Origin of the sequence: Streptomyces sp. PTY087I2, assembly GCF_001687325.1 — a bacterium.
Classification (GTDB): Bacteria; Actinomycetota; Actinomycetes; order Streptomycetales; family Streptomycetaceae; genus Streptomyces.
In genome coordinates this window covers 284,228-337,231 of record NZ_LZRD01000003.1, presented here as the reverse complement: position 1 = coordinate 337,231, position 53,004 = coordinate 284,228, and the positions used below count along the sequence as shown (strand labels likewise).

Annotated in this window: 37 protein-coding genes and 2 pseudogenes; 12 read left to right on the top strand and 27 right to left on the bottom strand. The window is 71.4% G+C overall.

The annotated features are described in order from the left end of the window. From A3Q37_RS04910 to A3Q37_RS04870, 8 genes and pseudogenes are all read right to left on the bottom strand, one after another. Positions 1 to 320, bottom strand: a pseudogene (locus A3Q37_RS04910) (sugar transferase); the annotation flags it as partial. A 263-nt stretch (positions 321 to 583) separates the two neighbouring features. Further along, positions 584 to 2,890: a hypothetical protein gene (locus A3Q37_RS04905; RefSeq protein WP_065477945.1), complete on the bottom strand. Its 2,307-nt coding sequence runs from the start codon at positions 2,888 to 2,890 to the stop codon at positions 584 to 586. Between the two features lie 84 nt (positions 2,891 to 2,974). After that, the gene (locus A3Q37_RS04900; RefSeq protein WP_065477942.1) at positions 2,975 to 3,511 is read right to left on the bottom strand and encodes a hypothetical protein; all 537 of its coding nucleotides are present in this window, start codon (positions 3,509 to 3,511) and stop codon (positions 2,975 to 2,977) included. 171 nt (positions 3,512 to 3,682) lie between these two features. Further along, positions 3,683 to 6,685, bottom strand: coding sequence for a SpoIIE family protein phosphatase (locus tag A3Q37_RS37645; protein WP_079137665.1), 3,003 nt, complete (start codon positions 6,683 to 6,685; stop codon positions 3,683 to 3,685). A 94-nt stretch (positions 6,686 to 6,779) separates the two neighbouring features. Further along, the gene (locus tag A3Q37_RS04885) at positions 6,780 to 7,409 is read right to left on the bottom strand and encodes an alpha-ketoglutarate-dependent dioxygenase AlkB (protein ID WP_065477939.1); all 630 of its coding nucleotides are present in this window, start codon (positions 7,407 to 7,409) and stop codon (positions 6,780 to 6,782) included. A 39-nt stretch (positions 7,410 to 7,448) separates the two neighbouring features. Beyond that, positions 7,449 to 9,026 (bottom strand): GMC family oxidoreductase, encoded by a 1,578-nt coding sequence (locus A3Q37_RS04880; RefSeq protein WP_065477936.1) that lies wholly within the window; start codon positions 9,024 to 9,026, stop codon positions 7,449 to 7,451. Between the two features lie 14 nt (positions 9,027 to 9,040). Next, a complete protein-coding gene (locus tag A3Q37_RS04875) occupies positions 9,041 to 10,633 on the bottom strand; it encodes an APC family permease (protein ID WP_065477931.1) in 1,593 nt (530 codons plus the stop codon). Beyond that, positions 10,630 to 12,099 (bottom strand): aldehyde dehydrogenase family protein, encoded by a 1,470-nt coding sequence (locus A3Q37_RS04870; protein ID WP_065478008.1) that lies wholly within the window; start codon positions 12,097 to 12,099, stop codon positions 10,630 to 10,632. Before A3Q37_RS04870 ends, A3Q37_RS04875 begins: the two co-directional genes overlap by 4 nt. 334 nt (positions 12,100 to 12,433) lie before the next feature. Between A3Q37_RS04870 and A3Q37_RS35375 the strand changes: the two are divergent. After that, positions 12,434 to 12,589 (top strand): annotated as a pseudogene (locus A3Q37_RS35375) (methylenetetrahydrofolate reductase); the annotation flags it as partial. A 34-nt stretch (positions 12,590 to 12,623) separates the two neighbouring features. Here A3Q37_RS35375 and A3Q37_RS04865 read toward each other — a convergent pair. Continuing rightward, positions 12,624 to 13,499, bottom strand: a complete 876-nt coding sequence (locus A3Q37_RS04865; protein WP_065477928.1) for a LysR family transcriptional regulator — start codon at positions 13,497 to 13,499, stop codon at positions 12,624 to 12,626. A gap of 264 nt (positions 13,500 to 13,763) precedes the next feature. Here A3Q37_RS04865 and A3Q37_RS04860 point away from each other — a divergent pair, with 264 nt between their 5' ends. The 4 genes from A3Q37_RS04860 to A3Q37_RS04845 all read left to right on the top strand — a co-directional run bounded on the left by A3Q37_RS04860 (position 13,764) and on the right by A3Q37_RS04845 (position 18,253). Continuing rightward, positions 13,764 to 14,405, top strand: a complete 642-nt coding sequence (locus A3Q37_RS04860) for a disulfide bond formation protein DsbA (RefSeq protein ID WP_065477925.1) — start codon at positions 13,764 to 13,766, stop codon at positions 14,403 to 14,405. Positions 14,406 to 14,459: 54 nt separating this feature from the next. Further along, positions 14,460 to 15,413, top strand: coding sequence for an EamA family transporter (locus A3Q37_RS04855; protein ID WP_065477922.1), 954 nt, complete (start codon positions 14,460 to 14,462; stop codon positions 15,411 to 15,413). Positions 15,414 to 15,584: 171 nt separating this feature from the next. Beyond that, the gene (locus A3Q37_RS04850; protein ID WP_255311734.1) at positions 15,585 to 16,721 is read left to right on the top strand and encodes an MFS transporter; all 1,137 of its coding nucleotides are present in this window, start codon (positions 15,585 to 15,587) and stop codon (positions 16,719 to 16,721) included. Between the two features lie 314 nt (positions 16,722 to 17,035). Then, on the top strand, positions 17,036 to 18,253 hold the full coding sequence (locus A3Q37_RS04845; protein WP_065477918.1) for an FAD-dependent monooxygenase: 1,218 nt from the start codon (positions 17,036 to 17,038) through the stop codon (positions 18,251 to 18,253). Between the two features lie 55 nt (positions 18,254 to 18,308). Here the strand turns inward: A3Q37_RS04845 and A3Q37_RS04840 are convergent, their stop codons facing one another. Genes A3Q37_RS04840 through A3Q37_RS04815 form a run of 6 tightly spaced genes read right to left on the bottom strand, consistent with a single transcriptional unit; the run spans position 18,309 to position 26,093 of the window. Then, the gene (locus A3Q37_RS04840; RefSeq protein ID WP_065477915.1) at positions 18,309 to 19,037 is read right to left on the bottom strand and encodes an ABC transporter ATP-binding protein; all 729 of its coding nucleotides are present in this window, start codon (positions 19,035 to 19,037) and stop codon (positions 18,309 to 18,311) included. Between the two features lie 10 nt (positions 19,038 to 19,047). Further along, positions 19,048 to 19,896 carry an ABC transporter ATP-binding protein gene (locus A3Q37_RS04835; RefSeq protein WP_065477912.1) on the bottom strand — a complete coding sequence of 283 codons (849 nt, stop codon included), beginning with the start codon at positions 19,894 to 19,896 and terminating at the stop codon, positions 19,048 to 19,050. Further along, a complete protein-coding gene (locus A3Q37_RS04830; RefSeq protein ID WP_065477908.1) occupies positions 19,893 to 21,893 on the bottom strand; it encodes an ABC transporter permease subunit in 2,001 nt (666 codons plus the stop codon). Before A3Q37_RS04830 ends, A3Q37_RS04835 begins: the two co-directional genes overlap by 4 nt. A gap of 1 nt (position 21,894) precedes the next feature. Next, positions 21,895 to 23,109 carry an ABC transporter substrate-binding protein gene (locus tag A3Q37_RS04825; protein WP_065477905.1) on the bottom strand — a complete coding sequence of 405 codons (1,215 nt, stop codon included), beginning with the start codon at positions 23,107 to 23,109 and terminating at the stop codon, positions 21,895 to 21,897. A 57-nt stretch (positions 23,110 to 23,166) separates the two neighbouring features. Then, complete coding sequence (locus tag A3Q37_RS04820; protein ID WP_065477903.1) at positions 23,167 to 23,571, bottom strand: roadblock/LC7 domain-containing protein; 405 nt, start codon at positions 23,569 to 23,571, stop codon at positions 23,167 to 23,169. Next, positions 23,568 to 26,093: a sensor histidine kinase gene (locus A3Q37_RS04815; protein ID WP_065477900.1), complete on the bottom strand. Its 2,526-nt coding sequence runs from the start codon at positions 26,091 to 26,093 to the stop codon at positions 23,568 to 23,570. Before A3Q37_RS04815 ends, A3Q37_RS04820 begins: the two co-directional genes overlap by 4 nt. A gap of 393 nt (positions 26,094 to 26,486) precedes the next feature. Here A3Q37_RS04815 and A3Q37_RS04810 point away from each other — a divergent pair, with 393 nt between their 5' ends. Beyond that, positions 26,487 to 29,360, top strand: a complete 2,874-nt coding sequence (locus A3Q37_RS04810) for a TIR domain-containing protein (protein WP_065477897.1) — start codon at positions 26,487 to 26,489, stop codon at positions 29,358 to 29,360. Between the two features lie 18 nt (positions 29,361 to 29,378). Here the strand turns inward: A3Q37_RS04810 and A3Q37_RS04805 are convergent, their stop codons facing one another. From A3Q37_RS04805 to A3Q37_RS04775, 7 genes are all read right to left on the bottom strand, one after another. After that, on the bottom strand, positions 29,379 to 30,056 hold the full coding sequence (locus A3Q37_RS04805; protein WP_065477894.1) for a hypothetical protein: 678 nt from the start codon (positions 30,054 to 30,056) through the stop codon (positions 29,379 to 29,381). A gap of 19 nt (positions 30,057 to 30,075) precedes the next feature. After that, complete coding sequence (locus tag A3Q37_RS04800; protein ID WP_065477888.1) at positions 30,076 to 32,898, bottom strand: toll/interleukin-1 receptor domain-containing protein; 2,823 nt, start codon at positions 32,896 to 32,898, stop codon at positions 30,076 to 30,078. Positions 32,899 to 32,910: 12 nt separating this feature from the next. After that, entirely contained in the window at positions 32,911 to 33,693 is a 783-nt protein-coding gene (locus tag A3Q37_RS04795) for a hypothetical protein (protein WP_065477885.1), read from the bottom strand. Between the two features lie 156 nt (positions 33,694 to 33,849). Further along, on the bottom strand, positions 33,850 to 35,085 hold the full coding sequence (locus A3Q37_RS04790) for a hypothetical protein (protein WP_176711345.1): 1,236 nt from the start codon (positions 35,083 to 35,085) through the stop codon (positions 33,850 to 33,852). Between the two features lie 207 nt (positions 35,086 to 35,292). Further along, entirely contained in the window at positions 35,293 to 36,822 is a 1,530-nt protein-coding gene (locus A3Q37_RS04785; RefSeq protein WP_006128374.1) for a UDP-N-acetylglucosamine 1-carboxyvinyltransferase, read from the bottom strand. A 165-nt stretch (positions 36,823 to 36,987) separates the two neighbouring features. Beyond that, entirely contained in the window at positions 36,988 to 37,635 is a 648-nt protein-coding gene (locus tag A3Q37_RS04780; protein WP_065477879.1) for a TMEM175 family protein, read from the bottom strand. Between the two features lie 39 nt (positions 37,636 to 37,674). Continuing rightward, positions 37,675 to 38,127 carry a RidA family protein gene (locus A3Q37_RS04775; RefSeq protein WP_065477876.1) on the bottom strand — a complete coding sequence of 151 codons (453 nt, stop codon included), beginning with the start codon at positions 38,125 to 38,127 and terminating at the stop codon, positions 37,675 to 37,677. A 159-nt stretch (positions 38,128 to 38,286) separates the two neighbouring features. Between A3Q37_RS04775 and A3Q37_RS04770 the strand changes: the two genes are divergently transcribed. After that, entirely contained in the window at positions 38,287 to 38,721 is a 435-nt protein-coding gene (locus A3Q37_RS04770) for a VOC family protein (protein ID WP_065478002.1), read from the top strand. Positions 38,722 to 38,762: 41 nt separating this feature from the next. Then, the gene (locus A3Q37_RS04765; protein WP_065477873.1) at positions 38,763 to 39,683 is read left to right on the top strand and encodes an aminoglycoside phosphotransferase family protein; all 921 of its coding nucleotides are present in this window, start codon (positions 38,763 to 38,765) and stop codon (positions 39,681 to 39,683) included. A 36-nt stretch (positions 39,684 to 39,719) separates the two neighbouring features. On the opposite strand, the gene A3Q37_RS04760 is transcribed toward A3Q37_RS04765, so the two are convergent. The 3 genes from A3Q37_RS04760 to A3Q37_RS04750 are packed head-to-tail and all read right to left on the bottom strand — an operon-like array spanning position 39,720 to position 41,683. Then, positions 39,720 to 40,451 (bottom strand): alpha/beta fold hydrolase, encoded by a 732-nt coding sequence (locus tag A3Q37_RS04760; RefSeq protein ID WP_065477870.1) that lies wholly within the window; start codon positions 40,449 to 40,451, stop codon positions 39,720 to 39,722. Between the two features lie 25 nt (positions 40,452 to 40,476). Then, entirely contained in the window at positions 40,477 to 40,812 is a 336-nt protein-coding gene (locus A3Q37_RS04755; protein ID WP_065477867.1) for a YnfA family protein, read from the bottom strand. Positions 40,813 to 40,867: 55 nt separating this feature from the next. Then, positions 40,868 to 41,683: a MerR family transcriptional regulator gene (locus A3Q37_RS04750; protein ID WP_065477864.1), complete on the bottom strand. Its 816-nt coding sequence runs from the start codon at positions 41,681 to 41,683 to the stop codon at positions 40,868 to 40,870. A 315-nt stretch (positions 41,684 to 41,998) separates the two neighbouring features. On the opposite strand from A3Q37_RS04750, the gene acnA reads away from it, so the two are divergent. Both acnA and A3Q37_RS04740 read left to right on the top strand, forming a co-directional pair. Beyond that, a complete protein-coding gene (acnA, locus tag A3Q37_RS04745) occupies positions 41,999 to 44,713 on the top strand; it encodes an aconitate hydratase AcnA (protein WP_065477861.1) in 2,715 nt (904 codons plus the stop codon). A 143-nt stretch (positions 44,714 to 44,856) separates the two neighbouring features. Continuing rightward, positions 44,857 to 45,477, top strand: a complete 621-nt coding sequence (locus A3Q37_RS04740; protein ID WP_065477858.1) for a histidine phosphatase family protein — start codon at positions 44,857 to 44,859, stop codon at positions 45,475 to 45,477. 86 nt (positions 45,478 to 45,563) lie between these two features. On the opposite strand, the gene A3Q37_RS04735 is transcribed toward A3Q37_RS04740, so the two are convergent. After that, positions 45,564 to 46,190: a hypothetical protein gene (locus A3Q37_RS04735; protein WP_141693549.1), complete on the bottom strand. Its 627-nt coding sequence runs from the start codon at positions 46,188 to 46,190 to the stop codon at positions 45,564 to 45,566. A 228-nt stretch (positions 46,191 to 46,418) separates the two neighbouring features. On the opposite strand from A3Q37_RS04735, the gene A3Q37_RS37115 reads away from it, so the two are divergent. Then, on the top strand, positions 46,419 to 47,066 hold the full coding sequence (locus A3Q37_RS37115; protein WP_065477853.1) for a hypothetical protein: 648 nt from the start codon (positions 46,419 to 46,421) through the stop codon (positions 47,064 to 47,066). Between the two features lie 76 nt (positions 47,067 to 47,142). Here A3Q37_RS37115 and A3Q37_RS04725 read toward each other — a convergent pair whose 3' ends face one another. Next, the gene (locus A3Q37_RS04725) at positions 47,143 to 51,024 is read right to left on the bottom strand and encodes a GH92 family glycosyl hydrolase (RefSeq protein WP_065477850.1); all 3,882 of its coding nucleotides are present in this window, start codon (positions 51,022 to 51,024) and stop codon (positions 47,143 to 47,145) included. A 503-nt stretch (positions 51,025 to 51,527) separates the two neighbouring features. Here A3Q37_RS04725 and ngcE point away from each other — a divergent pair. Continuing rightward, positions 51,528 to 52,973 (top strand): N-acetylglucosamine/diacetylchitobiose ABC transporter substrate-binding protein, encoded by a 1,446-nt coding sequence (ngcE, locus tag A3Q37_RS04720; RefSeq protein WP_065477847.1) that lies wholly within the window; start codon positions 51,528 to 51,530, stop codon positions 52,971 to 52,973. Positions 52,974 to 53,004: the final 31 nt, after the last annotated feature.

Genomic DNA, 53,004 nt, shown 5'->3' with positions numbered 1-53,004 from the left:
CGGGCGCCGCGCAGCCCGGCCCACAGCAGCCCCGCCACCGCGGCGGCCGCCACCGGACGGGGCTGGTCCCCCGCGCGCAGCAGCAGCCAGGCCGGACCGGCCAGACCCAGCAGGTCGGTCAGCGCGGCGAGAACCGGCCCGGGCGCCGGCTTCCGCCGGGCCTGCGCCGGGCCGGCCGGGTCGCGCTGAGCCGTCGGGGCCCGCCAGAGTTGCTCCAGGGCCGCCGTGCGATTCCGGGAGGCGGCGGGGCGAGGGCGCGGTGCGCCCCGGAGCCCCACCGGTCCGGACAGATCGGTATCAGGTATTTCGACATGCCCCATGAGCCCCCCAGCCACAGTTGCACCCCCACAAACGGGACGCATCCGTCGATCCCATGGACTGACGGATGCGCCCTCGCCCGGTGCACGATATCCACACACGTGCCATTTCGCTGGAGTTCTCGTGAAGTTCAGACGGCTCGGTCCAGACACCTCCGATCGACTGGAAACATCCGATGTCGCCTGATGGGCAAGGAAAGTGATGGAGTGACAGCCGGGTAAGCGCTTGTGCGGGACCCCCGAAGGGGGCGGGGGCTGCTACGACGTCAGAGTGCGCCCTCCGTGCGCCGCCTGGTGCGCCGGTGGACCAGCACTCCTGCGCCAACGAGCGCCACCGCTGCGAGAGTTACTGACATCACAGTGGCCCCGGTGGCGGCCAGGCTGCCGCCGCCGGACGTGGCGGCGGTCCCGGTGCCGCCCCCGACCCCTCCGCCGACCGTGGAGCCGGAACCCCCGGCCGTACCCGTGGAGCCCCCCGCCGTCCCGGTGGAGCCGCCGGTGGAGTTGGCGTCACCGGTGGTGGAGCCGGCACCCGACTGCGTACCGCTGTCACCGCCTGTCGAGCCGTCACCTCCCGTACTGCCGGAGCCGTTCGAGGCATCACCGGCGCCACCGGTGTCCCCTCCGGTGTCTCCTCCGGAGTCGCCACCCGTGTTCCCGGCCGTGTCCCCGCCCGTGTCTCCTCCGCTGTCGCCGCCGGTCGCCGGGGTGACGGTGAGCGTCACGGCGGCGGTGCGGGTGGTGCCGACGGCGTTGCGGAACTCGGCGCGGTAGCGGTAGCCGTCCTGTGCCGTGCGCGCGGTGAACGTGAGGGCGGGCTCCGTCGCGCCCTCGACGTCCTGCCAGGTCTGCGAGCCGTCGGTGCTGACCTGCCAGCGGACCGTGGGCTCCGGGGCGCCCTCCGCCTCGGCGGTGAGGGTGACCTCCTCGCCCTCCTTCGCCGTGAGGTCCGCGGGTGCGCGGGTCACCAGGGGCGAGACCTGCCGGACCAGCTTGGTGATCTTCCCCTCGGCGGGGCTGGTCACGAAGACGGTGGCGCCGCCCGGTTCGACGGCGAGCGCGGCCGCACCGGCCTGGGAGTGGTTGCCGGGCAGCGACAGGTCCTTCGCGGCCGGGGCGAAGTCCTCGCTGTCGTACACGGTGAGCGTGCCGTTGTTGTCGTTGGCCGGGTCGGAGAGGTCCCCGCCGTCCTGCCAGACGACGTAGGCCCGGCCCGTCGCCGTGTCGAAGGCCGCGTCGCGGGCCAGGTCCGCGCCGACGAGCGTCCTGACCAGGGTGCCCGCGGCGTCGAAGACCAGCACGGACCGGTCGACCCCGACCCACACCGCGCCGGTGGCCGGGTCCGTCACGGCGAATCCGGCCATGCCCGGCCCGCCGGGCAGGTCGAAGGAGCCGCTGAGGGCGAACGACGTGAGGTCCACGCGGTGCAGTTTCCCGCCCGCGAAGTCGGCGTACCAGAGCGCGCCCCGCTCGACGTCGGCGGCGAACCGGTTACCGCCCGGCAGGGTGAGCGTCCGGGTCGCCGTGCCGGTGGCCCGCTCGATCTCGGAGAGCGTCGCGCCCTGGGCGACCAGGACCGTGTCCGGGGTCGTGCCGGGGGCGATGTCGGTGATCGTGGACCCGGCGAGCCAGACGCCGGAGGCCGCCTCGTCGCCCGACGCGGCGCTTCCGACGCCCCGCAGCGGGTAGTTGTAGACGACGCCGTCGCCCGGCAGCGGTCCGGCGATACGCGCGGCGGCCGAGGCCCGCAACTCACCGGTGGAGCCGGGGGCCTGGCTGATCCAGCTCTCGGACGTCCCGTCCTCGGGGTTCAGCACATGCAGCCCGCGCTCGTCGACGTCGGCCGTGTCGGGGAGGTTGTCCGCGCCGACGTACAGCTTCTTCGAGTCGGGGTGCAGCAGCAGGTCCAGCGGCTTGCCGGCCGAGGTGAACTCGGCGACGGACTTGTACGAGACGGTCCCCGGGGGTACGTCGACCCCCTCGCCGCCGTCGCCTTCCCCGGGCTCCTGTCCGGCGAAGGCCACGGGTATGCGGACGTCCTGCGTACGGTCGCCCGCGGCGCGGTGGTCGGCGCGGGTGACGACGGAACAGGACACCTCGGCGCAGTCGAGGCCGTCGCCCTTCTCCGTGATCTCGATCTCCACGTCGAAGGTGCCGCCGGGCCCGAAGGCGGAGGCGAGGTCGCCCTCGTACGGGTCGCCCGGGGGCACGATCCACTGCGAGGTCTTCGAACCGCCGCTCATGTCCGCGCCACCGAGGCAGGGGGAGGGCACGCGGTTGTCCCCGTTGTCCTTGCACAGGGCGACGTAGATGCCGGTGGTGAGGCCGTACCCCTCGCCCTGGACCCGGAGTTTCTGTCCGGCCGGGTCGAGACCGGTGGTGGCCGAGACGGTGAGCCGCTGCCCCTGGGGGCCGGTGGCGGTCTTCGGGGTGCCGGCGTCGGCGCTGACCGCCGCGCCCGCGGGGACCGCCGCGAGCAGCAGGGCGGCGACGGCGGCGGTGCCGGCGCGGCGTCTCAGCCTGCTCTGGCCGCCGGGCGGGGTGCCGGGAGCGGTGCCCGGAGTGGATGTCATGTCATTCCTCGTCAGGACGCGTGGGAGCCCGGCCCCGGCACGAACGGCCGGGACCGGGCGAAGGGATGGGGAACTCTCGTGGTGTTACACGAAGTTGATCGGAGCGTGGACGTCGTACTTGCGGTCGTTGGTGTCGGTGTGGTCGGCGCGGGTCACGATGGCGCACTCGACGGTGTCGCCGCAGACGTTGCCGCCGCCGAGGTCGGCCTTGACGTGTATCTGGACGCTGAAGGTGCCGCCGGCGCCGAAGGGCGAGGTGTTGGGGAGGCCGCCGCCCAGGCTGGAGACCCAGTGCGAGGCGCCGGTGGTGCCGGACTCGTCCTGGCCGCCGAGGCACGGCGAGGGCTTGTTGGCGCCCTGGGCGCCGTCCACCACGCACAGGCTCACGTACACGCCCTGGGCGGTGTTGTAACCGCTGCCGGTGACAGTGATGTTGGCGCCCGAGGCGGCCGCGCTGTCGGGGGCCGTCAGCGACAGGTTGTAGGTGGTGCCTCCGTCGGTGACCGTACGGGTGCCGGTCGCGGCGGCGGCGGGGGAGGCGAAGGTCACGGCCAGCGCGGCGGCGGCGAAGGCGGCCAGGCTCGTACGGGCGACGGTACGGGTGGAGGGAACAGCACTCACGGGATGAGCACCTTTCTCGGCATCGGAACCAGAACCACGGACACCCAGTCGACTTAGGTAAGGCACACCTAAGTCGAGATCTGTTGGGTTGTCAACAAAGTGGAACGGCCCGTACGGAGAGGGGCTACGGAGAAGGGCTATGGAGAGGGGCTACGGAGAAGGGCCGGGCGGTCAGGCCTCGTCGGCCGGCGGCAGGGCCTGCTCGGTCCAGATGGTCTTCCCGGTCGGGGTGTACCGGGTGCCCCACCGCTGGACGAGCTGCGCCACGATGAACAGGCCGCGCCCGCCCTCGTCGTCCTCCGCGCTGTGCCGCAGGTGGGGGGAGGTGTGGCCGGTGTCCGCGACCTCGCACACCAGGGTGCGGTCCCGGATGAGGCGGAGCCCCAGCGGGCCGCCCGCGTACCGGACGGCGTTGGTGACCAGTTCGCTGACGACGAGCTGGGTGGCGAACACGAGCTCCTCCAGGCCCCAGGCCTCCAGCTGCCCGGTGGCGAGTTCGCGGGCGCGGCCCACCGACACCGGCTCGGCGCTCAGCTCCCAGTCGGCGACCCGCTCCGCGTCGAGCTCGCGGGTGCGGACCAGGAGCAGGGCGGTGTCGTCGGGGCTCGTCCCGTCGGGCACCAGCTCGGTCACCGCCCGGTCGCACAGCTCCTCCAGCGACGCGGAACGGTCGCCGAGCACCCGGCCCAGCATGTCGAGGCCATGGCTGATGTCGTGGTCCCGGGCCTCCACCAGGCCGTCGGTGAACAGGGCCAGCAGGCTGCCCACCGGAAGCTCGAACTCCATCGACTCGAACGGCAGCCCGCCGAGGCCCAGCGGCGGTCCGGCGGGCAGGTCCGGGAACGACACCTGACCCCCGGGGTCGACGATCGCCGGCGGCAGATGCCCGGCCCGGGCCATGACGCAACGCCGGGAGACCGGGTCGTAGACCGCGTACAGGCAGGTCGCCCCGGTGGTCACGTCGTACGTCTCGACCGCCCCGCCGTACGCGTCGGGCGGCTCCTCCGCGGGCTGCCCCACCAGGTCGTCCAGCCGGGTCAGCAGCTCGTCGGGGGCCATGTCGAGCTGGGCGAAGGCCCGTACGGAGGTGCGGAGCCGCCCCATGGTGGCGGCGGCCTGGAGGCCGTGCCCGACCACGTCCCCCACGACGAGGCCGACCCGGGTCCCGGACAGCGGGATCACGTCGAACCAGTCGCCGCCGACGCCGGTCACGTCGTCGGCGGGCAGATAGCGGTAGGCGGTCCTGACCGCGGACTGCGGCGGCAGGTGGTGCGGCAGCAGCTGCCGCTGGAGGGCGAGGGAGGCGGTGCGCTCGCGGGTGTAGCGGCGCGCGTTGTCGATGCAGACCGCGGCCCGGGCCGCGAGCTCGTCGGCGAGGGCGACCTCGCCGTTGTCGAAGGTGGTCGCCCGGTCGGGGGCGGGGGGCCGACCGGAGGCGTCGGGAGCGATGCCCCGGTCGAAGGTGACGAGCCCGAGGACGGCACCCCCGGCCCGGAGGGGCACGACCAGGGTGCCCTCGTCGAGCACGAGCCCACCCGAGGAGAGGCTGCGGTGCTGGGGGGATCCGGGCGGATAGACGACGGGCGGATAGGGATCCCGCTCGTCACCGCCGGAAGCCGCGGTGCCGGGTGCGGTCCCGCCCACGCCGTGCGGTCCGGCCTGCTGGGTTTGGGGGGCCGACGGACCAGGGGCCGGGGCGTCCGGGTCGGGGGCCGGCGGGCCTGTGCCCGGGATTCCGGGGTCCGATCGGCCCGGTTCGGTGGAGCCGGGGTCCGGGCGCGCCGGGTCCGGCGAGGTGAGAGGGCTCGTCTTCGGGGGGCTGGACCCCGGGAGGGCGGATTCCGGGACTCCGGGATCCGGCCGGTCCGGTTCGGTGGAGCCGGGGTCCGGGCGTGCCGACTCGGGCGGGGCGGGGTCGGACGAGGCCGAGTCCGGGGGGCCGGGGGCCGATCGGCCCGGGCGTGCCGACTCCGGCCGACTCGGGTCCGGCCGGGCGGGATCCGGCCGGTCCAAGCCGGTGGAGCCCGGGTCCGGGCGCCCCGGCTCGGGCAGGGCGGGGTCCGGGGCGCCCCGGACCGGGAGGGCCGGATCCGGCTGGTTCGGGTCCGGGAGGGCCGGGTCCGGGGTGGCGGTGCCCGGTTCCGAGCGGTCCGCGACCCGGAGCAGGGACATGTCCGCCGTGCTGCCCACCGCCGCCGTCTCCCCGGTCAGCGCGGCCCGCGTGACATCGACCCGTACGGTCGCGGCGAAGTCCGGCACGGCCACCTCGGCGATCTCCTCGGCGGTGGTGGCCACGTCCAGCACCGTGCCGATCCGGCGGCCGGCCTCGACGAGGAGCGTCAGCCGCTCCTGGACCCGGTAGCGGTCGGTGATGTCGAAGGCGTCCTCGCACACGCCGAACACATGCCCGTGCGCGTCCTCCAGCCGGTAGTAGGCGCAGGACCACAGATGGTCCCGCCCCGGATCGCTCGGCGGCTGCCCCCGGAAGTTCAGGTCGAGGATCGGCTCGCCGGTGTCGATCACCTGGTGCATGACGCCGTCGAGCGTCTGCGGATAGCCCGGGGACACGAAGAAGCCGCTGGAGTACAGCTCATCGGCCCGCATACCCCGGAACGCGGCCAGCGGCTGCCCGATCTCCCGTTCGTAAGCGGTGTTGCACCAGGTCAGCCGCAGATCGGTGTCGTAGATCGCCAGCCCGACGGGCGACTGCGTGGCCAGCCCCTGGAGCAGCGCGATCCGGGACTCCCAGTGCCGCAGTTCGCCCACCTCGGCCGCCACCAGGATCCGGTCCGGCGCGCCGGCGCCACGGCCGGCCGGCCCGCCCGGCAGCGGGCAGGTCGCCGTCGCCACCAGCAGCTCCCGGCCGTCCTGGGCGTGGGCCACATGGATCTCGTTGCCGACGAGGGACGGCGGCCCGATGCCGGCGGCGGCCGTTCCGGGTACGTCGGACGGTCCGGCCGCTTCGGCCGGGGGCGTGCCGCCGACCGGGTGCACCGAGAGGAACGCGCTCAGCGGCCGCCCCAGGGCGTCGGCGGGCCCGTAGCCCAGGAGCTCGGCCGCCGCCGGACTCCAGCCGATGACGGTGCTCTCGGCGTCCAGAACCACCGTGGCCGCCCTGGTGATGTCCAGGGGCCCACGGAAATCGGCGCTCTCCGCCGTGTTCGCCGCGCTCACGGCGCGCCCGGCCCGGTTCATTACTCTCAGAATCGGCCCTGGCCGGGACCCGCACAACCGCGGTGCCCCCGGGCGCGGCCCCGGAGACCCGGGGTCAGCGCACCCCGTCGGGCCGGAACTGCACGCTGACGCGCGGCCCGACGGCCCGCGCGGTCTTGGGGATCGCGTGCTCCCAGGTGCGCTGGCAGCTGCCGCCCATGACGATCAGATCGCCGTGGCCGAGCGGCCGGCGGACCGGGGCGGGGCCCGGGCGGCGCGGCCGCAGCGCCAGGTGCCGGGGCGCGCCCAGTGAGAGGATCGCGACCATCGTGTCCTCGCTGCCTCCCCGCCCGATCGTGTCCCCGTGCCAGGCGACCCCGTCCCGCCCGTCACGGTAGAAGCACAGCCCCGCCGTGGTGAACGGTTCGCCCAGCTCGGCGGCGTAATGCTCGCCGAGCTCGGTGCGGGCGGCTTCCAGGGCCGGATGGGGCAGGGGGTCGTGGCGGCCGTAGAAGGCCAGCAGCCGGGGGACCGCCACGACACGCTCGTACATCACGCGCTGCTCGGCCCGCCAGGCGACGTCGCGCACCAGCGTCTCGAACAGGGTGTCCGCTCCCCGGAGCCACTGCGGCAGGACGTCGATCCAGGCGCCGTGGCCGAGATCGGTACGCCGCAGTCCGCTCAGGGGGCGGGTGCCGACCTCGGCCTCCTGATCGAAAAGTGAGCTTTGCAGGTGTACGGCCATAGGGGGAGCGTAACGTTATTCGAGCGTGTGTGCGAATAACTAGGCGGTGACCGGGGTGGGGCCGTCCTTGATCAGATCGGCGCACTTCTCGCCGATCATCATCGTGGTGATGCACGGATTGACCGTCGGCAGGAACGGCATGACCGACGCGTCGGCCACCCGCAGCCCGGTGACGCCCTTGACCCGCAGCTGGGGGTCGAGCGGCGAGTCGGGGTCCTCCGCCGGGCCCATGCGGACGGTTCCGGCCGGGTGGTAGACGGTGTTGTGCGTCTCGCGGATGTAGTCGAACAGCTCTGCGTCCGTGGTCGCGCCGGGCCCCGGAGCCAGCTCGGCCCCCGCCCACGCGGCCATCTCCGGCTGCGCCACGATCTCCCGCGCCAGCCGCAGCCCGTACGTCATCACCCGTACGTCGTGCTCGTCGGTGAAGTAGCGCGGATCGACCCGCGGCTTGTCCCGGAAGTCCCGGGTCCGCAGCCGCACCGTGCCCCGGGACCGGGCGCGGGTGACGTTCGGGGTCAGGCAGAACGCGTTGTCGGAGGTCGGGTAGCCGCGCCGGTAGGTGTTCATGTCGAACGGCACCGAGCCGTAGTGGAACATCAGGTCCGGCCGGTCGAGCCCCCGCTCGGTGTCCGCGAAGATCCCGATCTCCCACCACTGGGTGGACGTGGTGACCATGGGCTGCTTCGCCTCCCACATGATCACGCCCTCCGGGTGGTCCTGGAGGTGCGAGCCGACGCCGGGGGAGTCCACCCGTACGTCGACCCCGGTGTCCCGCAGATGCCCGGCCGGCCCGATGCCCGACAGCATCAGCAGCTTCGGGGAGTCGATCGCCCCGCAGGAGACGATGACCTCGCGCCGCGCGCGCACCGTCCCGCTGTGCACGGTGTCGGGCTCCAGATACTCCACCCCCGTGCACCGCTCGCCGTCGAACAGCAGCCGTTTCGCCTGGAGCCCGGTCCGTACCTCCAGGTTGGGCCGCTTCCCCAGCACCGGGTGCAGATACGACACCGAGGCCGAGGAACGGGTGCCGTCCTCGCGGGCGTTGATCTGGAACCAGTGCGCGCCCCGGATCACGGTGGACCCCGTGTTGAACGGGACGGTGGGGATGCCCGCCGTCGCGCACGCCTCCAGGAGGGCCGTACCGCAGGGGTCGCGCGGCGGTACGGTCCGGATGGTCACCGGACCGGAGCGGCCGTGGTGGTCGCCGGGTGCGTCGTTCGTCTCCAGGCGCTGGTACAGCGGGAAGCAGTCCGCCGCGCTCCACCCCGTACAGCCGAGCGCCGCCCACTCGTCGAGGTCCTCGGCCGGGGCCCAGAAGGCGATGCAGGAGTTGTGCGAGGAGCAGCCGCCGAGCACCTTGGCGCGGGCGTGCCGCATGAAGCTGTTGCCCCGCTCCTGCGGCTCCACCGGATAGTCCCAGTCGTAACCGGACTCCAGCAGCGCCATCCACCGCTCCAGCCGCAGGATGCTGTCGTCCCCGACGTCCGAGGGGCCCGCCTCCAGGACGCAGACGGTGACGGCGGGGTCCTCGGTGAGCCGGGCGGCGATGACGGCACCGGCCGTACCGCCGCCGACGACGACGTAATCGAACGCGGGTACAGGGCCTGCTTCGGGCATCGGGTCTCCAGAATTCAGCCGGCCGGCGGGGACGGGGGAGGAGCGGTGGGGGTGGTGGGGCCGTCGTCCTGGGCCTCGAACCGGTGCTCGGCGAGCACGCCGGTCCGGTGCCGCTGGACGAACCAGTAGTAGGCGAAGCCGCCGAGCGCGACGACGCCGATGAACAGGAACGCGCCCCAGCGCAGATACCAGTGCTGCGGGCCGGTCGCGTTGTAGACCTCGGCGCGCGGCCAGGCCAGGTTGAGCGACATCGCCGTGCCCCAGAGCACGGCGAGCACATTCACGGGCAGTCCCCAGCGGCCCAGCGAGAACGCGCCCTCGCGCGGCTGCCAGTCGCCGCGCAGCCGGCGCACCAGCATCGGCACGGTGACCAGCAGATACGCCACGTAGATCATGATGATCGCGATGCTGGTGATCACCGAGAAGATCTGCGGCTGGTTGATGTTCACGACCAGGATGACGACGCCCACCACCCCGATCAGCACGGCGGGCACCACGGGCGTCTTGAACCGGGGGCTGACCCGGGCCAGCTTCGATCCGGCGGGCAGGTTGTTGTCCCGCGCCATGGCGAACATCAGCCGGATCCCGGCGGCCTGCACGGCCAGCACACAGACCGTGATCGCGACGACCACCGCCCAGAGGAAGATCTCCCCGACGGTCTCGCCGAGCGTCGCCAGCACCACGTACTGCAACCCGCCCGTCGACAGTTCCTCGGCGTGCAGGTCCGGCACCGAGAGCAGCGCGAAGAGCAGGATGAACGCGCCGATCAGGAAAGACGCGATGAGCGCCCGCAGAATGGCGCGGGGCGCGTTGCGGCCCGGGTTGTGCGACTCCTCGCCGAGCGAGGACGCGGTGTCGAAGCCGTACATCACATAGGCGGAGGCCAGCGACGCGGTGAGGAACGCCCCGAAGTAGCCGAGCGACTGGCCGCTGCCCAGCCCGTACGTCTCCGTCAGCGCGGTGCTGGGGCCCCGGGTGATGTGCGCGCCCAGGACGATGATCAGGGCGACGGCGGCGATCAGCTCGATGAAGACGCCCGCGGAGTTGATCCGGGCCATGAGCCGGACGCCGAACGCGTTGACCAGCGTGGAGAACAGGACCAGCACACTGCCCAGCAGGACGGCGTTGGCCGCCTGGTCGTTCTGGCCGCTCCCGTCGCCCACGAACTGGAACCAGTCGTCGATCTGCGGCAGCGTGATCTGGTAGGCGAGCGCCACGGCCGACAGCGTGACCATGGTGGCGGTCATCATCATCCAGCCGCCGAGCCAGCCGACGTGCGGACCGCCCATCTTCTTGGCCCAGTTGTAGACCGAACCGGCCACCGGATAGCGGGCGGCCAGCTCGCAGAAACACAGGGCCACCATCAGCTGCCCGCAGAAGACCATCGGCCAGGACCACCAGTAGGCGGGGCCGCCGAAGGTGACGCCGAAGTAGAACAGCTGGAAGGTGCCAGTCAGGATGGAGATGTAGCTGATCCCGGCGGCGAAGGTGTGGAAGTTGCCGAGCGTGCGCCGCAGTTCGGGCCGGTAGCCCAGCTCGCCGAGCGCGTCGTCGTCATGGCTGCTGTCCGGCACCGCCCGGTCCTCGGGCCCCTTGGTCCGGCTCACTCGAACCACCGCTGCGGGGTGGCGGCGGCATTGCGCCAGATGTGCTTGGCCTCCTGGTACTCGGCGAGCCCGGCGGGCCCCAGCTCACGGCCGAAACCGGACTGTTTCATCCCGCCCCACTCCGCCTGCGGTACGTAGGGGTGGAAGTCGTTGATCCACACGGTGCCGGCCCGCAGCCGCGAGGCCACCCGGTGGGCGCGCCCGCCGTCCTGCGTCCAGACCGCGCCGGCCAGCCCGTACACGGTGTCGTTGGCCAGCCGGACCGCGTCGTCCTCGTCCCGGAACCGCTCGACGGTGAGCACCGGGCCGAACGACTCGTCCTGCACCACGGACATCGAGGTGGCGCACTCGTCCAGCACGGTGGGCGGGTAGTAGAAGCCGTCCGCCAGCGCCGGATCCTCGGGCCGCGCCCCGCCGCAGCGCAGCACCGCGCCCTCGGCGATGCCCTCCGCGACGTACGCCTCGACCTTGTCGCGGTGCGCGGCGGAGATCAGCGGCCCGCTGCGGGCGTCCTCGTCGAACGGCCCGCCGAGCTTGATCCGGCCCGCCCGCGCCACCAGCTCGTCCACGAACCGGTCGTGCAGCTCGTCCTGCACGAGGAGCCGCGCCCCGGCGGAGCAGACCTGCCCCGAGTGCAGGAACACCGCCATCAGGGCGTAGTCGACGGCGGTCTCGAAGTCGGCGTCGGCGAACACGATGTTGGGATTCTTGCCGCCCAGCTCCAGGGCGACCTTCTTCACGGTGGGCGCGGCGGCGGCCATGATGCGCCGCCCGGTGACGAGCCCCCCGGTGAACGACACCAGATCCACCCGCGGGTCCTCGGTCAACGGCGCCCCCACGTCCGCGCCCGCCCCGAGCACCAGATTGGCGACTCCCTCCGGTAGCTCGGCCTCGACGAGGAGCCCCATGAGCAGCACGGCGGTGTGCGGGGTCAGCTCGCTCGGCTTGAGGACGAACGTGTTGCCGGCCCCGAGCGCCGGGGCGACCTTCCAGGCCGTCTGGAGCAGCGGATAGTTCCACGGCGTGATGAGCGCGCACACCCCGACGGGCTCGTACACGATCCGGCTGTCGATGTCCGCGAGCCCGGTGTCGACGACCCGCCCCGCGTCCCCGGCCGCGACGAGGTTGCCGAAGTACCGGAAGCAGTTGGCGATGTCGTCCATGTCGTAGGCGCTCTCGACGAGCCGCTTGCCCGTGTCCAGCGACTCGGCCCGCGCGAAGGCGTCCTTGTTCCGCTCCAGCAGCTCCGCCACCCGCAGCAGCAGCCGCCCCCGCTCGGCGGCGGGCGTCCCCGGCCAGGGGCCCCGGTCGAAGGCGGCCCGGGCGGCGGCGACGGCGGCCTCGGCGTCCCGGGCCCCGCCCTCGTCGACGGTGGCCACCAGTGTGCCGTCGGCCGGACAGCGGATCTCCCGCTTCCGCCCCTCGGCGGCAGCGGTCCACTGCCCATCGATGAACAGCTCCGGCATGGGCTCCTCCTGTACGGGGCCGGGCCGGGCGCCCCGCCGGGCGCGGGTCACGGCGCCCACCGGCTCCCTGCGCGACGACGTCAGCACAGACGGTAAGGAGGGTGGGGCGGGGGCGCACGGCGGGCGCGGCCGACCGGGGGAAGCGGTGACGGGCACGGCTGGGAGCTGCCCACCCGCTTTCGGCACGCTGCCCAACCGTCACGACCCGGTAGGGTTTCCTGCTGGGCAGCGCCGGTTCGCAGGAACCCTGGGGACGAGTGTCTTTCGATGAAGAGTGGGCCGGCCTGAAGGCGGAGGCGCTCGCGCGCCAGCCCGCCGGTATGCAGCTCAATCAGGCAGGCGGATCGGTGTCGACTTCGCCGTGGCCATGGCCGAGAAGCTGCTCGCCGAGGGCGCTCCCGGCCTGCACTGCATCACGCTCAACCGGTCCTCGCCGACCTCCGAGATCCACCGCGCGCTGCTCGGCTCCGCTCTGACGGCCCACGCCTGAGCCCCCACCGCGGCCGGGCCGCCCCCGGCCGCGGTCACTCCTGCTCGATGCCCAGCAGCGCCAGGAACGCGGTGGCCGCCGGGGTGAGGCTCTCGCGGCCCCAGACCACGTACTCGGCCCGGGACGGCGCGTCCGTGACCTCGATCGTGACCAGACCGGCCAGCCCGGCGACGTACGTGGGCGGGAGCAGCGCCACGCCCAGGCCCGCGCCGACCAGCCGGGCCAGGTAGTCCGCGTTGGTCACCTCGAAGGGCACCTCTCGGGTGAGGCCGGCGGCGGTGAACGCCAGATCGGACTGGGCCCGTCCCGCGGTCTTCGCCGGCAGGTCCACGAACACCTCCGACGACAGCCGGCGCAGGTCGACCGAGGTCTCGCCGGCGAGGGGATGGTCCGGGGAGACCACTGCGACCAGCCGCTCCCGGGCCAGCTCCCGCGCCGTGACGCCCTGGGGGCGGGCCGTGACCGGGATGCCGAGGAAGGCCACCTCGATCTCGCCCGACTTCACCTGTTCGACGAGCTCGTTGCTGGCTCCCACACCGAGGCTGATCCGGGCCTTCGGGTGGAGCTGGTGGAACTTCTTGAGGACGGTGGGGATGTCCACTGCGGCGACGGTGGGGATCAGCCCCACCGCCAGGCGCCCGCGCACCTCCCCGACGGCCGCCGCGACTTCGGCGGCGGCTCGCTCCGCCGCGTCCAGGCACTGGCGGGCGACGGGCAGGAAGGCCGCACCCGCCGGAGTGAGCCGCACCCGGCGGCTGGTGCGTTCGAAGAGCCGCGCACCCAGTTCGTTCTCCAGGCGCGCGATCTGGTGGCTGAGCGCGGACTGGACCACCAGACAGCGCTGGGCGGCCCTCGTGAAGTTGTTCGTCTCGGCCACCGCGATCACGTAACGCATCTGCTGGAGCTCCATCGATCCATCGTGATACGAGATCCATCGGGTGACAAGCATGTGTTGGACTGATTGATAGCTCCGGTCCGACACTGGTCAGGAACGCACACGGCAGGAACGCCCTCGGGCCCGTTCCGTCGGACGATCCCCTGATCAGGGCCCCCTCCGGCGTGCCCGGAAGCCGCTCCCGCCGCAGCTCCCTCATCTACCGCACCTGGGCGTAAGCCGCCGAGGCATGCCTTCGCGCGCCCCCGTGCCGCGACACCGAAAGGACGAGCGACCGCCATGAGCACCACGCCACCGAGTTTCGAGACGACCGTCGCCGACATCTGGGTGGACCCCCGCTGCCCCTGGGCGTGGATCACCTCACGCTGGATGCTGGAGGTGGAGCAGGTCCGGCCGCTGGAGACCCGTTTCCACATCATGAGCCTGTCGGTCCTCAACGAGGGCCGCGAGGTCCCGGAGAAGTACCGCCAGGGGATGATCGACGGCTGGGCCTGCGTGCGCGTGTGCGTGGCGGCACAGCAGCGCCACGGCAACGAGGTGCTGCGCCCCCTCTACAACGCCATGGGCCGGCTGATCCACCACGACAAGGCCGGGCTCGGCCCCGACATGATCAGCGCCGCCCTGGCGGAGGCGGGTCTGCCCGCCGACCTGATCGAGGCCGCGGAGGAGACCTCCTGGGACGAGCCGCTGCGCGCCGAACACCATCAGGGGATGGACCCGGTCGGCTCCGAGGTCGGCACCCCCGTCATCCACGTACCCGGCCCGGACGGGAAGCCGCTGGCGTTCTTCGGCCCCGTGCTCACCCCCGCCCCTCGTGGTGAGGCCGCCGGAACACTCTGGGACGGAGTGCTGGCCGTGGCGAGCACCGACGGCTTCTTCGAGCTGAAGCGCGGCCGTGACCGCGACCCGATCTTCGACTGAGCCGGCTGTACGGACGTCGGGGGCCCTGATGACCCCCGCGGGATTCGAGGCAAGATGAAGAGCAGGCAGAACGTACTCACGGCGGTCGTGACCGGCCTGGCTCCGGCGGTCTGGGGCAGCACGTACCTGGTGACCACCGAGCTGCTGCCACCGGACCGGCCGCTCCTGGCGACCACCATGCGGGCCCTGCCCGGCGGCCTTCTCCTGCTGGCCCTGGGCCGGAAGCTTCCGGCCGGCGTCTGGTGGTGGCGTGCCCTGATCCTGGGCGTGCTGAACATCGGCGCCTTCAACTTCCTGCTCTTCTTCGCGGCCTACCGGCTGCCGGGCGGCATCGCCGCCATGATCATGTCGGCCCAGCCCATGTTCGTCGTGGTCCTGGCCGCCCTCTTCCTCGGGGAGAGGATCAGAGCCGTCCATGCTCTGGCCTGGGCCATGGGCGTGGCGGGGGTGGTGCTCCTGGTCTTCAGGGGCACGGCGTCGCTCGACACCCTCGGAGTGCTCGCCGCGATCGGCGGAGCACTGTGCATGGCCCTGGGCATCACGCTGACCAAACGGTGGGGCCGGCCGGAGGACGTCGGAGTGCTGACGTTCACCGGGTGGCAGCTCACCGCGGGAGGACTGGTCCTGCTGCCGTTCTGGCTGGCGCTGGAAGACCTCCCCGACACGCTGACCGGCTCCAACGCCATCGGATTCGCCTACCTCATCATCTTCGGCGCGGTCCTGAGCTACATGGTCTGGTTCCGGGGCATCGGGCGGCTGCCTGCCGTCGCGGTCTCCTTCCTCGCCCTGGGCAGCCCCGTCGTGGCGACGCTGCTGGGCTATCTCGTCAAGGACGAGACCCTTTCCGTCCTCCAGATCGTCGGCATGGTCGTCATCTTGGCGGCGATCGTGCTCGGCCAGCCGCGCGCACCCAAACCGAAGGCGGCGGGGACCTCCCCCGCCCCACCCGATACCACCGTCTCGCACGTCCCCGACCAACCCGCTCTGGAACAGGAACGCAGCGGATAACGGCGGGCGCACCGTCCCTCGCCATGTCCTCCCCGCCGGATCCCGGCGGCCCGAGGCATGCGCGTACCCACGCCTGACCACATCCGGAGAGATGACATGACCCTTCAAGAAGAGACCAACCCACCCGCCACGTCGCAGAATCAGGTGTCCCCGGCCAGGGGGTGGCCGGGCGTGGCCGCCATCACCGCCAGCCTGTTCGTCTTCCTCACCACCGAACTGATGCCGATCGGCCTTCTCACCCCGCTCAGCGAGAGCCTCGACGTCTCGGTCGGCGCGGCCGGCCTCATGGTCACGGCTCAGGGCATCGCGGCCGGCCTCGGAGTGCCGTTCATCGTGGCGTGGAGCCGGCGCGTCAACCGGCGCAAGCTGCTCGTCACGCTGCTGGCTGTGCTCGCCGTCGGCAACCTGATCACCTCGGTCGCACCGAACTACCCGCTGATCCTGGGCACCCGCCTGATCATGGGCTTCGCCAGCGGTGTCTTCTGGGCCATCGGTGTCACCATGGCCATGCGGATCGTCCCGGAGAAGCACGCCAACCGGGCCGCCGCCGTCGTGATGTCCGGCATCTCGATCGCCACCGTCGTCGGCATTCCGCTCGGCACGCTGCTGGAGAGCGCCGGCGACTGGCGCACCACGTTCCTCATCTGGTCCGCCCTGAGCGCCGTCGTCCTCATCGCCGTCGCCGTCGCCGTCCCGTCGCTGCCCTCGGCCAACGCGGTCTCGGTCCGCGAGGTCTTCACCCTGCCGCTCAAGAATGTGCAGCTGCGGGTGGTCCTGATCATGGTCGTCTTCTTCGTCCTCGGCCACTTCGGCGCCTACACGTTCGTCCGGCCCTTCCTGGAGGAGAGCACCTTCGCCACCGTCGGCTTCATCACCGTCGTCCTCATCGTCTTCGGTGTCGGCGGCGCGGTCGGCAACTTCATCGGCGGACACACCGTCAACAAGAGCCTGCACGGCAGCTTCATCGTGGGCGGCCTGATCATGATCGCCTCCCTCGTCCTGCTGCTGACCATCGGCGCCGACAAGGTCGGCGTGATCGCCGCCATGATCCTCTGGGGCCTCGCCTTCGGTGTCGTCCAGCTCAGCCAGATCAACATGACGCTCGCGTCCGCACCTCAGCAGTTCGAGGCCGCGATGTCGCTCAACACGATGGCCTACAACACCTGCATCGCCCTCGGCGCCCTGATCGGCGGCCTGTTCGCCGACCACGTGGGTGTGTCGAGCGTCGTCTGGTTCGGCATCGTCCTGGTCGCTCTCGCCGTGATCCTCCGCGCCGTCACCGGACGCGGAACCGTGCCGACGAGCTGACCCCTCCCGACCACCGGAGCGCGGTCCGGTCCCGCCCTCGCCCGAGGACGGGACCAGGAGACGGACGTCGCGCAGCTCCGGGCCGTGTCCTCCGGGATCCTCCACCCGCTCGCGGCAGGTCTCTGCTACTCGGCTGCCGGTCCTGTCGAGCACCAGGGCCGGCGGCCGTGCCGCGATAGGATCAAGCCCGGGTCCTGACGGCAGATTCGGGTCAACAGTCGCTGATGCAGGGCGATTTACCGCCGGTCGCGCCGCCGCCACGACAACGGTGTCGCGGCCGGCGCCCGGAACACCGAGTGAGTGGAGTGCCAGTCATGCGTGGAGGCAGTGTCGCCGTGGTCGGCGGCAGCATAGCGGGGTGTGCGGCGGCTCTCGCCGCGTCGCGCGGAGGGGCGGAGCGGGTCACCGTGCTGGAGCGCGCCGATGACCGGCTCCGTGACAGAGGCGTGGGGATCGCCCTCCACAGCGACCGGTACGACGAGCTGCGGGAAGCCGGATACGTCGCCCCGGAGATGCCCTGGGCGCCGCTGACCCGGCGGGTGTGGACCGTGCGCGACGGCGAGGCCGACCACGGCCGGGTCATCGGCCAGCAGCCGTTCCCCTTCCGGGCCTACAGCTGGGGCTCGCTGTGGAGCGAGCTGCGGCGCCGGGTGCCCGAGGAGGTCACCTACCGGTCCGGTGCGGTGGTCACCGGGGTCGAGCCGGACGCCGACGGGGTGACGCTGCGGCTCGCGGACGGGTACGAGGAGCACTTCGACGTGGTGATCGGGGCGGACGGATACCGCTCCGTCGTCCGCGAGGCCATGTTCCCCGGCGCGGACGCCACGTACGCCGGATACATCGGCTGGCGCGGCACGTCGCCGGACGTCGCGGACCTTCCGTCGGACGGCAACGACGCGCACAACATCGTCTTCCCCGGCGGCCATTGCATGATCTACCGCATCCCGGACGGCGTCGGGGGGCACCGGCTCAACTGGGTGCTCTACACCGCGCCCCCGCAGACCGACGGCCTCCACCCGGACCTGCGGACCCCCACCTCCCTGCCGCCCGGCCGCCTCAACTCCGAGCTCACCGCGCATCTGCGCGCCCTCGTCGCCGACAACTTCCCGCCGTACTGGGCGGCCCGGGTCCTCCGCACCCCCGCCGAGACCACCTTCATCCAGCCCATCTACGACCTGGAGGTGCCGCACTACACCTCGGGCCGCCTGGCGCTCGTCGGCGACGCCGCCAGCGTCGCCCGGCCGCACATCGGCGGCGGCAGCGTGAAGGCGCTCCAGGACGCCACGGCGCTGGAGGCCGCCTGGGTGGCCGGGGACAGCTGGAAGGAGGTCCTGGACAGCTACGACGAACGGCGTGGAGCCGTCGGGGCCGCGATGGTCGCCCTCGCCCGCCGGATGGGCGACGCGCAGGTCGAGAACACCCCCGACTGGACCGCCATGGACCAGGCCGCGTTCGACGGGTGGTGGCAGGCACAAAACAGTGGCTCAGACCGGCGCAGCGGCTTCGGCGGGCACAGCATGAAGGCGCGTTAGGGCGGGAGGAGTCGGGGGCGGCGGGTCGGTCGGCGCGGGGGTGCCGCCGCCGCTCTCAGGCTCCCGTCGCCGTCAGCTCCAGCGCCGCGTGCAGCGCCGTCGCGTCGGCGCGGGCCTCCTCCCCGGACAGGCGCAGCGTCATCCGCCCCGAGGTGAGGACCGTGAGCGTACGGGCGCACGCGGCGGCCTGCGCGGGGCTGGGGGAGACCAGCAGGACCGCGATGCCCTCGGCCGCCAGCGTGGTCACCAACGCGTCGATCTGCCGCACCAGTACGGGCGCCAGACCCTCCGTCGGCTCGTCGAGCAGCAGCACCCGCGGCGAGCCGAGCAGCGCCCGGGCCAGCGCCAGCATCTGCTGTTCGCCGCCGGACAGATCCGTACCCCGGTTGCCCCGGCGCTCGCCCAGCCGGGGCAGCAGCTCCAGCACCCGCGCGGGGGTCCACACGCTGGGGCGGCCGGTGTCGCCCCGGCGCGGCGGACGGTAGGACAGCCGCAGATGCTCGTCGACCGTGAGCCCGGCGAACACCCGGCGCCCCTGCGGTACGAGACCGATCCCCGCCCGGGCGATCCGGTGCGCCGGCTGCCCGGTGACCTCGCGGCCGTCCAGGCGTACGGTTCCGGCGCTCGGCCGCATCAGCCCGGCGACGGTGTGGACGAGCGTCGTCTTGCCCGCGCCGTTGTGGCCGACGACGGCATGGACCGTACCGGCGGGCACCGACAGGTCGAGGCCGTGGAGGACGGTGCCGCCGTGGTAGCCCGCGGTCAGGCCGGTGAGTTCGAGCATCGGGCGTCGGTCATCCTCTCGCGTCGGTGGGGGACGGGCAGACGGTCGGGATCGTGGCGGGCCGGGCCCCGTCCGGGCCCGCCGACGGGCCGGTGCCGTGGTACGCCTCCCGGACCTCCGGGTGCGCCAGCACCTCCTGGGTCGCCCCGTCGACCAGCACTTTCCCCGCCGCCAACACGGTGACGGACGTGGCGAGTTCGGCGACCACCTCGACATGGTGCTCGACCAGGACGACCGCGACGTCCGACGGCAGCCCGCCGATGATGCCGAGCAGCCGGCCGATGTCGCCGTCGGTCAGCCCGGCCGCCGGCTCGTCCAGGAGCAGCAGACGGGGGTCGCCCGCCAGCGCGGCGGCGAGGTCCAGCATGCGGCGCTGCCCGTGCGAGAGCGTGGCGGCCGGCCGGTGGGCGAGGTCCGCGAGGCCGACCGTCTCCAGATGGCGGCCCGCCGACTCCTTGTGCAGCCGGTAGCGGGACGGTCTGCGCCATGCGCCGCGACGCCGGGGGTGATGCGGCCAGCCGGCCAGGACGACATTGTCCAGCACCGACAACTCCGCGATCACCGATGGCTGTTGGAAGCTGCGGGCGATACCGAGACGGCTCCGCCCGGCCGTGGCCTTGCGGGTGATGTCGGCGCCGTCGAGAGCGATCGTGCCGTGGTCGGGCCGGTCGGTCCCCGCGATGAGGTTGAGCAGGGTCGTCTTGCCCGCCCCGTTGGGGCCGATGACGGCGTGCCGGGCCCCCACGGGCAGTCGCAGGCTCACGTCGTCGACGGCGGTGAGCGTGCCATACCTGCGCGTGAGCCGGTCGAGGACGAGGACGGGAGGGGGCGTGGTGGTCGGTTCGGGCGTCGGTGTCATGGGGAGACCTTCCCGGCGGGGGACGGGGCGGGCGTCGACGGGGGCTGCTCGCCGCCTCCGGAGCCGCCGCCCCGCAGACCCGCGAGCCCGCGCGGCAGCACGTACACCGTCGCGACGAACAGCACGCCCAGCAGCAGCGGCCCGTGGCCCGGCCAGGAACCGGCGACCCAGTCCCGGGTGGCGACGATGAGCCCGGCGCCCAGCAGCGCGCCGATCACCGACGTCGTACCGCCGATGACCACCGCCAGCAGCGCGAACGCGGCGATCTCGAACCCGACGTCGGCCGGGGAGAGATACTGCTGCACGGTCACCATCAGCGAACCGCCCACACCGGCCAGCGCGCCCGCGCAGACGTGGGCCACCAGCAGGTATCGCCCCACCGGGTGCCCGGAGGCGCGCATCCGGGCCTCGGCGCCCCGGGTGCCGGTCAGCAGCTTCCCCGCCGGGGAGCGCAGGACGAGCAGGGTGAGAGCGACGGCGACGACGGCCACGACGAGCGCGTAGTTGTACAGCTCGCTCTCCTCCATCATTCCCTCCCCGCCCCACAGCGCCTGCGTGGCGGGGAACCCGACGAGGCCGTCCGCGCCGCCGGTGACGGACTTGAGCTGGTTGACGACCGCGCCGGTCAGCTCGCCGATCGCGAGCGTGATCATCAGTACGGTCGTGCCGCGGGCCCGGATGACCGCGGGCCCCACGACCGCCGCGAAGACGGCGGCGGCGAGCGCCGAGAGGACGATCTGGACGGGGCCCACGGTCCACCCGGCGTCCGCGAGGTTCGCGGTGGCGTACGCGCCCACGGCGAACGGCGCGGTCTGCCCGAGGGTGGGCAGTCCGGCGTACCCGGTGAGGACGGTGACGCTGACCGCGAGCAGCCCCAGGGCGAGGGCGGAACCGGCCAGCGAGATGCTGTACGCGTCGAGCAGGGCGGGCAGGGCGATCAGCACCGCAAGCAGGACGAGCAGCGGGGCGGCCTGCCACCACGCGGCCTTGCCGGGCAGCTGGGAAGGCCATGCCGGGGAGGGGTTCCTCCCCACCGTCCCGTCCCGCCCTCGCCGCAGCCGCGCCGCCAGCTGCCCCCGGATCCGGGCGATCGGGTCCGGAGCAGGCGCCTCGGAGCCGTGCCCAGCCCCGGCCCCCGCCGGCTCCGCGAAGCGGGAGCGCAGCACCAGCACCGCCGCCATCGCGGCGAAGAGCAGATACGGCGCCAGCTCCGGCGCCACCGAGACGCCCAGCGTCTGCACCTCGCCCACGGCGACCGCCGCGAAGAAGGTCGCCCACAGCGAGCGCAGACCGCCCAGCACGACCACCACGAGCGAGAGCATCAGCACGGTCTCCGACGTACCGGGGCCGGGGCCGATGATCGGCGCCCCGAGCACGCCCGCCGCGCCGGCCAGCGCACCCGCCGCCGCGAGGACACCGGTGTGCACGGCGCGGGGGCTGTGCCCGGTGGCCGCGAGCATCTGCGGATCGTCGGCGGCGGCCCGTACCGCCGCACCCATCCGGGTCCGGGTCAGCACCCACGTCCCGAACGCCGCCAGCAGCACGGCCATCACGATGAAGCAGAGCCGGTACGCCGGGTAGCGGTGCCCCAGCAGCGTCACCGAGGAGTCGAGCGCCTCCGGTACGCGGACGGGGAGTTCGTCCGCACCGAAGAACTGGATGAGCAGATCACCGCCGATCAGGGCAAGACCGAACGTCAGCAGCGCCTGCGCGAGATGCCCACGCCGGGCGAGCGGCGCCGTCGCCGCGGACAGCCCCGCCCCGGCGACGCACGCCGCCGCCGTTCCGGCCGCCAGACCGAGGGCGAGCCCGCCCCAGGTCCCGTCGCTCAGCTCGGCCCCCGTGTACGCGCCGATCGCGTACAGCGTGCCGTGCGACAGATTCAGCACACCCGCCGTGCCGAAGGCGAGACTCAGACCGGCGGCGACCACGAACAGCAGCAGCCCGAAGGCCACTCCGTCCACCGCCGGTACGAGGTGGGCGTCCAGGAGCTCCATGTCAGCTGCCGAGCGTCGCCAGGTCCTGGACCATGACGTTGGCCAGCTGGGAGCCGTCCGGCCGCACCTGGCGCAGGTACCAGGTCTGCACCGGCGAGTGCGCCTTGTCGCCGAACTCCCAGGCGCCGCGCGGGCTGTCGATCTGACCGAGACCCGCGATGGCCTTGTTGATGGTCTGCGACGTCACGTCGCCGTCCTTCGCCGCGTCGGCGATCGCCTTGTCCAGCACGGCCGCCGCGTCGTAGGACGCCATCGCGTAGGTGGTGGGCTGCGTGTCGTGCTCGGCCGTCCAGTCGGCGGCGAACTTCCGGTTGGCCTCGTTGTCCAGGTCGGCCGCGTAGTTCAGGACGGAGTAGATGTCCTTCGCGGCGGGGCCCTGCGCCTGGAGGACGCTGCCCTCGGTGACGAAGGCCGTGTACAGCGGCAGATCGGCGATGTCCGACTGGGCGTACTGCTTGGCGAAGTCGATCGCGGCCTTGCCCGCGTAGAAGCAGTACACCGCCTTGGCGTCCGTCTTGGCTATCTCCGCGAAGTACGGCATGAAGTTCGTCGTCTTCGGGAACGGCGTCCAGGTGGTCTTGCCGTTCGGATTGGCGAGCTTCCCCTTCACCCGCTTGAACTCATCGGTGAAGCCGCGGAGTTCGTCGTAACCGCCCTGATAGTCGGGGCCGATCGCGTAGACCGGTCCGTCGACCTTCTCCTTGATGTACGGGGCGATGGCCTTGCCCGGCTCGTCGGACAGGAAGCTCGTGGTCCACACGTACTCGATGTCCTTGACCGGCGGCCGGGCGTTCGACCCCAGGAAGGGGATCTTCGCCTGCTGGGTCAGCGGCAGCACCGCGTTGACCGAGCCGCCGCCGACGAGGCCCGTCAACACGTCGACCTTGTCCTTCTTGACCAGCTTGGTGGCCGCGGGCACGGCGGTCGGCGGACCGTCGCCCTCGTCCGCCACGATCAGCTCGACCTTGCGGCCGCCCAACTTGTTGCCGTGGGTGTCCAGATACAGCTTGAAGCCGTCCCGCAGCTCCGTGCCGACCGGTTCGTAGGTGCCCGACAGGGAGGCCACCAGGCCGATCTTCACGGTGTCGTCGTCGGAGCCGCTGCCACCGCCGCTGCAACCGGTGACGGCGGCCAGCCCGAGGGCGAGGGCGGCGGCACCGGCCGGGCGGAACCGGACTCTGCGGCGGCGGGGAGCGGAGGGGGCGAAGGGGAACATGAGAACTCTCATCGGGGAAGGGAGGGGAGGGGGAGGGAGATTTATCAGGGGGGGCGTTCAGCGTGCGGGCGGGAGGCTCGCGTCCCGGACCTCGGGCGACAGCGAATCGCCGACCTGGTTGATCAGTTCGGACATCATGTAGCTGACCTCACCGATGTCCGCGTCCCGGGTCGTGGTGACGAGCAGCGACGCGCCGCTGGAGACCGCCATCGAGAACATGTAGCCGCCCTCCATCGCGGTGAGGCTGTGCTCCACCGGGTCGGTGTTGGTCAACTGTGCTGCCGCGGACAGCAGGTTGACGACGCCGGACGCGATGGCGGCCAGCCGCTCCGCGTCGTCGCGTTCCACGCCGGTGTACGCCAGCGCGAGTCCGTCCACGGACACGGCTATCGCCTGGGTGACTTCCGGGAGGCGCCCGGCGAAATCGCTCAGGATCCAGCTCAGGTCGGAGGAGGTGGTCATTTCTCGGTCCGTTCGGTGTGGTCGTCCGGGGCGGAACGCCCCCGGTGGTTCGTACTTCTGTTGATCCCCTGGGCGTAGGCCGCCAGTACGTCGGAGACCTGCCGGGAGTCCCGGCGGCGCGGCGACGGCCGCGGGGCGCCGGCGCCCGGGCGCTGTTCGGCCCCGTCGCGTCGGCCCGCGGCGGGCCACTGCTGGGGCGCTCGGCGCTGGCGCAGGGGCAGCCCCGAGGAACTGACCCCCGCGACACGTGACACCGGCTCGTCGCGCGACGCGGGCGTCGTGCCGTGCCCCCGGTCCCGCGCGCCGCCGTCCGGCCGCTCGTCCTCGCGGGGCCTCTCGTGGCCGGGCGGGGCCTCCCGGTCGCCGCCGTCCGCGGGCGCGGAGGCCCCGGCGCCGACGCCCGAACCGATGCCGATGCCCGTACCGGCACCCGGGCCCACGCCCGTACCGACACCCGCGCTCACGCCCGTACCGGCTCCGACGCCCGCCCCCACCGGTGTGCCGTGGTGGTCGGGCCGTGCCCCCGGTCGGGCCGGCTGCCGGCGGCCCTGCGGTCCCGGGGGTGTGATCGGCCGGGGCGTCTCGTAGCCGGCGTGGTTGCCGATGCCGCCCTGCGACGGCCCCTGGGTCTCCTTGAAGTCCAGGGCCAGCACCTTCGAGGGCAGCGTGACCTCGGCGATGGTGCCGGGGCCCGAGGAGTCGCGGAGTTCGACAACGATGCCGTGGCGCGCGGCGAGCCGGGCCACCACATGCAGGCCCATGGACCGTACGTCGCCGATGCCCGTCTGCGGTTCGAGCAGCGCGGCGTTGTGGACCGCGCGGCGCTCCGCCGTCATGCCCACGCCCTCGTCGACGATCTGCACGACCGCCCGGTCCCACAGCCGCCAGACGGCGACCCCGACCTGCTTGTCCGGGGGTGAGTACCGGGTCGCGTTGTCGAGCAGCTCCGCCAGGATGTGCGCCACGTCGTGGACGGCGCGCGCGGTGATGCCGATCCCCGACTCGATCACGCCGAGCGAGACGCGGTCGAACCGCTCGATCTGCTGGGCCGCGGCCACGATGACGGTGGAGCACCCCACATCGGCCGAGCGGACCCGGGCGTTGCCGTAACCACCCAGCACCAGAAGGTTGTTGGTGTTGCGCTCCATGCGCACCGCGAGGTGGTCGAGGGCGAAGAGGGCCTTCATCCGTACGGGGTCGGCCTCGTCGCGCTGCACGGTGTCCAGCTCGGACACCATGACCGCGGTCAGCCGGGCGCCCCGGCGTGCGACACCGACCAGCGTCTCGGCCAACTGCTCGTGTGCGTGCGCCTGTTGTGCGGCGAGCCGGACGGCTTCGTGGTGGACGGCGTTGAACGCCTCACCGACCTCGCCGATCTCGTCCTCGCCCGTGGTCTTCACGGGGTCGCCGGTGCGCCGGGCCACTTCCTCGGGCGTGGCGCCGCGCAGCGCGCCGGGCTGGGACAGCTCGCTCATCACGGTGGGCAGCCCGGAGTGGGCGACCTCGTGCGCGGCGTTGCGCAGATCGCGCAGCCGCCGGATCATGACGCGCCCCAGGCGGATCGCGACCACGACGACGCCGACCAGGGTCAGCACCACCAGGGCGACCTCCGCCCCGGCCGTCCAGATGAGGGTGGTGCGGACGTCGGAGACCTGGGCGAGCACGGCCGCGTCGACCCGCTTCTCCACCGAACGCAGCAGCTCCTGGCGGTCGTTGGCCGCCTTCTGCCACGCCTTCGGGGTGACCGTGATGTCCTTGCCGGCGCCGGTGCGCCCGATCTCGTCCTCAAGGCGCCGGGCCTCCAGGGCCTTCGCCCCGGAGAGGGTGCGCTCCAGCCAGGTCCGCCAGGCGCCCGGACCGAGGTCGAACATGACGCCGATCGATTCGGTGTAGCCCATCCGGCCGGCGTCGAAGGTCCGCTGGGACGCGATCGTGAACCCGCCCGCGGCCTGCGCCCGCGCCACCGTGACCTGCTGCTGGGCGGTGTGCTCGGCGGCCTCGGACAGGGCGGCCGCGGCGCGGATCCGGTCCGCGATGTCGGCGTCGACGCCGTCCGCCTGCGCGATGCCGTCGCGGTAGCTCTTGAGGTCGGCGATCACGATGCGGTAGCCGAAGGCGAGGGCGGAGACGGTGCTGCTTCCCGAGCGGACCTGGGCGCGCAGCCCGGGCATCTCTTCCGCGAACCGCTCGATACGGTCCAGGGCGCTCTTGGCGCTGCCGGGTACGGCGGAGAGTTCCTTGGCCCGGCCGCGGAACTCGGTGATGCTCCGGTCGGTCTCCTCCGTCCGTAACCGGAAAGCCTCCGCGCTTCCCTGTTCGGAGACCAGGGCGGTGGCCGCCGCCCGCTCGCGCTGGAGCCGGTAGGTCAACTCACTCGCTTCGTCGGCGACTTCGATCATCGAGGTGAGCCGTCCCGCCTGGAGCGCCTGGTTGGTCGCGGGGGCGAGGGCCAGTACGGAGAAGGCGACGGCCACGGTGAGCGGCGCGGTGACGAGGAGGACGAGGCGACGATTGATTTTCACTGCGCGGCTCCATCGCCGGAACCGGGCTTGAGTATCGGTGACACGCGGATACCTGTTAACGGGTCGTGGGGGGTGTGCCGGTGGGTGGTGTGTGGCGTCGGTGAGGGCATGCCGCCGGGGGAGTGATGCGGGTGGGACGGATGAGGCCCCAGGGGCACGCGCGGCATGATCCTATGCCGTACGACGCGCCTCAGGATGGGTAAATCATCGAAATAAATGCACACCGACCGCACGACGGTGGGTCTGCTTCGTTCACAAGTGAGCAGAAACCAAAGCGTTTTGACTCCTGGGCACGCCGGGTCAAACCTGCCGTCAGCGCGAACATCGCATGTCATCCTACGAGTTGCGGAACGGGAAGCGCCGGGGCGCCGGGCACGTGGGGGGACAGCGTCGATGGAACGGGACGGGTTCATCTCGTACAGCCATGCCCGCGACAGGGAGTTGGCGCAGGCCCTGCAACGGGGGATGCACAAGCTCGCCCGGCCATGGACACGGCGTCAGGTCATCAGCGTCTTCCGGGACACCACGAGTCTCTCCGCCAACCACGACCTGTGGTCGTCCATCCTCGGTGAGCTCCAGCGGTCCCGGTACTTCATCTACCTCGCATCGCCCGAGGCGGCGGCCTCGCGCTGGGTCCAGAAGGAGATCCAGTTCTGGCTGGACAACCGGTCGCCGGACCGCATCCTCATCGCGGTCGGCTCCGGTACGGTCCACTGGGACCCGGTGGCGGGCGACTTCGACTGGTCCCGGACGACGGCACTGCCGCGCATGCTCGAAGGGGTGTTCCGGGCCGAGCCCCTCTGGGTGGATCTGGCCGAGGTCCGCCGGAGCCGGAAGTTCTCGCTGCGCCAGCCGGAGTTCAGAAGCGCGGTCGCCGCCCTGGCCGCTCCCCTGCACGGCCGCGGCAAGGACGAACTGGACAGCGAGGACCTCCAGCAGCGTCGTATCGCCCTCCGTCTCCTCCGGGGCGCCGTCGCCGTCCTCTCGCTGCTCCTCGTCACCTCCCTCGCCGCGGGCGGCTATGCCTGGCAGAAACGCGGCGAGGCCCTGGACCGGGCCCGCGTCTCCGCGTCGCAGGCACTGGCGGCCCACGCCATGGAACTGGCGGACACGGATCCGCGGAAGGCCGCCCAGTTCGCCCTGTACGCGGCGGAGGCCGAGCCGACGAGCGAGTCGGCGCGGGCGCTGGCCCGGGCGCTGGAGGCCAACAGCAACGTCGCCCGCCATCTGCTGGGCGGGCTGGGCGCCGCGGCCGCCTACACCGGCTCGGGGGGTGCCGCCGCCACCCAAGTCGCCATCAGCGGCGACGGCAGCACACTGGCGTACTACTCGGACCTCGGCGGTGGGGTGGAACGGGGGCGGGGTGTGCGCATCTACGACATCCGCGAGGGCAGAGCGATGAAGGCGCTGAAGGCCCAATGGGGGCTGGGCGGAGGAGCACTGGAGCTCAGCGCGGACGGCCGGACGCTGATGCTGGAGACCGCGAACAACAGGATCCAGATCTGGGACGTCCGGAGAGCGAAGTTGCTCCGCACGATCACCGCGAGTGCGGGCGAAGAGCTCGCACAGGCGCACCGGCGCCTGCACGCATACGCGTTCTCCGGCGACGGCCGGTGGGTTGCGGCCACCTACCGGATACCCGGCGAAGACGACACACCGCAGCTCAGCGTCTGGAACGTCCGCACCGGCGAGCGTGTCGGTCACCGACCGGTCCCCGGGGATCACCGGCAGGCGGGGGGAGATCTCCGGCTCTCCTTTGCCGCGGATTCCGGTCTTCTGATGGCGGCAAACGCCTCTCGAGGAACTCTCAGCACGTGGGATCCGAAGACTCGGCAGTGGGAGACGAGAGGCAGGCCGCTGGACATCCCGGTCAAGGACCGCTGGATTGCTTTCGCGGCAGGCGGCGGCGGTACGGCCCTGTTCGGCTCGACGGACAAGGGCGCGGCCGAGCTCTGGGGTTTCTCAAGAGGTGAGCGGCTCGCCTCGGCCACGGGTTCGCTGCAAGAGGCCGTCCTCCCGGCGGACGGCTCCGGTCCGGTCGTGGCCGCCCAGGGAAGGCAGGTCTCCCTGCTCGACTCCAAGCTGCGCCGGCTGCGCACCCTGGGCTCGTTCGGCTGGCCCGTCAGGAGCGTCGCGGCCTCGAACGACGGCCGCTGGGTGGCCGCCGGGTCCGGTGACGGGGCCGTCTCGCTCTTCGCCACGGACGGAGCGGGCTTTCACCGGTCCCTGCCGAACGAGGAGCGTCTGAAGGCGGGTGAATTCGATACCGACGGAGGGGTCGCCCACCGGTCCGGACCGAGGGGTACGGAGCTCTGGGCCGTCTCCGAAGGAGCAGGCGGATTCCGGAAATTGGGCCGGATTCCCCGCCCGGTCCGTGAACAGGACACGGCGATCGCCGCCACGAGCGACGGCAGCCGGGTCACCGTGGTCGACCGGGGCGTGTTCTCCTCCTGGGACCCCCGCACCGGGGCACAGGTGGGAGAGGAGAAGGTGTTCGAAGACTATGAACCCGAGTCGGGCCAAGGGCTGCGTCTGTTCTATCTGCCGGACGACGTCCATGTGGTGACCGCCTGGAGCAGCGATGTTCTCCTGATCGACACCCGGACATGGAGCGTGAGACAAGTCCTCGCCGAGGACGACGTGCTCCAGCCGCTGCTGGCCATGAGCGGCGACCGGAAGACCCTGGCGGCCGTCGATTGGGTCCAGGGCGAAGCGCACGTGTGGCGGTGGACGGGCAAGGGCCGCTTCGAGGAGGTCATGAGGGGCGGAGGGCTTGCCTCAGCCATCGGGATCTCGAGAGCCGCCGTCAGCCATGGAGGCGAGAGGCTGGCCTCGGTGGACGCCGACGGCCGTATCTCGCTCCTCGACATCCGTACGGGCCGGGTCGTCCTCAGCCCCGTGGTCCAGGAGCAGGGACTCCAGGACCTCGTCTTCAGCCGTGACGCCCGCACCCTGGCCCACGCCTTCACCACCGACAGCCGGAGCGGGCTGGAGTTCTGGGACGCGAGAAACGGTGAGCACCTGGGGCAGTGGGCGCTGGAAACCCCCGCACCGCCCGCCGACGTGACGGAACCCTCCCTCCGGATCGCGTCCGGCCCCGGCGGTGATGTCCTCACCCTGGACTCCGGAGGGACCCTTCTCCGCCGCTCCCTCGACATTGCGGACTGGCGCGCGAAGCTGTGCGAGATCGTGGACGACCCGCTGAGCAAGGAGGACTACGACCGGTACCTGAGCGATCTGACCGTCGACGCTCCCTGCCGGTCGTAAGGGCCCTGGGGAGGCGCGCTACCCGGTGACGCGTGGCTCCCCAGGGGTGAGCAGGCCGTCCTCGCCCACCCGCCACACGGTGACGGCCTTGCCCGACGGGCAGCAGGTGCCGTCCATCGGCCGGTGCCAGGACTCCTCGGCGGTCACCCGGCCGGAGGCCAGCGCGATGTCGTCGAAGCCGCTGGCCTGGCCACCCTCGTACTTCTGGGGCGTGACCGTGCCCACGAGCCGCAGCCGCCCCTGCTCGCCGGCGAACACCACATAGGCCCAGGCGAGCCGGCCGCTCGCCGTCTCACCGCCCGTGTCGCAGCCCACGCGCATCGCCGCCTCGACCCGCTCGTCCCCGAGGACATCCCCGTACACGACTTCGTCGGGGTACTGCTCGGCGTGGACGGAGCCGTGGGTGTCCGACCGTACGGTGGCCTCGCCGGAGGTGAACGAGATGAGGCCCGGCACATCGCAGAAGTCGCCCGGCACGGCCGTGTGGGCCCAGTCCATGTCGCGGAGGTCCGCGGTCGCGGCGCCCAGGGAGCCGGTGTCCGACGCGGTGGGCGACGGCTCGGGCGTCTCGGACGTCCCGTCGTAGGAGGACGGGGAAGTCCGGGGCACCTTGGGGTCGGGGGCGGGGGACGAACAGCCCGCGGCGAGGGCGGCGACGAGTGCCGCCGCGCAGGTCAGCACGGAAGGACGGTGCACAGGATCCTCCAGGGGCGTGTCAGGCGCACGGGGGGTCGTAGGGGCGGTCGGGGAGGTACTCCTTCCACTGGGCCTCGGTGATCGGAGCGGACTGGGCGCACAACTGCTGGAGGATGGGGCCGACATCGGTACGCCACAGCTGGGTGCCGTCGTCCGACGACACGGCCAGCAGGCCACCGTCCGGGCTGAACGCCAGCCCCGAGGGGCGCGTGCCGGTCCCGGCGAGCAGCGCGATCTCCCTGGGTACGGAGGGGTCGGCGACGTCCCACAGTCGGACGGAGCCGCTGTTCTCGTCCACTCCCGCGAGCATGTTCCGCACCGGATCCGCCGCGAGATGGGTGAGCGCGCCCGAGTGCCGCTGCGACGCGCCGAGCCGCTTCGGCCGCCGGGCGTCGGTGATGTCCCAGGCCGTCATACCTCCCCGTGCGTCGCCGACGAAGAGCGTGCCGCCGTCCGCCGTCGTGGCGAGGGAACCGGTGCGCGACGGCCCGACCGGGACGGACCCCCTCCGCACCGGCCGGTCCGGGCGGCCGACGTCCCACAACTGGACGGCCTTGCGGTCGCGCACGGAGGCGATCAGGGCCCGGTCCCCGGCGAAGACGAACGAGGAGGAGCCTTTGTAGTCGATCAGGGCATCGGGTTTCGCGGGCGGCAGCTCGGCCTTCGAGCGCGGGCGGTCGGGATCGGTGACGTCCCACAGCCGTACGGCGCCGAGCGGTTCGCGGGCGGCGAGGAGCCGGCCGTCGAGCCCGAACACCACGGTCTGGGGGTCCTCCACCTCGCGGAACCGGGCGTGTTCGCGTCTCCGCCCGGGCGTGCTCACATCCCAGAGCGAGAGCGGATGCCCGGCGGCGAGGGTCCGGCCGTCCGGGCTGAACGAGTAGTCCTGGCCGCCGCTCCGGAAGGAGGGGAGCGTGGCGAGACGCCGGGGTTCGGGGACCCCGTCCACCTTCCAGATGGCCCCGGGCCGACCCGTGACGACGACCCCGCCCGTGGGCGCGAACGGCTGCGGGGACAGCCCGTCCCCGGGCAGGAAGACGTGTGCCGACGAACGCCGCGCACCGTGGACGTTCCACAACCGCACGGTGTTGTCGCTGAGTTCTTCGCTGACCGTGTCCCAGGCGGCGGAGGCGAGGGTCCGCCCGTCCGGGGAGAACGCGAGGGAGTTGACGACGAACGTGTGCCCGTCGAGCGCCTCGCCCTGCCGGGGCCGGAACGGGTCGGAGACGTCCCACAGATGGACGGTCCCCTGGCTGTCCCCGGTCGCCAGCGTCCGGCCGTCGGCGGAGAAGGCCGCCGCGCGGACGCTCTCGCTCGGACTGTGCAGCGCGGTACGCAGTTCCGGCCGTCGCGGACGGGCCATGTCCCACAGACGTACGGTGCGGTCCTCGCCGGCCGTGGCGAGCAGATGGCCCGAAGGGCTGAAGGCCACCGCGGCGGACGGCGCGTCGATGGTGGTGAGGGTAGACAGCTCACCGGACCCGGACACCCGCAGGATGCGCACCTTGTCGTCCGCCGCACCGGTGGCGATCAGGGTGCCGTCCTGGCTGAGCGCGGTATCCGAGCCGAGGGAGACCGTGACACCCGAGGACACCCCGGTCACCCGGGGGCGGGCCGGGTCGCGGACGTCGACCGCGGCCACCCGCGTTCCGGACCCCACGACCAGCACGGACGCCGCCTCGTCGAAAGCGAGGTCCCGGACGGTGCTCAGCGTCCACGCGGAGCTGAGCTGCCTCGGCCTCCGCCGGTCCGACAGGTCCCAGATCCGCACCTCTCCGGTGTTGCCGCCCTCGGCCAGCAGACGGCCGTCCGAGGAGACGGCGACGGCCAGGGGGCGGCTGCCGCCCGGTGGGAGCTGGGACACCTGTGCGCCCGTCCGGGCGTCGAACAGGGCGAGCCCGTCGCCGGAGGAGGCGACGAGCAACGACCGCGAGACGAAGGCGAGGGCGCCGGAGGAGTGCCGCGCAGGGACCACCCGGGGAATGTCCGCGCTGGTCAGCAGAGCCCCGACAGCCTGCTCGGTGTGCGACAGACGGTAGGCCTCGACGAGGAGTTGGCGGGCCAGACCGGGCTGGGCGTGCTGGATGGTGGCGGCCTCGGCCACCAACTGCCGTGATGTCGCCGACAGTTGCCGGGTCGCCGCGATGTCCGCCTGCCGGTCGGCCGCGAGCCCCAGCCAGGTGGCGGTGGTCAGCAGCAGCGCGAGGACCAGGATCGTCGCTCCCGCCGTCCGGTTGCGCCGCTTCCTCAACTGGAGGTGATGGCCGATGAGATCGGACTTCGACCGGCCCTGGACGGGGGCGACGAACTCGGCCACGTCGGCCACCAGCCGGGGGTCGTTGACCGGGACGGAACCCTGTTCGTCGATCTGCGCGCGCAACCATCTCAGGTCCACCCAGCGGGGGCATCCGGGTGCGGCGGCCAGCACCCTGTCCGTCTGCTCCCGGGGCAGGGCGTCGGTCCGGGACCAGTCGAAGTCCCGCGCCGCCGGATCCCACTCCAGGTCGCCGTCGGTCCAGGCGAGGAGGATGCGCCCGCTGTCCTTGTGCGCCACCCACCAGTCGATCTCGGCGCGCACCCACGGGGAGGCGGCGGCCTGGGGGGACGCCATGACGATGAGCCAGGCGGAGCGCGAGAGGGCCTTCTCGATGCCGCCCTGAAGATCGGGGCCGGCGCTGAGATGCGTCGTGTCCCGGAACACCCTCAGCCGCACGGGGCGGTACCAGGGACGTCCGAAGTTCTCCATCCCCCGCTGGAAGACGGCCGCGACATCACGGTCCAGGTTCTGGCTGTACGAGATGAAGACGTCGTAGCCGTCGTCCTGCGCCCCCTGAGCCCCCACCCCGCCGCCCCTTCAGCCCCGGGTGCGGGGGAGGCCGGCGGCGGATGACCTGTCGTCGCTGTCGCCATCGTCGGCCCCGGGCGAACGGGGAGCGGGGACGACGCCGATCAGCGCCTCGGCCTCCCGTACACCGGCGAGCCGGGCGAAACCGATGGCGTACTCGTGGATGTCCCGCTGCACTTCGCGTAACGCGGCCCGGCACGCCGCGTTCTCCGGCCACGCCGATTCCTGCCCGTCGGGGTGCGCCCGCTCGAACTCCTGGAGCCGGGGGTGCCAGTGGGAAAGGAACGGCCTCAGCGCCTGGTTGAGCATCGTGATCGCCAGATACTCCACCGTCTGCCCGCTCGGCACGGTGGCGGAAGGACGGCTGGCCTTGAGCGTCTCGCGCGTCGTCGCGAAGAGCCCGTACATCGAGCTGAGCGCCTCCCGGACCACGCCCTGGTCGCTGGCGAGCGGCTGGGTGGACACCCGCGTCACCGTCTCCACGAACATCTGCCAGGCCACCTGCCGGGCATCGTTGTTCACGGCGAAGGTGAGCTCGCTCAGCTGAGGCACCGTCACCTTCACCTCGGTGAGACGGGCGGTGCGCTGGTACCACTGGACCGCCAGCACCGCCGCCGCGCCCGCCATGCCACCGGTGATCGCGAACAGGCTGCGGTTCGTCACCTGGGTCAGACTGAACACCCCGAGCCCGGTGAGCGCCCCGATGGCCGTGGCGCCCAACAGCCGGAACGCGGTGCCCCGCAGGATCCGCCACCTCGGGCCCGGTCCCGCTCCGGGCTGCGTTGCGCTCATCCGTTCCCACCGGTCCCTCGTGCCAGGCGTCATCGTGCGACGTACTGCCCGGCGACGTGGCCGGGCAGTACGAAGATGCAGTACGAAGATATCGCCAACAGCGGTGCTGCGGGCCCGAACGGATCACCTGCGGGGCCGCTCACCGGGTCCGGGCCGTCAGACTCCGGACAGGGCGTACGTACCCGTACCGTCCTGCCTGCCGCTGGAGTACTGGCGGATGAACTCCCCGTCCGCGTAACGGTCGTGGCCCATCATGGAGCCGGTGTACTTGTTCTGCACACCGATCTTCGAACTGCCGGGCACGTCACGGTAGATGTAGAACCGCTGGAGGTCGTCCTCCGCGCAGGGAGCCGTCATCAGGGCCGCCCGGTCGGTGGCCGCGTTCTGCGGGGTGATGGTCGCGCACCAGCCGCTGCCCCAGTTCCACAGGGACGCCTCGATGACCCCGTTGCTCTCCGTCACGTTGCACAGACGCCAGTGGTCCAGGTGGGCGCTGAAGATCGTCGAGGGGCGCAGGCGGACACCGTCGCTCGCCAGGATCGGAGCGCCCCAGGACAGCGGCTTGCCGGGTACGGCGATCTTGTAGACCTGGGTCTGGCAGTCGAGAGCGGCCCGTGCGCCGAGCCCGGTGGCCCGGGGCTGCTCGGCGGGCGCGCCGCCGGCGAGAGCCGGGGGCTGTGCGAGGCGGTTCTGCTTCTGCCGCGCCGTCGGCGCCACCGCACCCGCCGGGTGCTCGGCCTTCGCGGTGGGCGAGCCGCAGTCGAGGAGGCTCTGCGCCTTGGCCATGATGCTGCCCGCGGGCACCGTGTCCTGGCAGCGCACCGCGCCTTCTTCCAGGGTGGTGTAGGTGGTGAAGCTGCCGGCGCCGGGCCCCTCGGCCCACTTCAGGGCCCAGCTCCCGTCACCCTGCTGGGTGCGGTTGCAGTTCAGGCTTCCGTAGGTGCCGGTGACCTTCTTCGTGCCCTTGTAGACGCCGTAGTAGCCGGGTTGGCTGAAGTTCCAGGTGATCGAGCTCGACTCGCTGCTGGTCGAGGAGTAGTCGACCTTGACGTTCAGGCCGAGGCTCGCTCCGACCTGGCCGAGGGTCTCGGCGGCGAAACTGCCCTCGACGCCGCCGTTGAGGCCGACGGAGACCGAGATGGTCGTCTCGACGTTGGTGACGACGGAATGGGTGCCGGTCGTGCCTTCGGTGACGAACCAGCCCTTGAAGTGGGTGATCGTCGGGGACACTTCGGTGCTCTTGATGTACGGGTGCCGTGTGCCGAGGTCGGCCGCGGTACAGGAGTCTCCGAGCTGGGGCGCCGCCGTGGCCGCGGGCGCCGCGGCGGCCGGTGAGGCGGCGAGACCCATGACGGCGACCGCTACGGCGGCCGTATGCGCGGTCACCGTCATGAGTGATCTTCCGATGCGGCTGATGGACCCTGTGGACCCTGTGGAGCGCATAGTTGTCTGTTCCCCCCGGTCGTGTGTCTGGACAGAGGTGAATGTAGTGGCCACAGGGGGTGACGGAGTGAGTGCGGAACTAGCCATAAAAAATCATGGAAGGTCCTATTCCGCCCCTGATGAGGGTCCTTGTCGGGGCGGAACCGCGATCAAACCTCAGATGTCCCTGAAGATTTCGATCTGGGCGCCCACCGAGTTGAGCCGCTCGGCCAGTTCCTCGTAACCGCGGTTGATCACATACACGTTGCGGAGTACGGAGGTGCCCTCGGCCGCCATCATCGCCAGCAGCACCACCACGGCGGGCCGCAGGGCGGGCGGGCACATCATTTCGGCGGCGCGCCAGCGGGTCGGGCCCTCGACCAGGACCCGGTGGGGGTCGAGGAGTTGGAGGCGGCCACCGAGGCGGTTGAGGTCGGTGAGGTAGATCGCGCGGTTGTCGTAGACCCAGTCGTGGATCAGGGTCTGGCCGTGCGCGGCGGCGGCGATCGCCGCGAAGAACGGGACGTTGTCGATGTTGAGGCCGGGGAACGGCATCGGGTGGATCTTGTCGATCGGGGCCTCCAGCTTGGAGGGCCGCACGGTCAGGTCCACCAGGCGGGTGCGTGCGTTGTCGGCCGCGTACTCCGGGGTGCGGTCGCAGTCGACGCCCATCTCCTCCAGGACGGCGAGCTCGATCTCCAGGAACTCGATCGGCACCCGGCGGATGGTGAGTTCGGACTCGGTCACCACGGCGGCGGCCAGCAGGCTCATCGCCTCGACCGGGTCCTCGGAGGGGGAGTAGTCCACGTCCACGTCGATCTGCGGGACCCCGTGGACGGTGAGCGTCGTCGTACCGACCCCGTCGACCCGTACGCCCAGGGCCTCCAGGAAGAAGCACAGGTCCTGGACCATGTAGTTGGACGAGGCGTTGCGGATGACCGTCGTGCCGTCGTGGCGGGCGGCGGCCAGCAGGGCGTTCTCGGTCACCGTGTCGCCGCGCTCGGTCAGCACGATGGGCCGGTCCGGGGCGACGGTGCGGTCGACCTGCGCGTGGTACAGGCCCTCGGTCGCGGCGATCTCCAGGCCGAAGCGGCGCAGCGCGATCATGTGCGGTTCGATCGTGCGGGTGCCCAGGTCGCAGCCGCCCGCGTACGGCAGGGTGAACTGCTCCGTCCGGTGCAGCAGCGGTCCCAGGAACATGATGATCGACCGGGTCCGGCGCGCGGCGTCGGCGTCGATCGCCGCCAGGTCCAGCTGCGCGGGCGGCACGATCTCCAGGTCCACACCGTCGTTGACCCAGCGGGTGCGCACCCCGATGGAGTTCAGCACCTCCAGGAGCCGGAACACCTCCTCGATCCGGGCCACCCGGCGCAGCACCGTACGCCCCTTGTTGAGGAGCGAGGCGCACAGCAGCGCGACGCAGGCGTTCTTGCTGGTCTTGACGTCGATGGCCCCGGAGAGCCGCCGGCCGCCGACGACCCGCAGATGCATGGGTCCGGCGTAACCGAGCGACACGATCTCGCTGTCGAGAGCCTCGCCGATACGGGCGATCATCTCAAGGCTGATGTTCTGGTTGCCGCGCTCGATGCGGTTGACGGCGCTCTGGCTGGTACCGAGAGCCTCGGCCAACTGCGTCTGTGTCCAGCCCCGATGCTGACGGGCGTCACGGATGAGCTTGCCGATACGTACGAGGTAGTCGTCTGACATGACGGCAGGCTATCTCAGATATGAGATGAGAATGCTGTGGGGGTGTGCCGTTCGAGTGACAGGTGTGTACCGGCGCGCGCGGCCGGTTCTTCCCATCGTCGCCCGCGCGGGAGGAGACGGCGCGGCCGGTACGTCCGTACGGGGACGGGCCCGTCCCTTCGGCGCTCAGCTCGCGCGGCCGTGCCGACGGGCGGTGGCGCGCTTCCGATGGGTGAGCTTGATGGGGACCAGGGCCAGCCAGCACCACATGGCCGCGACGGGGGAGACGAGGTAGGCGACCGGCACGGTCGCGGCGAAGAGAGCGGCGGTCGAGGCCAGATCCGCGGTGACCGCCCGGCCCACATCGCCGTGGGCGGCCTCTGCCGTGTGCTCCGTCGCCCTCCGGCCGGTCAGGAACATCGCCAGCTCCAGCAGGTTCGTGACGGCGACCATGCCCGCGTACACGGCCACGGTCAGCGGGCGCGCGGCGTACTCGGAGAGCAGCGCCGTCGGGAACGGGACGAGGGCGATGGCGCCGAGCCACATCAGCGCGAACCGGAGCGCCACCCCCTCGAAGCGCGGGACAAGACGCACGATCAGCCGGTGGTCGCGCCAGAACCCGGCCAGAATCGTGAAGCTCAGGGCGTACGCGCCGAGGTCCGGCAGCGCCCGGCGCACGGCCTCGGTGAACTCGTCCTTGTCGAGCCCCGGTTCGACCTGGAGGTCCAGGACCAGCAGGGTCATCGCGATGGCGAAGATCCCGTCGGACAGGGTCGTCAGACGGTCCGCGCTCTTCTCGTCGGCCGTCTCGGCGGCGGCTCGGGCATCGCTCACCCGCCTCAGGGTGAGGGGGCGCGGAGGCTCACCCCGTCATTACGCCGACGGCGGGCAAGCCGGTCCTCCGGCCTCCGGCTCGTCGAGGACGGCGGCCACGGCTTCGATCTCCACGAGCTGGTCGGCGTAGCCGAGCACGGTGACGCCCATCAGGGTGCTGGGCACATCGTGATCGCCGAACGCGTCCCGGACCACCTGCCAGGCGGCCACGAGGTCCTCCTGCCGGGCCGATGCCACGAGGACCCGGGTGCTGATGACGTCCTCGACCGAGGCCCCGGCGTCGGCGAGCGCGGTCCGCAGATTCGCCACGGCCTGCGCGGCCTGGCCCGCGTGGTCCCCGACGGCCACGGTGCCGCCGTGCTCGTCGAGCGGACACGCGCCGGCGAGGAAGATCAGCCGTGCCCCGGCGGGCGCCGTGGCCGCGTAGGCGTACTCGGCGACGTCGGAGAGGGTACGGGAACGGATCAGCGAAACGGCGCTGGTGCGGGTCACGGTGGGTGCGTCTCCTGCGTGGTCGGGACATCGTGTGCTGCGTGCGGACGGGGGCGATCCTTTCAGCACCCTCGGGCTTCCGCCCCTCCTTTTGTCAGGCGGCTCGCGTGTGCGGAAATTCGGATGCCCGTCGAACGGCGGCCCCCCTACGGTGGCCCGATGACGTCGATCAAGCAGGTCCAGGTCACCTTCGACTGCGCGTCGCCCACGCGCGTCGCCCACTTCTGGTGCGAGGTGCTGGGGTACGTCGTACCGCCGCCGCCGAAGGGGTTCGCCAGTTGGGACGATTACGCCCTCTCCCTGCCGCCGGAGAAGCGGGACGCGGGCTTCGCCTGCCAGGACCCGACGGGGGCGGGCCCGCGGCTGTACTTCCAGCGCGTCCCCGAGGAGAAGGTCGTCAAGAACCGGGTGCATCTTGATGTGCGGGTCGGCACCGGGCTCGTGGGGGAGGAGCGCCTCGCCGCGCTGGAGGCCGAGTGCGCACGACTGCTGCCGCTCGGCGCGAAGCGGGTACGCCTGCTCCTGGCCGACGAGGAGAACGAGTCCTGCCTCGTGATGCAGGACGTCGAGGGCAACGAGTTCTGCCTGGACTGACCGCGTGACCGGCCGGGCGCTCCCCGGTACCGTGGCTCGGCATGACCGACTCCGCCTCCGACACCGCCGCCGGGATCGAGATCACGGCGGACCTGGTCCGTGCCCTGCTCCGGGAGCAGCATCCCGACCTCGCGGGACTGGCCGTCCGCGAGGTCGCGGGCGGCTGGGACAACCAGCAGTGGCGCCTCGGGGACGAGTTGGCCGTACGTATGCCGCGTACCGAACGCGCCCCGGACCTTCAGCGCAAGGAGCGCCGGTGGCTGCCCCACCTCGCTCCGCTACTGCCGCTCCCCGTCCCGCGCCCGGTGCGGGCCGGGGAACCGTCCGCACGCTTCCCGAAGCACTGGACGGTCATGACGTGGGTGCCCGGCGAGCCGCTCGACCGCACCTCGATCAGCCGCGGCGGCCACGCGGCCGACACCCTGGCGGACTTCCTGCGGGCGCTCCATGTGGCGGCGCCCGCCGAGGCGCCGGGCGTTGTGGACCGGGGCGCTCACCCGGGCACGTACACCGAGGGCTTCGACCACTTCTTCCGGTCCGTCGCCCTCGACGGCAGGGCCGACGAGGTCCGGGCCGTCTGGGACGACGCGGTCGCCGCCCCCGCGTGGGAGGGCCCGCCGGTCTGGGTGCACGGTGACCTCCACCCCGCGAACGTCGTCGTGTCGGACGGGACGCTCTCGGGCGTGATCGACTTCGGGGACCTGTTCGCCGGCGATCCGGCGTGGGACCTCGCGGCCGCCTGGGTCGTCCTTCCCCGGGGCGGCGCCGCACGGTTCTTCGACGCGTACGCGTACGCGGACGGGGCGACGGTCCGGCGCGCCCGTGGACTGGCCGCGCTGAAGAGCCTGTTCCTCATGCTCATGGGCCAGAACGGAGACCGGGGGCTTCCCGGCGGCAAGCCGGCCTGGGGACCCGCGGGCCGGGCGGCGCTCGATCGCGTCCTCGGCACCGACGTGGGGTGACCGCGCGCCGAGTGGGCGGCGTCCGTGACCGGACGCTCAGCCGGCCACAGGAAGCTCCCGGGCGAAGCGGCGGACCGCGTCGGCGAAGGCGTCCGGGGCGTCGAAGTTCGCGAGATGTCTGGCCCGTGGGATCAATTCGATACGGGCATCCGGATGCGCGCGGGCGAAGTCGGCCTCGCCGGACCGGAAGACGGTGTCCTTCTCGCCGTTCAGGATCAGCACCGGCGCCGCCACATGGCGCAGCGCGTCCGTGCCGAAGCGGCCCAGTACCTCGCCCCAGGCGGAGGGCAGGGTGTGGAAGGCGTAGCCGGAGCGGATGGTCGCCTCCACCACGTTCTGTGGGTAGTGCCGCAGCAGCAGCCGGTCGTTCCACCGGGACAGCCGGTCCGCCGAGATGCGGGGGATCAGGCCGGCGACCCACCGGTAGGGCGTGGCCCAGGGGCCGCGGGTGGACGCGCTGGCGCCCGCGAGAACCAGCCCGCGCAAACGCTCCGGGCAGCACCGGGCGAACTCCAGCGACACGTAACCGCCGAGGGAATGCCCGACGACCACGGCCGGTCCGCCGTCGAGTGAGTCCACCGCGGCGGCGACGACCTCCGTCGCGGCGCTCAGACTCCAGGGCTGCGCCGAGCGCGCTCCGTGGCCCGGAAGGTCGACGGCGGTAACCGGGAACTCCTCCTGGAGTGCGGCGAGTTGCGTACTCCATTGCCCCGCGCTGAAACGAGTCCCGTGCACGAAGACGATGGGCGGTGCGTCGGCTGTTGTCATCGGCCCCCCAGGTGGTGCCCCCAGACTAGTGCCCGCGCGGCGCGTACATGATCACGGCCATGCCGGCCAGGCAGACCAGGGCCCCGATGATGTCGAAGCGGTCCGGGCGGTAGCCGTCGGCGATCATGCCCCAGGCGATCGATCCGGCGACGAAGATGCCGCCGTACGCCGCGAGGATGCGGCCGAAGTTGTCGTCGCTCTGGAAGGTGGCGACCACGCCGTACAGACCGAGCGCGATGACGCCGGCCCCGATCCACGCCCAGCCCCTGTGCTCCCGCAGGCCCTGCCAGACCAGCCAGGCGCCCCCGATCTCGAACAGCGCGGCGACGACGAACAGGGCGATGGAACGGGCGACGAGCACGGGGGAGGGCTTCCTGGTGAAGGGCGGGCAGGGCAGAAGGGGACGGGGGAGGGTGTCAGTCGGTGGGGCCGAAGAGGTCCGTGAGCAGCGTGCCGCCGTCGGCGGGCGCGCGGACCTCCAGGTGCAGATACGGGCCGTCCAGGTGGAGGCGGAAGTCGAAGAACGGGCAGCACTCCTGCTCTGCGGCCGCCAGCTCGGCGACGCGCGTGACCCGGTCGACGGGCAGGGTCAGCCGCAGGCCTTCGGGCACGGCTGTCCGGGTCGCCCCGGCGACGGCCTCGCGCCACTGGGCGGTGCGCTCGTGAAGCCCCTCGCCGGTCAGCGAGCACGCCACCGGCGCGGCGCGCCACCGTTCCGCCTCCTGCTCGGCGGCCCGCCGCCCGGGCGACAGGACGACATCGACCGGCTGTCCGCCGACGGCCCCGCCGGAGACGGCTGCCGACCCCGGGGCTGCCGACCCCGCTCCCGGCGCCAGGAAGCCGCACTCCGGGTCGCACCGCCCCGCCCGGTCCGGCAGTGCGTCCAGGTGGGCCAGGGCCCCGCGCAGAGAAGCGGTGAAAGCCGCCAGCTCGGCGGCGCGGGCCTCCGCCTCGGCCAGGCGCGCCGAGATCCGGGGCCGCAGATCCGCCTTCACATCGCGGCACGCGCCGGCCTCCCACACCCCCACCAGCTCCCCGATCTCCTCCAGCGCAAGCCCCAGATGCTTGGCCGCGCCGATGAACGCCAGCCGGTCGACCGCGTCCTCGCCGTACATCCGGTACCCGGCGGGGGTCCGGTCGGCGGACAGCAGGCCCGCGCTCTCGTAGAACCGCAGGGTCGTCGCCGGCACCCCGCTGCGCTCGGCGAGCTGGGAGATCCGCATGGAGGTCATGCCACCGACCGTAAACCTTCCATCCGACTGGAAGGTCAAGGCGTCGTCGCTCCACGCCGTCGGGTCGCGCCGCGTCACGCGGTCCGTGTGTCAGCGCGGTCACAGGGCACCTGGGCATGACCGAGCGGCGGCTATGTACTAGAGTTATCTCGACATCGAGATATCTGCCGAGGCGCACCACAGCCGCCGCCCGGTAAGGGTTACCTAACTAAGCCTTACCTTAGCGGATGGCCGGAGCCGTAGGTGGCAAAACGCGGCGCCGGCTGCCAATGAGGCGCGGCGCGGTAGACGCGCACATTGAAGAAGGAGACTGTCGTGTCGGCGAACAGCTTCGACGCCCGCAGCACGCTGCGCGTGGGCGACGAGTCGTACGAGATCTTCAAGCTGGACAAGGTAGAGGGCTCCGCGCGCCTCCCGTACAGCCTGAAGGTCCTGCTGGAGAACCTGCTCCGTACCGAGGACGGCGCGAACATCACCGCCGACCACATCCGGGCCATCGGCGGCTGGGACTCCCAGGCGCAGCCCAGCCAGGAGATCCAGTTCACGCCGGCCCGCGTGATCATGCAGGACTTCACCGGCGTGCCTTGTGTCGTGGACCTCGCCACCATGCGTGAGGCCGTGAAGGAGCTGGGCGGCGACCCGGCGAAGATCAACCCGCTGGCCCCGGCCGAGCTGGTCATCGACCACTCCGTCATCGCCGACAAGTTCGGCACGAAGGACGCCTTCGGCCAGAACGTCGAGCTGGAGTACGGCCGTAACAAGGAGCGCTACCAGTTCCTGCGCTGGGGCCAGACCGCCTTCGACGAGTTCAAGGTCGTCCCCCCGGGCACCGGCATCGTCCACCAGGTGAACATCGAGCACCTGGCCCGTACCGTCATGGTCCGCAACGGCCAGGCGTACCCCGACACCCTCGTCGGCACCGACTCGCACACCACCATGGTCAACGGCCTCGGCGTGCTCGGCTGGGGCGTCGGCGGCATCGAGGCCGAGGCCGCCATGCTCGGCCAGCCGGTCTCCATGCTCATCCCGCGCGTCGTCGGCTTCAAGCTGACCGGTGAGCTCAAGCCCGGCACCACCGCCACCGACCTCGTGCTGACCATCACCGAGATGCTCCGCAAGCACGGCGTCGTCGGCAAGTTCGTCGAGTTCTACGGTGAGGGCGTCGCCGCCACCTCGCTCGCCAACCGCGCCACCATCGGCAACATGTCGCCGGAGTTCGGCTCCACCGCCGCGATCTTCCCGATCGACGACGAGACCCTGAACTACCTGCGCCTGACCGGCCGCGACGCCCAGCAGGTCGCCCTCGTCGAGGCGTACGCCAAGGAGCAGGGCCTCTGGCTGGACCCGAAGGCCGAGCCGGACTTCTCCGAGAAGCTGGAGCTCGACCTCGCCACGGTCGTCCCCTCCATCGCCGGCCCGAAGCGCCCGCAGGACCGCATCGTCCTCGCCAACGCCGCGCAGCAGTTCGCGCAGGACGTCCGCAACTACGTCTCCGACGACGAGGAGGCGGGCAAGGAGTCCTTCCCTGCCTCCGACGCCCCGGCCGTCTCCAACGGCGTCCCGTCGAAGCCGACCACCGTCACGGCCCCCGACGGCTCGACGTACGAGATCGACCACGGCGCCGTCACCGTCGCCGCGATCACCTCCTGCACCAACACCTCGAACCCGTACGTCATGGTCGCCGCCGCGCTCGTGGCGAAGAAGGCGGTCGAGAAGGGCCTGACCCGCAAGCCGTGGGTCAAGACCACCCTCGCCCCGGGCTCCAAGGTCGTCACCGACTACTTCGACAAGGCGGGGCTCACCCCCTACCTCGACAAGGTCGGCTTCAACCTCGTCGGCTACGGCTGCACCACCTGCATCGGCAACTCCGGCCCGCTGCCGGAGGAGGTCTCCAAGGCCGTCAACGACAACGACCTCGCGGTCACGTCGGTCCTCTCCGGCAACCGTAACTTCGAGGGCCGCATCAACCCCGACGTCAAGATGAACTACCTGGCGTCCCCGCCGCTGGTCGTCGCGTACGCCATCGCCGGTTCGATGAAGGTCGACATCACCAAGGACGCGCTCGGCACCGACCAGGACGGCAAGCCGGTCTTCCTGGCCGACATCTGGCCGACCGAGGCCGAGGTCAACGACGTCGTGGCGAACGCCATCGGCGAGGACATGTTCAACAAGTCCTACCAGGACGTCTTCGCGGGCGACGCCCAGTGGCAGGCGCTCCCCATCCCGACCGGCAACACCTTCGAGTGGGACGCCGAGTCCACCTACGTGCGCAAGCCCCCGTACTTCGAGGGCATGGCGATGGACCCGGCCCCGGTCGAGGACATCACCGGCGCCCGCGTCCTGGCCAAGCTCGGCGACTCGGTCACCACCGACCACATCTCCCCGGCCGGCGCCATCAAGGCCGACACCCCGGCCGGCAAGTACCTCACGGAGCACGGCATCGAGCGCCGTGACTTCAACTCCTACGGCTCGCGCCGTGGTAACCACGAGGTCATGATCCGCGGCACGTTCGCCAACATCCGCCTGCGCAACCAGATCGCGCCGGGCACCGAGGGCGGCTACACCCGCGACTTCACCCAGGACGGCGGTCCGGTGTCGTTCATCTACGACGCCTCGCAGAACTACCAGGCCGCCGGCACCCCGCTCGCGATCCTCGCGGGCAAGGAGTACGGCTCCGGCTCGTCCCGCGACTGGGCCGCCAAGGGCACCGCGCTCCTGGGCGTCAAGGCCGTCATCGCCGAGTCCTACGAGCGCATCCACCGCTCGAACCTCATCGGGATGGGCGTCCTCCCGCTCCAGTTCCCCGAGGGCCAGAACGCCGAGACCCTCGGCCTCACCGGCGAGGAGGCCTTCTCCTTCACCGGCGTCACCGAGCTGAACAACGGCACCACCCCCCGTACGGTCAAGGTCACCACCGACACCGGTGTGGAGTTCGACGCGGTCGTCCGCATCGACACCCCCGGCGAGGCCGACTACTACCGCAACGGCGGCATCCTTCAGTACGTGCTCCGCAGCCTGATTCGCAGCTGATCACCGAGCGGCACAGCGCAAGGGCCGCACTCCGGGTTCTCCCCGGGGTGCGGCCCTTCCGCGTTCCCCGGTCCGGACGTGCGATGGTGGGCCTGCGGCGCCCCCACCCCGCGCCACCCGTACAGAAAGTGAACGGACCACCCATGGGCGAGCTGATCCTCATCCGGCACGGCGAGACCGAGTGGTCCCGTTCCGGGCAGCACACGAGCTGGACCGACCTCCCCCTCACCGACGTCGGGGAGCGCCAGGCCCGCGCGCTCGTCCCGCTGCTGGCCGACCGGCGCATCGGGCTCACCCTCGTCAGCCCGTCGATCCGGGCCCGCCGCACCGCCGAACTGGCCGGGCTCCCCGACCCCCGGGTCACCCCCGAGCTGCGGGAGTGGGACTACGGCGGGTACGAGGGCGTCACCACCCGGGAGATCCGCCGCACCCGCCCCTTCTGGAACCTCTGGACCGACGGCGTCGACCCCGGCTCCGACGAGCACCCCGGCGAGAGCCCCGCCCAGATCGGGGAGCGGGCCGACCAGGTGCTCGCGGGCGTCCGGTCGGCCGCCGAAGAAGTCGCGGACGAGGAGGACATCGCGCTCGTCGCGCACTCGCACTTCCTGCGCGTCCTCACCGCCCGCTACCTCGGCCTGACCCCCGCCGAGGGCCGCCTCTTCCAGCTCGCCACCGGCGCCGTCTCCCGCCTCGGCACCGAACACGGCCGCCCGGTCGTCGCCGCGCTCAACGTCGCCCTGCCGGAGAGCCTCCAGGGGGCCTGAACACGGAGGGCTTAAACAGAAAGGCCGCCGCCATCCCCTTCGCGTACGGGGATGGCGGCGGCCCTCGTGCGCCGCCGGGCGCGGGTTCAGTACTGCTGCTGTGGCGGCTGCTGCTTCTTGCCGATCACATTGGCCACGGCGAAGGCGCCCCCCGCGGCCACGACCAGGCCCACGAGGGCGACGCCGCCGTTGAGGCGATGCCACCAGAACTTGTGCGGGGCCAAGGGCTCGTTCTCCAGCACCAGTTCGAGCAGATCGACACCGCCGGCGTCGAGCAGCGTGAACACATAGCCGTTGGCGACGCCGAAGTACGCGGCCAGCGTGGCCAGGATCGCGGCCCAGACCTGCGGTCCGGCCGCACGGCCTCCGGTGCGGCCCACCACCGCTCCCACACCCACCGCGAGCGCGGCCGCGAGGACCAGGTAGCTGGCCTGGAGGCCCACCCGGGACAGGTCCTTGTGGGTGGCCAGCAGGATCCCCGAGTACACCAGCCCGAGGGCTCCCGAGACGAGCAGCCCGAGGAAGAAGGCCTTGCCCGACCGCGGGCCGCCGGCCGGCCGGAAACCCGGCTGGTAGGGGGAGCCCCAGCCCTGCTGCATCGGCTGCTGGGGAGGGTAAGGGGCGGCCGGGTAGCCGTACCCCGGCTGCTGCTGCGGTCCGGGCTGACCGTACGGGTTGTGCTGCGGTGGCTGTGGCTGCCAGGGCTGGCTCATAGTCGTCCCCCGTTGTGAATGCGTTGCCCACGCATGAGCGTGCGAGCGGCCCAAACTACCAAGACCTCGGCTCCCGCCCCACACGGCGCTCGGGACCTGAACGGCTGCGGTTCCGGTGGCGCGATCCGATAACCTGCCCCGGGCTCTTTTGCCGTTCGGCGAACGGCCCGCACCAACCGAGTCCGCTTCAACTGAGCCAGCTACGCATTCTTTTCGGGGGATCATCACATGCGTGTTCGTCGCGCCGTCGGCGCAGCAACTCTCGCTCTCACCGCCGCCATCACCCTCTCCGGCTGCACCGACAACCCGAGCGACAAGGCCTTCGGCGGCCTCGGCGACGCTCCGGTGCAGCCGAGCATGCCGAATCCGTCGTTCTCGTTGCGGCCGAGCGGAATGCCCGACTTCCCGGGCGCCTCGTCGGGCGGATCGAGCAGCTCCGGAGGGCTCTCCTCCGGCGGCAGCGGCGGCAGCACCTCGGGCGGCACCACCGGTGGCCTCTCCTCCGGCGGTCTCTCCTCCGGTGGCAGCGGCGGCAGCGGTCCGACCTCGCGGCCGCAGTACAACGCGCCCGCCAACAGCGAGGTCATCGGCGAGAATTGCAGTTACCAGCGCTCCACCGGACGGATCACCTACGAGGTCGACATCCAGAACGCGTCCACCGAGTTCGCCTACCAGTACAACTTCACGGTGCAGTTCAAGGTCGGCAAGTACCCCAACTCCACCGTCGCGAGCAAGAGCATCAGCTCCCAGTTCAAGACGGTGACCGTCGCCCCGGGCGGCGACCGGTCCATCTCGCTGCACGCTTCGTACCCCACCAACGAGCGGCTCGTCTACTCGTGCCAGGTGATCTCGGCCCGCAAGTCCCCGGCGTCGTAACGCAACAAAGGGAAGGGGCGGGAGTGGACCAGCCACTCCCGCCCCTGTGTCGCCCCCGGCCTGCCGGGGAGACGGATCAGCTCAGCAGCTCGACCTCCGCCAGCGTCGCCGAGCCGTCCAGGACGAGCCGGTAGTGCCGGTACTCACCGGGCTTCGCCACCGAGAACACCCGGGTCTGCTTGTCCCAGGCGAACGACTGGCCGGCGCGGCGGTCGACGTCCTTCCACTTCTTGCCGTCCGCCGAGCCCTGGAGCGTCCACCCCTTCGGGGCCTTGTCCGCCGCCGCCGAGGTCAGCGTGTACTGGACGCCCTTCGTGGCCGAGGACACCGGCAGCTCCACCGACTCCACCGTCGCCGACGTGGCGGAGGTGTCGTCGAACAGCGCGCCGTCCCCCTTCAGCGCGTCGCCCTTGGGCGTCGGGACCTTGTCGTCCTTCTGCACCGAGACCGGGGCCGCGTCCTTGCCCGTGCCCCAGGCCGACGGCTTCGGGCCCATGGCGAACTCCAGCGTGCCGCCCTTGGCCAGCACGTCGTGGGGGAGCGCCGTGGAGGTCCACTTCTTGCCGTTGACCTTCACGCCCTGCACATAGATGTTCTTGTCGCTGTTCTTCGGGGCCTTCACGACCAGCTTGCGGCCGTTGTCCATGCGGACGGTGACCTTCTTGAAGAGCGGCGAGCCGATCGCGTACTCCCCGCTGCCCATCACCAGCGGGTAGAAGCCGAGCGAGGAGAAGAGGAACCACGCCGACTGCTCGCCGTTGTCCTCGTCGCCGTGGATGCCCTGCCCGATCTCGCTGCCGACGTACAGCCGGCCCAGCACCTCGCGGACCTTCTCCTGCGTCTTGTACGGCTGCGAGGCCGCGTTGTACATGTACGTGGCGTGGTGGGCGACCTGGTTGCTGTGCCCGTACTGGCCCATCCGCACGTCCCGCGCCTCGGTCATCTCGTGGATGACCCCACCGTAGCTGCCGACGAACTCCGGGCCCGCCGTCTCCGGTGTCGAGAAGTACGTGTCCAGCTTCTTGCCCAGACCCGCGCGGCCGCCGTACAGGTTGGCCAGGCCCCGGCTGTCCTGCGGGGCGGTGAAGGCGTAGCCCCAGCCGTTGGTCTCGGTGTAGTCGTAGCCCCAGACCCGCGGGTCGTACTCGTCCGAGGGCAGGCGCCAGTCGCCGTTGGGCTTCTTCCCCTGGAAGAACCCGGCCTTGCCGTCGAAGAGCTTGACGTACTTCTGCGCCCGGTTCATGAAGTACTCGGACTCTTCCTTGTACCGTGCCTTCTTCGTCTTCTTGTACAGCTCCTGGCCCATGCGGGCGATGCCGTAGTCGTTGACGTAACCCTCCAGGGACCAGGACAGGCCCTCGTGGGTGGCGGTGTCGGCGTAACCGGTGAAGACCGAGGTCTCCAGGCCCTTGCGGCCGACGCCCGAGGACGGCGGGGCCACGGTGGCGTTCTTGAGCGCCGCGTCGTAGGCCGCCTCGGCGTCGAACTTCACGCCCTTGACGTACGCGTCGGCGAACGCCACGTCCGAGCTGGTGCCGGTCATCAGGTCCGCGTAGCCGGGGGAGGACCAGCGCGAGGTCCAGCCGCCGTCCTTGTAGTGCTGGACGAAACCGTCCACCAGCTTCCCGGCCTTCTTCGGGGAGAAGAAGGAGTAGGCGGGCCACGTCGTGCGGTAGGTGTCCCAGAAGCCGTTGTTGACGTACACCTCACCGTCGACGATCTTCGCGCCGGTCTGCGTCGGGGTGTTCTCCCCGGTCGCCTTGGAGAAGGGGCTGGCGTACTTGTTCTTGCCCTTCACCTTCTCGTGGCCCGAGTTCGGGTAGAGGTAGAGCCGGTAGAGGCTGGAGTAGAGCGTCGTCAGCTGGTCGGCGTCGGCGCCCTCGACCTCGACCGTGCCCAGGACGTCGTCCCAGGCCGACTGCGCCTTGCGCTGCACCTTCTCGAAGGACGTCGACTCCGGGATCTCCATCGCCAGGTTCTGCTTCGCCTGGTCGACGCTGATCAGCGAGGTCGCCAGCCGCAGGTTGACCGTGCGGTCCTTGCCCGCGTCGAAGCGGAAGAACCCGGTGACGTCGTCGCCCCCGCCGCCCTTCAGCTTGCCGCTGTCGGTGACCGGCGCGTCGAAGACGCCGTACACGAACATCCGGGTCGCGCCGGTGGACAGGCCGCTCTTGACGTCCGTGTATCCGGAGAAGGAGCTGGTCTTCGGGTCCAGCGTGATGCCGCCGTCGTTCGAGACGTTGTCGAAGATCAGGCTGGCGTCCTTGCCCGGATAGGTGAACCGCATCCGGGCCGCGTGGTCGGTCGGCGCCATCTCGGCCTTGAGGCCGTTCTCGAACGTGACGCCGTAGTAGTGCGGCCTCGCCGTCTCGTTCTCGTGCCGGAACGGCAGCGCACGGGCGGTCCGGGACGCGTCCGGGGTGCCGCTCGCGGCCGACGGCATCACCTGGAAGGTCTGCCGGTCGCCCATCCACGGGCTCGGCTCATGGCTCGCGCCGAACGCCTGGAGCGTGGGGAGGTTGTCCTCGTTGTTGCCCCGGTGGTAGTCGTACAGCCAGCTCAGCGAACCGGCGTTCGTCACCGGCGTCCAGAAGTTGAAGCCGTGCGGGACCGCCGTGGCCGGAATGTTGTTGCCGCGCGAGAAGCCGCCGCTGGAGTTGGTGCCGCGGGTCGTCAGCGCGTAGTCCGACAGATGCGCCTTGCGCTTCTCCGGAGCCTTCGGGGCGATCGCGATGTCGTCGATCCAGCCCTGGAACTTCGCCTTCCCCTTGGGGGAGTCGTACGCCACCAGAATCCGGTCCACCGTCTTGCCCGCGGCGACCGTGCCGATCCGGGCGGCGACCTTGTTCCACTGGTTGACGTAGAGGCGCTTGGCGTCCGCCTGGCCCTGCGGGGTCAGCAGCCCGCCGTGGCTGTCGGTGGCCTTCAGATCGCTCAGGTACGTGCCGTCGGTGAAGGCGAGATCCACCGCGACATGGGTGGCCGGGTAGTTCAGGTCCGTCTCGCCCATCTGCGGATAGACGAGATAGGACAGCTCGGTGTCCTTGGTGACGGCCGTGTTCACGTCGAAGATCTTGTTGTACGAGTACGCGCGCCCGTCGGGCTTGTGCGTACCCGCGTAACGCAGTGCCTTCTTTCCGGTGAATCCCGCGCCGGACTTCGCGGTGGGGGAGCCGGAGGGGCCGCGGTCGGGCTGGCTGCGCATCTCGTCGGGCACCGGGGTGGAGGTGTCACCGTTCGAGAACTGAACGTCGGCGAGCTGGAGCGCGTCCGCGCCGTTGTTCGCGGTGATCTCCAGGCGGAGGTGCGGGTAGGCGGTGTCGCCTTCGAAGTCGTACGTCTTCGTCTCGTGCCGCTTGGCGAAGGACTCGCCGCTGCGGGTGTCGAGGTCGGTCCACTCCTTGCCGTCCGCCGAGCCCTTGAGCGTCCAGTCCTTCGGGTCGCGTTCGGCGTGGTCGTTGGCCGAAGTGAGTGCGTACGTCACGACCTTGACCGGTTCGTCCAGATCGAACTCGACCCAGCCGGTCTTCGCGAACGTCAGCCACTTGGAGGCCGGCTCGACATCGACGAGGTTCTCCTTGACCTCGCCACCCGCGGTGTTCTCGGCGCTCGCCCGCACCTCCGTCACCCGGTCGGTGACATTGCCCGGGATGCCGGAGGAGAAGCCCCCGTCGACACCGGAGGACCGCTTCTTGCCGTCGGGGCCCTCCTCGACGGTGTTGCGCCAGTCCGGCTGCTTCTCGTCCGCCTCGAAGGAGGTGGTGAACGTCCGGTCGCCGGCGGGCTTCCGGTCCGGCGAGGAGGGCTGCGCGGTGGCGACCGCGGGGGCGATCACCACCAGGGCGAGGGAAGCCGCCAGAGCGGCTGCTGTGGGGGTCCGTCTCCGGCGGGGGGCCGGGCCGGGGACCGCGTGAGGGGCTGTGTCGAAGCCGTGGTTGAGGCCGCTTGGTGGCTGCATGCCGAGCCGTTCCTCCCCGGGAAAATGCATGGACAACGTTGTCATAGCGGGATGCAAGGTCCAGTAGGGAGCCAAGTGACAGGACGTGTCAAGGGTGTTGTCGCGCGGCCCGTCGGCGAATCGGCCGGAATGGGGAAATAGCAGCCGTGGGAGGAGGGGGCGGGGCGCCGAGGTATCCGGGAGGTCTCAACTCGGGAAAGACTGCCGTCCAAACCTGCTTTCGATCTTGCTCAGTTGGCGACAAGTGGACTATACCTGTCGGCATCTGCACAGCCGTTTCACACGGATGTGCGCGGGGGAAACAGGAACGTCGCGAGGACGCCGAGGGTGTCCTCGCTGTACGGTCTCCCGGCATCCCCACCGCACCGGCCTGTCCGGTGCGTCTGCATATCCGCATGACCCAAGCGCAACTGACCGCGGTGGCGGGGCCCTTCACCCGAGGCGAATTCTCGACGGGTGACCCGGCACACCGCCTGAGTCCTGGAGAAGGCGAGGACTTGAGCATGGGATCCACCTCCGCCCACAACAATGAGGGCCTTGGCCGTCGCGATCTGATCAAGCGTTCTGCCGCACTCGGCCTGATCGCTGTTCCGACGATGAGCTTCCTGTCCGCCTGCGCGAGCGGCGACAGCAAGAGCGACGACAAGGTCGAAAAGGGCGAAAAGAGCGACAAGAACCCGCTGGCCGTCAACGGCAGCGCACCGCTGGAGATCGTCATCTTCGACGGTGGCTTCGGCACCAAGTACGCCGAGGACGCCAAGGCCGTCTACGAGAAGACCTACCCCGAGGCGAAGGTCAAGTTCTCGGCGACGCAGAAGATCCAGTCGGTTCTTCAGCCGCGGTTCAACGGTGGCACCCCGCCGGACCTGATCGACAACTCCGGCGCGCAGCAGATGGACATGGGCGTCCTGGTCGGCAAGAAGCAGCTCACCGACCTGACCCCGCTCCTCGACGCCCCCTCCATCGACGACCCCGCCAAGAAGGTCCGCGACACCCTGCGGCCCGGCATCGTCGAGATGGGCCAGTTCGACGGCGACCCGGTCTGGATCATGTACTACGCGTACACGGTCTACGGCGTCTGGTACTCGCAGACCGCGCTGGAGAAGCTCGACTCGACGTACCCGGAGAACTGGGACGACATGCTCGCGCTCTGCGCGAAGGCGAAGAAGGAGGGCATCGCCGGCTGGACCTACCCCGGCAAGCACCCGTACTACCTCCCCTTCTCGCTGTACCCCTTCATCGCCAAGATCGGCGGTGTCGAGGTCCTCGACGCGATCGACAACCTGGAGCCGAAGGCCTGGGAGCACCCCGCGGTCAAGGCGGCCTTCGAGGCGTACTACGAGCTCGTCGCCAAGGGCTACATCCTCAAGGGCACCCCCGGCCTCGACCACCGCGGTTCGCAGGGCGCCTGGGCCCGCGGCAAGGCGCTGTTCATCCCGAACGGCTCCTGGGTGGAGAACGAGGAAGCGGCGATCATCCCCAAGGACTTCAAGCTGTCCGTGGGCGCCCCCTCCAGCCTCGACTCCTCCGACAAGATGCCGTTCGGCACCATCTGGGCGTCCGGCGGCGAGCCGTTCATCGTCCCGAGCAAGGCGAAGAACGTCGAGGGCGGTATGGAGCAGCTGCGCATCATGCTCAGCGAGGCCTCCTCCAAGTCCTTCACCAGCAACACCAAGTCGCTGTCCGCCTTCAACGGCGGCACGGACGGCATCGAGCTGTCCGACGGCCTCAAGTCCGGTGTCGCCGCGCTGGAGAAGGCCGGCACCAACGTGGTCAACCCGCGCCTCCAGGACTGGTACGTGAAGCTCCAGAAGGAGCAGATCGGTGTCGCCGCGCTCGGCGAGATGATGGCGGGCCGCGCCAAGCCGGCCGAGACCATCAAGAAGATCCAGGCCTTCGCCGACGCGACCGCCAAGGACCAGTCCATCAAGCACTTCAGGCACCAGTGACCACGCGTCACCAGCGGCGGGCAGCACGGGA

Coding starts and splice junctions, on each gene's coding strand:
- A3Q37_RS04905 (WP_065477945.1), bottom strand. CDS start 2,890: ATGACATCCACTCCGGGCACCGCTCCCGGCACCCCGCCCGGCGGCCAG.
- A3Q37_RS04885 (WP_065477939.1), bottom strand. CDS start 7,409: ATGGCCGTACACCTGCAAAGCTCACTTTTCGATCAGGAGGCCGAGGTC.
- A3Q37_RS04880 (WP_065477936.1), bottom strand. CDS start 9,026: ATGCCCGAAGCAGGCCCTGTACCCGCGTTCGATTACGTCGTCGTCGGC.
- A3Q37_RS04870 (WP_065478008.1), bottom strand. CDS start 12,099: ATGCCGGAGCTGTTCATCGATGGGCAGTGGACCGCTGCCGCCGAGGGG.
- A3Q37_RS04865 (WP_065477928.1), bottom strand. CDS start 13,499: ATGGAGCTCCAGCAGATGCGTTACGTGATCGCGGTGGCCGAGACGAAC.
- A3Q37_RS04860 (WP_065477925.1), top strand. CDS start 13,764: ATGAGCACCACGCCACCGAGTTTCGAGACGACCGTCGCCGACATCTGG.
- A3Q37_RS04855 (WP_065477922.1), top strand. CDS start 14,460: ATGAAGAGCAGGCAGAACGTACTCACGGCGGTCGTGACCGGCCTGGCT.
- A3Q37_RS04845 (WP_065477918.1), top strand. CDS start 17,036: ATGCGTGGAGGCAGTGTCGCCGTGGTCGGCGGCAGCATAGCGGGGTGT.
- A3Q37_RS04840 (WP_065477915.1), bottom strand. CDS start 19,037: ATGCTCGAACTCACCGGCCTGACCGCGGGCTACCACGGCGGCACCGTC.
- A3Q37_RS04835 (WP_065477912.1), bottom strand. CDS start 19,896: ATGACACCGACGCCCGAACCGACCACCACGCCCCCTCCCGTCCTCGTC.
- A3Q37_RS04830 (WP_065477908.1), bottom strand. CDS start 21,893: ATGGAGCTCCTGGACGCCCACCTCGTACCGGCGGTGGACGGAGTGGCC.
- A3Q37_RS04825 (WP_065477905.1), bottom strand. CDS start 23,109: ATGTTCCCCTTCGCCCCCTCCGCTCCCCGCCGCCGCAGAGTCCGGTTC.
- A3Q37_RS04820 (WP_065477903.1), bottom strand. CDS start 23,571: ATGACCACCTCCTCCGACCTGAGCTGGATCCTGAGCGATTTCGCCGGG.
- A3Q37_RS04810 (WP_065477897.1), top strand. CDS start 26,487: ATGGAACGGGACGGGTTCATCTCGTACAGCCATGCCCGCGACAGGGAG.
- A3Q37_RS04795 (WP_065477885.1), bottom strand. CDS start 33,693: ATGAGCGCAACGCAGCCCGGAGCGGGACCGGGCCCGAGGTGGCGGATC.
- A3Q37_RS04790 (WP_176711345.1), bottom strand. CDS start 35,085: ATGACGGTGACCGCGCATACGGCCGCCGTAGCGGTCGCCGTCATGGGT.
- A3Q37_RS04785 (WP_006128374.1), bottom strand. CDS start 36,822: ATGTCAGACGACTACCTCGTACGTATCGGCAAGCTCATCCGTGACGCC.
- A3Q37_RS04770 (WP_065478002.1), top strand. CDS start 38,287: ATGACGTCGATCAAGCAGGTCCAGGTCACCTTCGACTGCGCGTCGCCC.
- A3Q37_RS04765 (WP_065477873.1), top strand. CDS start 38,763: ATGACCGACTCCGCCTCCGACACCGCCGCCGGGATCGAGATCACGGCG.
- A3Q37_RS04760 (WP_065477870.1), bottom strand. CDS start 40,451: ATGACAACAGCCGACGCACCGCCCATCGTCTTCGTGCACGGGACTCGT.
- A3Q37_RS04750 (WP_065477864.1), bottom strand. CDS start 41,683: ATGACCTCCATGCGGATCTCCCAGCTCGCCGAGCGCAGCGGGGTGCCG.
- A3Q37_RS04740 (WP_065477858.1), top strand. CDS start 44,857: ATGGGCGAGCTGATCCTCATCCGGCACGGCGAGACCGAGTGGTCCCGT.
- A3Q37_RS04735 (WP_141693549.1), bottom strand. CDS start 46,190: ATGAGCCAGCCCTGGCAGCCACAGCCACCGCAGCACAACCCGTACGGT.
- A3Q37_RS37115 (WP_065477853.1), top strand. CDS start 46,419: ATGCGTGTTCGTCGCGCCGTCGGCGCAGCAACTCTCGCTCTCACCGCC.
- A3Q37_RS04725 (WP_065477850.1), bottom strand. CDS start 51,024: ATGCAGCCACCAAGCGGCCTCAACCACGGCTTCGACACAGCCCCTCAC.
- ngcE (WP_065477847.1), top strand. CDS start 51,528: ATGGGATCCACCTCCGCCCACAACAATGAGGGCCTTGGCCGTCGCGAT.